The 57,671-nt window shown below is 33.6% G+C and carries 62 protein-coding genes and 2 tRNA genes (2 of these 64 running past the window's edge); 43 read left to right on the plus strand and 21 right to left on the minus strand.

Annotated features, from left to right (window positions below):
- A protein-coding gene (locus G7050_RS15855) for an NAD(P)/FAD-dependent oxidoreductase (RefSeq protein WP_166117212.1) crosses the window boundary here: on the plus strand, window positions 1-232 show its end. 1,088 nt of this gene lie to the left of the window's left edge; only the last 232 of its 1,320 coding nucleotides appear in the window; the start codon falls outside the window, past its left edge; the stop codon is at window positions 230-232.
- A gap of 53 nt (window positions 233-285) precedes the next feature.
- Here the strand turns inward: G7050_RS15855 and G7050_RS15860 are convergent, their stop codons facing one another.
- The 8 genes from G7050_RS15860 to G7050_RS15895 are packed head-to-tail and all read right to left on the minus strand — an operon-like array spanning window position 286 to window position 8,321.
- Window positions 286-1,098: a glycosyltransferase family 2 protein gene (locus G7050_RS15860; RefSeq protein ID WP_166117214.1), complete on the minus strand. Its 813-nt coding sequence runs from the start codon at window positions 1,096-1,098 to the stop codon at window positions 286-288.
- Entirely contained in the window at window positions 1,085-1,945 is an 861-nt protein-coding gene (locus G7050_RS15865; protein WP_166117216.1) for a beta-1,6-N-acetylglucosaminyltransferase, read from the minus strand. Before G7050_RS15865 ends, G7050_RS15860 begins: the two co-directional genes overlap by 14 nt.
- A gap of 11 nt (window positions 1,946-1,956) precedes the next feature.
- Window positions 1,957-3,006: a glycosyltransferase family 1 protein gene (locus G7050_RS15870; RefSeq protein ID WP_166117217.1), complete on the minus strand. Its 1,050-nt coding sequence runs from the start codon at window positions 3,004-3,006 to the stop codon at window positions 1,957-1,959.
- A 7-nt stretch (window positions 3,007-3,013) separates the two neighbouring features.
- Window positions 3,014-3,853, minus strand: a complete 840-nt coding sequence (locus G7050_RS15875) for a glycosyltransferase family 2 protein (protein WP_166117219.1) — start codon at window positions 3,851-3,853, stop codon at window positions 3,014-3,016.
- Window positions 3,854-3,870: 17 nt separating this feature from the next.
- Window positions 3,871-4,926, minus strand: a complete 1,056-nt coding sequence (locus tag G7050_RS15880) for a glycosyltransferase family 4 protein (protein ID WP_255493268.1) — start codon at window positions 4,924-4,926, stop codon at window positions 3,871-3,873.
- Window positions 4,889-6,175 (minus strand): hypothetical protein, encoded by a 1,287-nt coding sequence (locus G7050_RS15885; RefSeq protein WP_166117223.1) that lies wholly within the window; start codon window positions 6,173-6,175, stop codon window positions 4,889-4,891. The genes G7050_RS15880 and G7050_RS15885 overlap by 38 nt, the downstream gene beginning before the upstream one ends.
- A 6-nt stretch (window positions 6,176-6,181) precedes the next feature.
- A complete protein-coding gene (locus G7050_RS15890) occupies window positions 6,182-7,243 on the minus strand; it encodes a glycosyltransferase family 2 protein (RefSeq protein WP_166117225.1) in 1,062 nt (353 codons plus the stop codon).
- A gap of 7 nt (window positions 7,244-7,250) precedes the next feature.
- Window positions 7,251-8,321: a glycosyltransferase gene (locus G7050_RS15895; RefSeq protein ID WP_166117227.1), complete on the minus strand. Its 1,071-nt coding sequence runs from the start codon at window positions 8,319-8,321 to the stop codon at window positions 7,251-7,253.
- 193 nt (window positions 8,322-8,514) lie between these two features.
- On the opposite strand from G7050_RS15895, the gene G7050_RS15900 reads away from it, so the two are divergent.
- The 6 genes from G7050_RS15900 to G7050_RS15925 all read left to right on the plus strand — a co-directional run bounded on the left by G7050_RS15900 (window position 8,515) and on the right by G7050_RS15925 (window position 12,922).
- Complete coding sequence (locus tag G7050_RS15900; protein WP_166117229.1) at window positions 8,515-9,885, plus strand: sugar transferase; 1,371 nt, start codon at window positions 8,515-8,517, stop codon at window positions 9,883-9,885.
- Between the two features lie 96 nt (window positions 9,886-9,981).
- Entirely contained in the window at window positions 9,982-10,512 is a 531-nt protein-coding gene (locus G7050_RS15905; protein WP_166117231.1) for a nitroreductase family protein, read from the plus strand.
- A gap of 36 nt (window positions 10,513-10,548) precedes the next feature.
- Complete coding sequence (locus tag G7050_RS15910) at window positions 10,549-10,872, plus strand: hypothetical protein (RefSeq protein ID WP_166117233.1); 324 nt, start codon at window positions 10,549-10,551, stop codon at window positions 10,870-10,872.
- 7 nt (window positions 10,873-10,879) lie between these two features.
- Complete coding sequence (locus G7050_RS15915; protein ID WP_166117235.1) at window positions 10,880-11,647, plus strand: Rossmann-like and DUF2520 domain-containing protein; 768 nt, start codon at window positions 10,880-10,882, stop codon at window positions 11,645-11,647.
- A gap of 2 nt (window positions 11,648-11,649) precedes the next feature.
- Window positions 11,650-12,171: an HAD family hydrolase gene (locus tag G7050_RS15920; RefSeq protein ID WP_166117237.1), complete on the plus strand. Its 522-nt coding sequence runs from the start codon at window positions 11,650-11,652 to the stop codon at window positions 12,169-12,171.
- Window positions 12,172-12,175: 4 nt separating this feature from the next.
- Entirely contained in the window at window positions 12,176-12,922 is a 747-nt protein-coding gene (locus G7050_RS15925; RefSeq protein WP_166117239.1) for a GH25 family lysozyme, read from the plus strand.
- Here the strand turns inward: G7050_RS15925 and G7050_RS15930 are convergent.
- Genes G7050_RS15930 through G7050_RS15940 form a run of 3 tightly spaced genes read right to left on the minus strand, consistent with a single transcriptional unit; the run spans window position 12,919 to window position 14,956 of the window.
- Window positions 12,919-13,329 (minus strand): DUF2752 domain-containing protein, encoded by a 411-nt coding sequence (locus G7050_RS15930; RefSeq protein ID WP_166117241.1) that lies wholly within the window; start codon window positions 13,327-13,329, stop codon window positions 12,919-12,921. The genes G7050_RS15925 and G7050_RS15930 overlap by 4 nt on opposite strands.
- Before the next feature lie 59 nt (window positions 13,330-13,388).
- On the minus strand, window positions 13,389-13,766 hold the full coding sequence (locus G7050_RS15935) for a CD225/dispanin family protein (RefSeq protein WP_166117243.1): 378 nt from the start codon (window positions 13,764-13,766) through the stop codon (window positions 13,389-13,391).
- A 23-nt stretch (window positions 13,767-13,789) separates the two neighbouring features.
- Entirely contained in the window at window positions 13,790-14,956 is a 1,167-nt protein-coding gene (locus G7050_RS15940) for an AIR synthase-related protein (RefSeq protein WP_166117245.1), read from the minus strand.
- Between the two features lie 126 nt (window positions 14,957-15,082).
- Here G7050_RS15940 and G7050_RS15945 point away from each other — a divergent pair, with 126 nt between their 5' ends.
- The 11 genes from G7050_RS15945 to G7050_RS15995 all read left to right on the plus strand — a co-directional run bounded on the left by G7050_RS15945 (window position 15,083) and on the right by G7050_RS15995 (window position 27,120).
- Window positions 15,083-16,042: an NAD(P)-dependent oxidoreductase gene (locus G7050_RS15945; RefSeq protein WP_166117247.1), complete on the plus strand. Its 960-nt coding sequence runs from the start codon at window positions 15,083-15,085 to the stop codon at window positions 16,040-16,042.
- Window positions 16,043-16,202: 160 nt separating this feature from the next.
- On the plus strand, window positions 16,203-17,129 hold the full coding sequence (nusB, locus tag G7050_RS15950; RefSeq protein ID WP_166117249.1) for a transcription antitermination factor NusB: 927 nt from the start codon (window positions 16,203-16,205) through the stop codon (window positions 17,127-17,129).
- A gap of 184 nt (window positions 17,130-17,313) precedes the next feature.
- Window positions 17,314-17,631, plus strand: coding sequence for a preprotein translocase subunit YajC (yajC, locus tag G7050_RS15955; protein ID WP_166117251.1), 318 nt, complete (start codon window positions 17,314-17,316; stop codon window positions 17,629-17,631).
- Window positions 17,632-17,678: 47 nt separating this feature from the next.
- A complete protein-coding gene (locus tag G7050_RS15960; RefSeq protein ID WP_166117253.1) occupies window positions 17,679-18,674 on the plus strand; it encodes a YbbR-like domain-containing protein in 996 nt (331 codons plus the stop codon).
- Window positions 18,671-19,249 (plus strand): dephospho-CoA kinase, encoded by a 579-nt coding sequence (coaE, locus tag G7050_RS15965; protein ID WP_166117255.1) that lies wholly within the window; start codon window positions 18,671-18,673, stop codon window positions 19,247-19,249. The genes G7050_RS15960 and coaE overlap by 4 nt, the downstream gene beginning before the upstream one ends.
- Entirely contained in the window at window positions 19,246-19,887 is a 642-nt protein-coding gene (locus G7050_RS15970) for a carbonic anhydrase (protein ID WP_166117257.1), read from the plus strand. The genes coaE and G7050_RS15970 overlap by 4 nt, the downstream gene beginning before the upstream one ends.
- Before the next feature lie 101 nt (window positions 19,888-19,988).
- The gene (locus G7050_RS15975) at window positions 19,989-20,852 is read left to right on the plus strand and encodes a metal ABC transporter solute-binding protein, Zn/Mn family (RefSeq protein WP_166117259.1); all 864 of its coding nucleotides are present in this window, start codon (window positions 19,989-19,991) and stop codon (window positions 20,850-20,852) included.
- The gene (locus tag G7050_RS15980) at window positions 20,845-21,642 is read left to right on the plus strand and encodes a metal ABC transporter ATP-binding protein (protein ID WP_166117261.1); all 798 of its coding nucleotides are present in this window, start codon (window positions 20,845-20,847) and stop codon (window positions 21,640-21,642) included. The genes G7050_RS15975 and G7050_RS15980 overlap by 8 nt, the downstream gene beginning before the upstream one ends.
- A 49-nt stretch (window positions 21,643-21,691) precedes the next feature.
- Window positions 21,692-22,552, plus strand: coding sequence for a M48 family metallopeptidase (locus G7050_RS15985; RefSeq protein WP_166117263.1), 861 nt, complete (start codon window positions 21,692-21,694; stop codon window positions 22,550-22,552).
- 373 nt (window positions 22,553-22,925) lie between these two features.
- A complete protein-coding gene (locus tag G7050_RS15990; protein WP_166117266.1) occupies window positions 22,926-24,572 on the plus strand; it encodes a diphosphate--fructose-6-phosphate 1-phosphotransferase in 1,647 nt (548 codons plus the stop codon).
- Window positions 24,573-24,669: 97 nt separating this feature from the next.
- Window positions 24,670-27,120: a PQQ-binding-like beta-propeller repeat protein gene (locus tag G7050_RS15995; RefSeq protein WP_166117267.1), complete on the plus strand. Its 2,451-nt coding sequence runs from the start codon at window positions 24,670-24,672 to the stop codon at window positions 27,118-27,120.
- Window positions 27,121-27,132: 12 nt separating this feature from the next.
- Here G7050_RS15995 and dprA read toward each other — a convergent pair whose 3' ends face one another.
- Window positions 27,133-28,248, minus strand: a complete 1,116-nt coding sequence (gene dprA / locus G7050_RS16000) for a DNA-processing protein DprA (RefSeq protein WP_166117268.1) — start codon at window positions 28,246-28,248, stop codon at window positions 27,133-27,135.
- Window positions 28,249-28,337: 89 nt separating this feature from the next.
- Between dprA and G7050_RS16005 the strand changes: the two genes are divergently transcribed.
- Both G7050_RS16005 and G7050_RS16010 read left to right on the plus strand, forming a co-directional pair.
- Window positions 28,338-28,410 (plus strand) — tRNA-Gly (locus G7050_RS16005).
- Window positions 28,411-28,451: 41 nt separating this feature from the next.
- Window positions 28,452-28,535 (plus strand) — tRNA-Leu (locus G7050_RS16010).
- A 383-nt stretch (window positions 28,536-28,918) separates the two neighbouring features.
- On the opposite strand, the gene G7050_RS16015 is transcribed toward G7050_RS16010, so the two are convergent.
- From G7050_RS16015 to G7050_RS16030, 4 genes are all read right to left on the minus strand, one after another.
- Entirely contained in the window at window positions 28,919-29,164 is a 246-nt protein-coding gene (locus G7050_RS16015; protein WP_166117269.1) for a hypothetical protein, read from the minus strand.
- Complete coding sequence (locus G7050_RS16020) at window positions 29,161-29,628, minus strand: hypothetical protein (protein ID WP_166117270.1); 468 nt, start codon at window positions 29,626-29,628, stop codon at window positions 29,161-29,163. Before G7050_RS16020 ends, G7050_RS16015 begins: the two co-directional genes overlap by 4 nt.
- A gap of 70 nt (window positions 29,629-29,698) precedes the next feature.
- The gene (locus G7050_RS16025) at window positions 29,699-29,863 is read right to left on the minus strand and encodes a hypothetical protein (protein ID WP_166117271.1); all 165 of its coding nucleotides are present in this window, start codon (window positions 29,861-29,863) and stop codon (window positions 29,699-29,701) included.
- Window positions 29,864-29,987: 124 nt separating this feature from the next.
- Window positions 29,988-30,467, minus strand: coding sequence for a hypothetical protein (locus G7050_RS16030; RefSeq protein WP_166117272.1), 480 nt, complete (start codon window positions 30,465-30,467; stop codon window positions 29,988-29,990).
- Window positions 30,468-30,498: 31 nt separating this feature from the next.
- On the opposite strand from G7050_RS16030, the gene G7050_RS16035 reads away from it, so the two are divergent.
- Window positions 30,499-30,699 carry a hypothetical protein gene (locus G7050_RS16035; protein WP_166117273.1) on the plus strand — a complete coding sequence of 67 codons (201 nt, stop codon included), beginning with the start codon at window positions 30,499-30,501 and terminating at the stop codon, window positions 30,697-30,699.
- A gap of 21 nt (window positions 30,700-30,720) precedes the next feature.
- On the opposite strand, the gene G7050_RS16040 is transcribed toward G7050_RS16035, so the two are convergent.
- A complete protein-coding gene (locus G7050_RS16040) occupies window positions 30,721-31,020 on the minus strand; it encodes a hypothetical protein (protein WP_166117274.1) in 300 nt (99 codons plus the stop codon).
- A 360-nt stretch (window positions 31,021-31,380) separates the two neighbouring features.
- On the opposite strand from G7050_RS16040, the gene G7050_RS16045 reads away from it, so the two are divergent.
- Window positions 31,381-31,698, plus strand: a complete 318-nt coding sequence (locus G7050_RS16045; RefSeq protein WP_166117275.1) for a DUF3592 domain-containing protein — start codon at window positions 31,381-31,383, stop codon at window positions 31,696-31,698.
- 564 nt (window positions 31,699-32,262) lie between these two features.
- Here G7050_RS16045 and G7050_RS16050 read toward each other — a convergent pair.
- On the minus strand, window positions 32,263-32,559 hold the full coding sequence (locus G7050_RS16050; RefSeq protein WP_166117276.1) for a hypothetical protein: 297 nt from the start codon (window positions 32,557-32,559) through the stop codon (window positions 32,263-32,265).
- Between the two features lie 346 nt (window positions 32,560-32,905).
- Between G7050_RS16050 and G7050_RS16055 the strand changes: the two genes are divergently transcribed.
- The 6 genes from G7050_RS16055 (at window position 32,906) to G7050_RS16080 (ending at window position 37,219) form a co-directional block, all read left to right on the plus strand.
- Window positions 32,906-33,172, plus strand: a complete 267-nt coding sequence (locus G7050_RS16055) for a hypothetical protein (protein ID WP_166117277.1) — start codon at window positions 32,906-32,908, stop codon at window positions 33,170-33,172.
- A gap of 366 nt (window positions 33,173-33,538) precedes the next feature.
- On the plus strand, window positions 33,539-34,396 hold the full coding sequence (lipA, locus tag G7050_RS16060) for a lipoyl synthase (protein WP_166117278.1): 858 nt from the start codon (window positions 33,539-33,541) through the stop codon (window positions 34,394-34,396).
- Window positions 34,397-34,400: 4 nt separating this feature from the next.
- Entirely contained in the window at window positions 34,401-35,072 is a 672-nt protein-coding gene (gene lipB, locus G7050_RS16065) for a lipoyl(octanoyl) transferase LipB (RefSeq protein WP_166117279.1), read from the plus strand.
- A 167-nt stretch (window positions 35,073-35,239) separates the two neighbouring features.
- Complete coding sequence (locus tag G7050_RS16070; protein ID WP_166117280.1) at window positions 35,240-36,022, plus strand: carbonic anhydrase family protein; 783 nt, start codon at window positions 35,240-35,242, stop codon at window positions 36,020-36,022.
- A 249-nt stretch (window positions 36,023-36,271) separates the two neighbouring features.
- On the plus strand, window positions 36,272-36,493 hold the full coding sequence (locus tag G7050_RS16075) for a hypothetical protein (protein ID WP_166117281.1): 222 nt from the start codon (window positions 36,272-36,274) through the stop codon (window positions 36,491-36,493).
- Between the two features lie 312 nt (window positions 36,494-36,805).
- Entirely contained in the window at window positions 36,806-37,219 is a 414-nt protein-coding gene (locus tag G7050_RS16080; protein WP_255499195.1) for an Hsp20/alpha crystallin family protein, read from the plus strand.
- Between the two features lie 79 nt (window positions 37,220-37,298).
- Here G7050_RS16080 and G7050_RS16085 read toward each other — a convergent pair whose 3' ends face one another.
- On the minus strand, window positions 37,299-38,033 hold the full coding sequence (locus G7050_RS16085; protein WP_166117283.1) for an HAD family phosphatase: 735 nt from the start codon (window positions 38,031-38,033) through the stop codon (window positions 37,299-37,301).
- A 135-nt stretch (window positions 38,034-38,168) separates the two neighbouring features.
- Here G7050_RS16085 and kdsA point away from each other — a divergent pair, with 135 nt between their 5' ends.
- From kdsA to G7050_RS16115, 6 genes are all read left to right on the plus strand, one after another.
- A complete protein-coding gene (gene kdsA, locus G7050_RS16090; protein ID WP_166117284.1) occupies window positions 38,169-38,966 on the plus strand; it encodes a 3-deoxy-8-phosphooctulonate synthase in 798 nt (265 codons plus the stop codon).
- On the plus strand, window positions 38,966-39,538 hold the full coding sequence (locus tag G7050_RS16095) for a Maf-like protein (RefSeq protein WP_166117285.1): 573 nt from the start codon (window positions 38,966-38,968) through the stop codon (window positions 39,536-39,538). The genes kdsA and G7050_RS16095 overlap by 1 nt, the downstream gene beginning before the upstream one ends.
- 28 nt (window positions 39,539-39,566) lie before the next feature.
- Window positions 39,567-40,793 (plus strand): CinA family nicotinamide mononucleotide deamidase-related protein, encoded by a 1,227-nt coding sequence (locus tag G7050_RS16100; RefSeq protein ID WP_166117286.1) that lies wholly within the window; start codon window positions 39,567-39,569, stop codon window positions 40,791-40,793.
- 80 nt (window positions 40,794-40,873) lie between these two features.
- Window positions 40,874-41,455, plus strand: coding sequence for a hypothetical protein (locus tag G7050_RS16105; protein ID WP_166117287.1), 582 nt, complete (start codon window positions 40,874-40,876; stop codon window positions 41,453-41,455).
- A gap of 120 nt (window positions 41,456-41,575) precedes the next feature.
- Window positions 41,576-42,118, plus strand: a complete 543-nt coding sequence (locus G7050_RS16110; RefSeq protein ID WP_166117288.1) for a glutathione peroxidase — start codon at window positions 41,576-41,578, stop codon at window positions 42,116-42,118.
- Window positions 42,119-42,247: 129 nt separating this feature from the next.
- Window positions 42,248-43,375: an OmpA family protein gene (locus tag G7050_RS16115; RefSeq protein ID WP_166117289.1), complete on the plus strand. Its 1,128-nt coding sequence runs from the start codon at window positions 42,248-42,250 to the stop codon at window positions 43,373-43,375.
- A 268-nt stretch (window positions 43,376-43,643) separates the two neighbouring features.
- Here G7050_RS16115 and scpA read toward each other — a convergent pair whose 3' ends face one another.
- Complete coding sequence (scpA, locus tag G7050_RS16120; protein ID WP_166117290.1) at window positions 43,644-45,794, minus strand: methylmalonyl-CoA mutase; 2,151 nt, start codon at window positions 45,792-45,794, stop codon at window positions 43,644-43,646.
- Window positions 45,795-45,812: 18 nt separating this feature from the next.
- A complete protein-coding gene (gene mutA / locus G7050_RS16125) occupies window positions 45,813-47,708 on the minus strand; it encodes a methylmalonyl-CoA mutase small subunit (RefSeq protein WP_166117291.1) in 1,896 nt (631 codons plus the stop codon).
- Between the two features lie 411 nt (window positions 47,709-48,119).
- Between mutA and G7050_RS16130 the strand changes: the two genes are divergently transcribed.
- From G7050_RS16130 to tgt, 9 genes are all read left to right on the plus strand, one after another.
- A complete protein-coding gene (locus G7050_RS16130; protein ID WP_166117292.1) occupies window positions 48,120-49,127 on the plus strand; it encodes a glycosyltransferase in 1,008 nt (335 codons plus the stop codon).
- Window positions 49,128-49,288: 161 nt separating this feature from the next.
- Window positions 49,289-51,949, plus strand: a complete 2,661-nt coding sequence (locus G7050_RS16135; protein ID WP_255499323.1) for a DNA gyrase/topoisomerase IV subunit A — start codon at window positions 49,289-49,291, stop codon at window positions 51,947-51,949.
- A gap of 197 nt (window positions 51,950-52,146) precedes the next feature.
- A complete protein-coding gene (locus tag G7050_RS16140) occupies window positions 52,147-52,989 on the plus strand; it encodes a DUF3316 domain-containing protein (RefSeq protein WP_166117294.1) in 843 nt (280 codons plus the stop codon).
- 121 nt (window positions 52,990-53,110) lie between these two features.
- Window positions 53,111-53,608, plus strand: coding sequence for a hypothetical protein (locus G7050_RS16145; protein ID WP_166117295.1), 498 nt, complete (start codon window positions 53,111-53,113; stop codon window positions 53,606-53,608).
- Window positions 53,605-55,362: a hypothetical protein gene (locus tag G7050_RS16150; RefSeq protein WP_166117296.1), complete on the plus strand. Its 1,758-nt coding sequence runs from the start codon at window positions 53,605-53,607 to the stop codon at window positions 55,360-55,362. Before G7050_RS16145 ends, G7050_RS16150 begins: the two co-directional genes overlap by 4 nt.
- 12 nt (window positions 55,363-55,374) lie before the next feature.
- On the plus strand, window positions 55,375-55,665 hold the full coding sequence (locus G7050_RS16155; RefSeq protein ID WP_166117297.1) for a putative quinol monooxygenase: 291 nt from the start codon (window positions 55,375-55,377) through the stop codon (window positions 55,663-55,665).
- 2 nt (window positions 55,666-55,667) lie between these two features.
- Window positions 55,668-56,144: a pyridoxamine 5'-phosphate oxidase family protein gene (locus G7050_RS16160; protein ID WP_166117298.1), complete on the plus strand. Its 477-nt coding sequence runs from the start codon at window positions 55,668-55,670 to the stop codon at window positions 56,142-56,144.
- Window positions 56,145-56,219: 75 nt separating this feature from the next.
- Window positions 56,220-57,539, plus strand: coding sequence for a hemolysin family protein (locus tag G7050_RS16165; RefSeq protein ID WP_166117299.1), 1,320 nt, complete (start codon window positions 56,220-56,222; stop codon window positions 57,537-57,539).
- 21 nt (window positions 57,540-57,560) lie between these two features.
- Window positions 57,561-57,671: the start of a tRNA guanosine(34) transglycosylase Tgt gene (tgt, locus tag G7050_RS16170; protein ID WP_166117300.1), read on the plus strand. 1,020 nt of this gene lie beyond the right edge of the window; the window shows 111 of its 1,131 coding nt (coding positions 1-111); the start codon lies at window positions 57,561-57,563; the stop codon falls past the right edge of the window.

A 57,671-nucleotide genomic window follows, 5' to 3' on the forward strand; every position in this document is an offset into this window, starting at 1 on the left:
CGGAAGAAATGCTGCTGTAGCTGATATATGGAAGCTTCATTTTGGAGGAACTGTCGCATGGTGGTTATGGTTATGGGTACACATTCTTTCCATTGTAGGTATCAAAAATAAAGTTTCAGTATTTATTGACTGGGTATGGAGTTATATAACTTACGATGTATCACTCCGACTTTTTATTCGCCCAAAGAATGATCGAATGTATGAAGAAATAGACGAAAGAGAGAAAAGATAGGATTCAGACCTTATTTGTTCATCTAAGTAATAAAATAATAAAAGAGATCTAAATTAGATCTCTTTTATTATTATGTCTGATTGTTTCTTTATTTTATTTTCTCTCATTCGTTCCCATATAGAATGAGGGATCAAACGTCTCATATACTGCCTTATATAAGCACTTCTAATATACTTCTTGAAATAAGGAGAATCTTTAGGAGCACCATATTCTATCTGCATCTCTACAAATTCTTTTGCATGCTTAACCTCACTATTCATGCTTATACCAACCGAAGCATCATAGGAGCACACAATTACTGACACATGTTTTAACTGGTAACCCTCTCTGTTGAGACGTAAAAAAAATTCAGTATCAGCAGCTATCTTGTATTTCAGATTAAACTTATTCTTTTTAGCAATATCTGCTCTGGCAAAAGCTGCCTGATGCGAGAATGGCATAAAATGGTCTCTATCACACTCATACCCTTGTCTGATATAAGAAAATGATTTCAAACGATATTCAGCATCACCATATACTGCTGCATATTTAGAATAATCGTCCTCAGGTATATCAAAAATCTCTGAGACAGAAGAAGTCGAATAAAAGAAGTCTCCGGCATTCATAAAATTAATCCAATTGCCGGCAGATTTATCAATACCTTTATTCATGGCATCGTAAATTCCCTTATCAGGCTCACTAATAAATATTGATATACGATCTTCGTACTTTCGGATCACATCTATTGTACCATCCGAAGAACCCCCATCAATAACAATATATTCGAGATTACTATATGTTTGAGATAATACACTCTTTATAGTTTCTTCAATGATAGACACTGCATTATATACAACGGTTACAACCGACACTTTATCTTGGCTCATTGTTTTCTGCATTTAGTTGATCAAGTTTATCCATCAATTGAGTATCAACATCTATATCCAATTTACGGGCAAACCACGCATTAGAAGAGGCTATTTTTGGAAAATCATCAGACACTAATATCTTTGGACTTTTACCTTTATCACCCCAATCAAAAAATCTGTAAATTTCATTAACCATATCCTTATTCAAAGGCGAATTTAATAATACTGATTGAATATATAATTCATCCGAACATCCTGCATGCTTAAAAAAATCTATTACTTTCGCATTCTTTTCTGTATAATCAAGTAAATATTCTACAGCCTCTATTGATAAGGTAAACCAGCATGACCCATAATATGCATCATTAAATGGATACTTACGTTTAAATCCCAGTTTTTGAAGAATTTTCTTTATAATGCGATTATTTCGAATATCTCTTTCCGGGAGAAAGAACCAATATTCAAAACGTTTTTTCATTAAATTAGACCAGTCATCACTCCCCAACTTAAAATAATCAATATAACTTTTACCTTGATTGCTATGTAAAAAATCGACAATTTGAGACATGGGAACAATCGGATAATCCAACCCACTAATAAATAAAATATGAGAATAGGGAATTTTTGTATTTACAATCTCTTCAAACGAATTGAGAATCTGTTGCAATTGAGAAAAACGCCCCCAAACTACCTCAACCCTATTATTCAGAAAATGTATATTTTCTATATTCTTTTTAAATAATTCTATATCAGCTTTTGCATCTATATTTATATAAATATCTATATTCTTATGCATTAAGCGAGATACTAATCGGGCTAATTGATCGGGATTAGTATGCGCATGAATTAGTAACGCTATTTTCATACTAAAGCAGATTATGAATATTGTTTTACTAAGTCTAAAACTTGTCGGGTCGATTTAATCCAAGAATATTTTTTCACCTGTTCCCTACCCTTTTCGCTCAATTTGTTTCGTAACTCAGTATCACGAATCAACAAATCCATTTTAAGGCTTATGTCTGCAATATCTAAAGGATTTGCATACATAGCAGCTTCTCCGTTAACTTCCCTCAATGCAGGTATATCAGATGCAATTACAGGGCATCCATATGACATAGATTCTAAGGGTGGAATACCAAAACCTTCATATAAGGATGGATATACAGAAAAAAGAGCATTTTTATACATTGTTTGGAGAGAATCATCATCCAAATAGCCTGTAAGAATAACATTTTCTCTATTAAGTTTCTCCATATCAGGTGTATTAAACGCCTTAAACTGCATTCCTATGATATATAATTTTACAGATTTATCCTCTATATTATTAAAAGCTTCTACAAGACGAATAAAATTCTTTCGGGGATCCATTGATGAAACAGATAGAATATACTTTTCATCAGAATTATCTCTTATAACATCATTCTCTGTTGTATGATAAGAAGGTATACTACAATTTATCACATGAATTTTTTCTGATGGAAGACTTAATGTTTCTATAATTTCTTTCTTCGAAAATTCACTGACAGTAATAATCGCATAAGCTTTTTTACCTATCCGAGGCATCATATACCCATAAAATCGGCAATAATTCTTAGAAAACCATTCGGGATGCCTTTCATGCGAAACATCATGTATTGTGATTATCTGATTTGAATAATTCAAAGGTCCGCAACCAGAGAAACTTAACAACAAAGGATTTCCTTGCTGTTTCAGATATTTAGGTAAGCTAATTTGCTCCCAAAGATGACCATTGAATGCCCCACATTGAACAGTTTTAAAATTGATTTTGTAGTCCGGATTTATTTCTTTGGGTACAGCAACGTAAAAATCAACACCAAATTCAGAGAGTTGATTGCATATCTCAAAAGCATACCGATGAACTCCTGTTGGTTTTTGGGTTAAAAACCGACCATTTACTACAAACATATTTTCTCTATTGGGTAATATTTCTATAATATTTTTTTTGAAACCAGCTTTTCTTTATAAAAAGCTTACTGAGTCTAATCCAAAAATACATCTTAAACCTCTGCCATCCTTTATTAGAGACCATCTCCTCTTTAAAGAAGTCATACTTAGCAACTATATTAAAATAACGCTTTTTTTGAGACATTCCGCCTTTTAAAAATTCGATATGATGGGTAACCATTTTAGATTTAGGAAATACATAGAAACGCTTTTGAGTTGAATCATCTACATAAGGATATTTGGCAACATAACTAGGTACATGTACCGGCATATTTTCCGTAATCCATCTAAATCCAACACCAGCATCTCTTAAATAATTTGCAATATAAGATTCCGGATAATCCTCAAAATCAAATAAATTAGGATTGTTACGAATAAAATTCGATTTTATAACTGCAAAATCTACAGCTAGAGCATAGTCTTTATCATACCAATCGGCACTGGCCCATACAATATTAGATGCCTCTTCCATGAATTCGATATATTCTTTTATGGTACGATCCCCATATATCCAGGTATCTGCCTCTAATATAACCGTATAATCACAATCTGAAGGAATACATTTTTGCCCTTCCATCAGTAATTGTGAGTTACCCTTTTTATGACCTGCATTATGCTCTAAAGCAACAAAGTTATCTATAACCCGTACTGAATCTGCATCAATACGATATCCATCGGGATACCCATTGCTTACAACAATAATATGATAATCAAACTCTGTCCATGTTTGTTTAATTATCTGAAGATTATATTTAAGATCCTCGATACGGTCATATACACGAATTAAAACTGCAACTCTTCTCTTCATTTAAATACTACAATTACCTAAACTTCCTTTTTATGAAGTAACTCTTTTATAACCCTGTCCATTTTTTCCACGGCAATATCCCAAGAAAACTGTTGGATGAAATGATTTCCTCTTTCAGCCAAGAATATACGATTGTCATTATTAGTTATTAAACTCATTATTTTATCTACCAATTGACTTGAATCTTTTGGACTATATAATAGTGATGTATCATTATCTTTAGCATATTCAGCATGCCCTTGTATATCTGTTAATATAGTTGCACAACCGCAAAACATAGCCTCCATAGGAGTCAGTGCCATACCTTCGGTCAGAGAATTTGAAATAAATATAGCATTTCTGTTATAAATTAAGCTCAAATCCTTAGGATCACGATAAAAAGTAATCCAGTCCGGTAAATTTTCAGGAGCCGGGCATATACCAAATAATTCAACTTTTAATTCAGAACACTTCTCTTTTACTTTAGACAAAGCTTCAAGTCCATAAGTTGAACCTTTAATCTCTTGTATAGAGTATAACATACAAACGGTTAAAGAGTTTCGATCTTTTATTGGATTCAATATTCGATACTTCTCTTTATCAATAGCATTGGGAATCAAAACTGTAGGATTAAGGGTATACTTTGTAACAATATCTTTCAGATAAGAAGCTACTACAATATTTGTAACCCCTTCCATATCATATGATGAATGAAGTTCGTCCTCATGCCCTATCCAATTTTCATACCCTTGTATAAAATTAATTTTCCGACCTTTTTTTTCTGTTAATGAACCCATTTCTAACGCAGTAGTCCACCAGGTAGCTATTACAATATCCGAGTCTTTGACATTTTTATCATTGATTGAGTTAGTATAGCACATCGAAATATTGGACCTAAAGTCAAACCATCGACTTGTCCTAAATCCCTCTATATAAGATAATATAAAACGTGCAATATATGGTAGGCGATACTCCATATACTTCGTTTTCAGAGGGTAAGTAATGTGTACATCATAACCAAGATCTGATAACCTGTTTGCATATTCATACATAACCCTAAACCCTCCTGTGGGGCGTCGAGCCTTGAACGGCATAACGAAGTTTAGTCGAATTGAATTTTCCAAGTCTGTATAATTGTGGTGTATAAATATAATATCGATAATGAAGGAAATAGAATATGAATAAATACATAAACAGATTTAAATCCGAAAGACCTTTATAATTCAATGCTAGATTATAAGCATACATTATAAGTAATGTAAATGTAAAAGCTCTATCATTAGTAAATGACAATTTAATAAGCATAAATTGATAGAAGAAATAGGCTAATGTGCCCGGTAGTCCAACATAAAATAGCAGACGTGTATATCCAACATCACTACCCCAGAATTCCATATTACCCCATCCATATAGCCATTGATCAAAGGTATAAGGTAATTGAAACATCTCCTCTAAACCATCCGATGAATTAGTCCTAAACTGACCGGTTTTGTTATAATTAATAAAAGCTTCAAATGCCCAATCTGCAAACTCCGGAAAGTATAGGTATGCGAGCGTATGACCTATTGAAGCAAATAAAGCTGCAATAGCTAAGAATTTAAAAAACTGTCCTTTTCTAACATCTTTTTTATTACTTGTAAAAAGGAGTATAATAGCAAGAATGACACTTGCAAAAAGACCTATAGCTGTTGTTCTTGCCGATAGGAGACCAACATACAAGATAAAACAATACACCCCACCTAATACAATAATAGAGATTACATTTAATTTAGTCTTTAAAATAATGTATACTAAAGCTATAAGAGCGAATCCACAAGATACACCTGCACCAAAGAATGCTACCCCATACCCCAACAAACGAGCACCTTCGGTTTCTTGTCTTTTGGCTAAAACTGTAACATCCATCATTTGCAAAGAATTACAAAAATCCCGAATAGCTGCATTTTCGTGCATGGCAATAGAAATAACACACTGCGCAAATATAGCTCCTACTATATAGTACAAAAACAAAGTAAATGTTCCTTTCGGATGAACCACAAAGAAAAAGGTAACAATCAAATAGGAGCCAAATACCCATGCAAACTGACTCTTTGTATAATCAACTAAATATGGATCTTTAAATGGTGTAAGATACATTGTAATGAAACAACATAATACAAACGGAATATAGGATAGAATAATCGTTACAACCTCATCAAAAGGTCTTCCATTATAAAGGTACAAACCGACTCCTAATGCTCCGGATGTAAAAAGGAAGGAATACCCAAAAAAGGATATTGCCTGGGGATAGAGTGTATAAAAAAGGAAAATAAATAATATCGTTATTAACAATATCTTCTTCATAAATTTTTATCTAAATGCCAGTTTATACCAAAATGATTTTTTATACTCCATCTTGAATAAACACTTAATATATAATATTAGTATGTCATTTTTACTATAATATTCTTTATTATAGAGTGGAGAGTCAAAACATTTACTCAATACCTTTAAGCCTAATCTCGAATTTGCACAAAGACGAATCCAATGTAAAGATAAGATTCTAGATAAATATTGAGGAGAGCTAAATTGTTCTGCACTATTTCTATCTAATAGACCTATCATAAACGTCTCACATTTATAAAGATAATCAAATGAAGACTCTGAAGGAATACACTCAGCAACAGAAGCATATACATCTAAGTCTTCAGCACTAGAAGCTAAACCTAACTTCTCACAGTGAATTTTAAAGACTTCTTTCTTATTTTCAATTTGTTTCTTTTCATTTAATGTCGAAACCTGATATTCATGAACTCTATAGTATAAAAGAGGCTCATCAATATTTGCTAATTTCGTACAATAAAGTGCCTTAGACCAAAGTGCATAATCTTCTACATGCAAATATTTTTCTTCGAACCTTAATCCCAACTCAGAGAATAGTGTTTTCCGAATCATTACAGCAGGATGACAAATACCCGATCTAAACAATAGATAAGCTTGTAACTCTTCATATGTTTTAGGGTTTTTATAGAGATTATGCTTTGATTTACCCGTTCTAAATGTGTAAAACATGGTACTAACAACATCATAGTCGGCATTTTGCTCTAAGAAAGATACCTGTTTCTCTATTCTTGTAGGAAAAGAGATATCGTCTGCATCCATACGGGCAATATACTTGCCATTACACAATTCAATTCCTTTATTTAATGTCTTTATCAGTTTTAAATTAGTCTCATTATTATAAATCTTTATACGACTATCTTTATTAGCTAATTCTTGTAACTTATTACTTGTATTATCTGATGAACAGTCATTTATAATAATAATCTCTAGATTTATATACGTCTGTTCTATAATGGATGAAATAGATTCAACCACATAACTCTCGACATTATAACAAGGTATTAAAACTGAGACTAGAGGATTTGACATATATTTATTAACGATTTCCTTTATTATATATTGCTTTAAATATAGAAGTATACCCTTCTACCATTTTATTTATTGTAAAATTCCTCAAATAAGATTCTCTGGCATAAGTTTTTATTTGAGAATTTACTGAATCTTGCAAAACATAGTCGATTTTAGAAACAAAAGATTCAATATTATTTTCTACAGCAAACCCATTATTTCCATCTAAAACTTCACCAATGCCCCCTACATTAGATGCAACTATTGGAATACCAAATGATAAAGCTTCCAAAAGCGATATCGGTAAACCCTCATAATTCGAAGGTAAAATAAAAACATCAGCATACTTTAAATAGATATATGCAGAATGAGTCTCTCCCAAACAAAATACATTAGAAGGTACATCAGTCAAAACGTCCTTATTACCAATCCAAACAAACGCATAATTAGGTTTAGCTTTTGCTATATCTACGAATAAATCAAATTTCTTTTGAGGAGAAATTCTTGATATACACATTACTATATGATTATAATGACGTTTAATCTCTTTTATTTTTTCTTTTAAATCTTCATTTTCTAAAGATTGTTGATCATCAGATGTATGATCGACCACACCATTATAGACAAGCTCTACATTTTTAGAAATTCCTTCTTCACGTAAACAGTCGACATCATACTTACTAACTCCAACTATTCGAGCCGCCCTATTTTTTAACACTTTCTCAACAATTAAAAACTTCCGAAAAGCTTTCCTTATTGAATCGAAACCATGAACTGTATAGACTATAGTCTTCGGATTAAACACAATACGCCCAATAGCTCCCATTTTAGAGGAATGTAAATGAACGACATCTGGTTTATATTTAAGTCTTAATTTAAACAATTTAAAAACCAAAAATAAATCCTTGTAAGATACCTCTTTACGGTGTTCACAGAGTTTAATCAAATGAACCTTCTTATCCAAATGTTTCCAAGCTTCGCCATTTCCTCCATAAAGAATAAAAACTTCGTCGCTATCGCTTAAACCTTGAATTAGATTTGCCACAACAGACTGAGCTCCACCAAATTCTGAAACTGTTATAACTTGAAAAATTTTCATTCTTTTTACCGACTAAAGTCTTTAGTTAAAAGACAAAGATATTGCTTTTTAAACAAAAAACACTTAATAGATTACATCTTTCCTTTTCTTCTTCATTTTAATTAAATTTCGAATATATCATTTTTTAGTAATATCTTTCTAAATTTGTATTTTAAAACAAAGTTTAGGATTTAACAAATTTAGGTAATTATACATGGAAAGATTATTTACGAGAAAAGGATTTAGTATGTTTATTCTATTGGTTGATCTCGTTATTATTTATCTGTCAACCTATCTGGCATATCTGTATTTTGCGGATAGTCTAGCATCTTATAATGACAATCTATACTCCATAATATCTATGGCACCATACATCGGTCTATTTTATCTTATTATAGGTCATGTATTTGAACTTGATAAACCTAAAGAATTTACTTTATTTGGAGTAGCCTACTCGGTCACCGTAGCAATTTTATGCTTATTTCTATTAACAATGGCAATGAGCTTCCTTACCAGACGATTAGCCTATCCCCGAAGTATATTAATTGTTAGCTCCATAGTTCAAGTCGTTCTATTAACACTATGGCATTTATACATTAACAAGAAATACCTGAAAGATAATGTTTTAAAAACCGTTTTAGTTATTGGGTATGACAAGGCTCGTCATTTAGCAGAAAAACTATTGCATTCTAAAGGGATGTGGTCTAATGTTAAACATATCTGCAAACCGGAATCTCCTAATCTCGAAAAATACATGGCAAACTGCGATCTTATTTTCATTTCTGATGATGTTGATGAAAGCATGAAGCAAGAGATGGCAGAAGACTGTGTCAAAAAAAGTAAGCAGTTCTTTTATGAACCTAAGTTTCAGGAGATATTTTTATTTAATGCCAATTTTGTACAAATTGGAGACACTCCTGTATTAAAGGTTAGACCTTTTGATATTAATATAGAACACGATTTTGCCAAACGCACATTAGATATATTATTGTGCTCTATCGCTTTTATCGTAGCCTTTATTCCGGGTGCCATTGTTGCACTATGCCTTAAAATAGGTGGTGGATCGGTGTTTTATAAACAAGAGCGGATAACAAGAGGTAATAAACCTTTTTACATTTACAAATTCAGGACAATGATTGAGAACGCAGAAGCTGCCTCAGGACCAACATTAGCTCAAGAATCGGATAATAGGATCACCAAACTAGGATACTTCTTAAGAGCAACCCGCCTTGATGAAATTCCCCAAATACTCAATATCCTAAAAGGCGATATGAGCATTGTAGGCCCACGTCCCGAACGTCCTTTTTTCGTAGATCAATATTGCATTGATATTCCTGAATATAATTTGCGTCACCGGGTAAAAGCCGGATTAACCGGATTGGCTCAAGTACAAGGTAAATATAATACCTCTGTAAAAGATAAACTCAAATACGACTTATTATATATCAACGGATATTCATTTGCATTAGATATTAAACTTATAATGCAAACACTAACTGTATTATTGAAGAAAAGCAGCACTGAAGGTATCCGCGAATCGGAAAATAAGGAAGAACTTATTAATAAATTAATTGATAAAGAATAAGTATATCTATTTTTTTTACTTCTAATTAATAAGGCTTTATCATTATTATATTTGCCAAGATAACACAAAGGTCTGAGACCTGAATACATATTTGTAATGAATAATTTTTCTGAACTAATCACTCAAAGACGTAGTATACGCAAATTTACCTCCGAACCTCTTAAGGCAGAAGAAGTAGAGCTAATTTTAAAGGCCGGACTAAAATCTCCAACATCTAAAAACGCAAAGCCATGGCACTTTATAGCCATTGAAGATAAAGATTTATTGGATCAACTTGCACTTTGTAAAAAAATGGGAAGTAAACCCATTGAAAACTGTTCTTTAGCTATAGTAGTTGCTGTTGATCCCTTTACCAGTAGTGTGTGGGTTGAGGATGGCTCTATAGCTTCTATTATGATGCAACTCCAAGCAGAAGATTTAGGCTTAGGAAGTTGTTGGATACAAATCAGAGAGCGGTATACAGCTTCTGATACTTCGTCAGAAGAATATGTGAAAGATTTATTAGATATCCCCATGCAAATGCAAGTTCTATCAATCATAGTATTTGGACATAAGGATCAGGAAAAGCCACCCCACGATGATGAAAAACTGGAATGGGAAAAAGTGCATATAGGAAAATTCAAGTAAACAGAATACAGCAACAATAAATTAACGAATCTCAATATGGCTAAAAACTCAGGTAACAGATTCCCTTATGGTCTTTTAATCCTTATAATAGGTATAATATACCTACTTAGTAAAACGGGAATATTGGCACATATACCCTATGCTGATAAATTAATGAATATTGGTACTTTCTTCCTGATTGCCGGTATTATTTTTCTATTCACAAAAGCTGAGAAAACGATGGGAATTGTATTCACTGCCATTGGAGTAATCATGAATTTTGATTTCTTCTTTGGATGGATTCACAATTTTTCTTCATTAATAATACCTGTTATACTAATTGCTGTAGGGCTTTTTATGGTTATCACCTCTAAAAAATAAATTTTAGATGAATGTTGTATTTATAGGTGCCGGACGTTTAGCAACTCATTTAGCAATTGAGTTATCGAAACACCCGTTCAATATTCTCCAAATATATAGCCGAACAGACAATTCGGCGATGGAATTGGCTCGAAAAGTCAATGCAAAATCAACCTCTGATATAAAAGAGGTGATAAGGGATGCTGATATTTATATATTTTCGATTAAAGATTCTGCTTTACCCCAGCTATTAGCTGAAATACCTTCCAATAAAGGTTTATGGATACACACCGCAGGTAGCATACCTTTAGATATTTTCAAAGAATATAATAACCGGTATGGCGTATTATACCCTTTTCAAACATTTAGTAAAGATCGTAATTTGGACTTCAGTGTAATTCCTTTATTTCTAGAGGCAAATAACGAGAATGATTTGAAAATCTTGTTTAACATCGCAGAGCAAATTTCTAGTAAAGTATATTCTTTATCTTCCAAAAAACGTCAATATCTTCATCTTACAGGTGTATTTGCATGTAATTTTGTAAATCACATGTATTCAGTCTCTCATAGTATCTTAGAAAAAGAAGGCATTCCTTTTGAAACTGTACTACCTTTGATAGATGAAACAGCAGCAAAAATACACAGTCTTAGCCCCAAAGAAGCTCAAACGGGTCCTGCAATACGTTATGATGAGAATGTTATAAACAAGCATCTTGAATTGATCAAAGACCCCGATTTAAAGGAAATATATTCCTTAATCAGTAAAAATATATACAAAACAAATAAGCCTCAATAAATATGAGTTCTATAAACTACGATCTGAATAAAATAAAAGCATTTATTTTCGATGTTGATGGAGTGTTATCTCCGGATAGCATACCTATGTCTCCCGAAGGAGAGCCAATGCGCATGGTAAATATTAAGGATGGTTACGCCCTTAATCTAGCTTGTAAATCGGGTTACGGCTTAGCAATTATTACCGGTGGTGACACAGAGGCTGTAAGGTTGCGTTTTTCCAGATTAGGTATTGAACATATATATATGAAATCATCCATAAAAATCAATGATTTCAATGATTATTTATCCCAAACCGGTTATAAACCGGAGGAAATTATTTATGTGGGAGACGATCTGCCAGATTACCATGTAATGAAAGAAGTTGGCCTCCCGGTTGCTCCCGCAGATGCTGCACCTGAAATCAGAGGTATTGCGAAATATATATCGCATAAAAAAGGTGGTGAAGGAGTTGCCCGTGATGTTATAGAGCAGGTTATGAAAACACATGGTACTTGGATGAATGATAAAGCATTCGGTTGGTAAACGAATGAGTAGAAAAATCATTATATATTCTTCTGTTGCCCTAGCTATAATTCTCATCAGTTTTATGGGTATAAGATATGCTTATAATCTCGGATATATAAGACTAAATTATCCCTCACCAGATCTATATCCCGTACATGGTATTGATGTTTCACATCATCAACTAAAAATAGATTGGGATAAATTAGATAAAAATAAAGTGCAGTTTGCTTTTATTAAAGCTACAGAAGGTGGTGACTTTAAAGACACACAATTCGAGAAAAATTGGGCACAGGCAAAACAGCTAAACATCCCCAGAGCGGCTTATCACTTTTTCACTTTTTGCAGAGATGGCAAAGAGCAGGCTTATAATTTTATAGAATCAGTACCTAAAGACAGTACAAACTTACCTCCTATCATAGACTTGGAATTTGCCGGTAATTGCAGTCCTCAGAACTACAGAGAAAATATCATCCACGAAATAGCTCTTTATATACAAACTATTGAAGATTACTATGGGAAAAAGGTTCTCATATATACTACTGAGGAGTTTTACCTGAAATATCTGATAAAACACTTTGAGAGCAATCCGATATGGATTAGAGATATACAAACCACGCCCCAATTAGATAATAATAGAAAATGGTTGTTTTGGCAATATGCCGACAAAGGTCGACTTGAGGGTATAGAAACCTTAGTTGATTTAAACGTATTCCACGGAACAAAAGAAGAATTTGATAAACTACTCCGTAGTTCTTCTATTGCAGATTAAAAAGGTGGCGATAGTAATATGAAAGGCGAATAAGGTATATTGCGCAATATAAAGAAAGACACAGCCGTGATTAAAACTACCCACCCAAATTTACCGGAAAACAAAAAACTATTTAAGTACAATTGTTTTTTAAGGCCATATACTTCAACCAGAATAATGTAAAGATAAACGAAGATTGGTGTAAAAATCACAAAAAGAGCATTATATCTCAAAGCTGTAATAAATTCACCATGCAATAGATAATGTAAAGCTCGCTGACCTCCACACCCAGGACATTGTAATCCTGTTACCTGATGGAAAGTACATTGCATACTCCATCCACTATCAGATTCATTATAGAAATAATATAGACCAATAATGATAATCGGAAAGATTATAGATAAGAATATAACAATCAGTTTTCTCATGAAGAAAAATAAAAAAGGGTAATATAACGATACTACCCTTCTGTATAATTTAGTCAATCTTATTGATTAGATATTTGCTCTATTATTTGTTGATATTGCTCTAAATATCCATCTGCTCCTAAAGATGCAAATTGTACAATCATCCAGACCAAATTCAATGCGAATAAGCCGATTGATATGAAAGCCAATATTTTAGTATTTTTAGCTGATGATTCGGCTCCAAGATAGTCGCCATAATTATATTTGGTATCAACCTGATTCGAAAATATAATTGCAACAATACCAAGTATAAGGCCAATGCAACAAGGGCTGCATATACCTACAATTGTCCCAACTATAGCCAAAGGCAGATTATTGTTCGGTTTAGGAGGTCTGTTTTCATCCAAAGGTGCGTTGAAATTAAAGTTTGGATTTTGTGTGAATGATTTATTTTCCATATAAAATTAATGATGTTAGTTTTTCAATATATAAATTTTCCAAATTCACTTTCAATCACAAGCTCTGTTTTTGAAGACTCTTCTACCCTACCGACTATCTGAGCATCAATATTAAACGACTTGGAAATATTAATTATTGTTTGTGCATATTCCGGAGAAACATATACTTCCATTCTATGCCCCATATTAAAGACTTTATACATCTCCTGCCAACTTGTACCCGACTGCTCATGTATAAGCTTAAATAATGGTGGCACCGGAAACATATTATCTTTTATTATTTTTACCTTATCTACAAAATGCAAAACTTTAGTTTGAGCACCCCCTGAGCAATGCACCATACCATGAATTTGAGGGCGTAACTGTTCTAGGATCTGCTTAATGACAGGTGCATAAGTACGTGTAGGTGAAAGAACTAATTTTCCTGCATCTAGGGAAACATCAGAAATAGTATCAGTCAACTTTTTACCACCCGAATAAGCTAAATCCGAAGGAATAGAAGCATCATAACTTTCAGGATATTTCTGGGCCAAATAATTAGCAAATACATCATGACGTGCCGATGTTAAACCATTACTACCCATTCCCCCATTATATTCAGTTTCGTAAGTAGCTTGTCCTGAAGAAGACAGTCCAACAATCACATCTCCTGCTTGAATTTTATCATTAGATATAACATCAGAACGCTTCATTCGGCAAGTAACTGTACTATCAACTATTATAGTGCGTACCAAGTCCCCCACATCAGCAGTTTCTCCACCTGTAGGATAAATATTCACTCCTAAGTCTGATAATTCGATACACAGATCGTTTGTTGCATTAATTATCGCAGAGATAACCTCTCCCGGAATAAGCATCTTATTACGTCCGATAGTTGACGATAATAAGATATTATCAGTAGCTCCGACACAAAGTAAATCATCAATATTCATAATCAAGGCATCTTGTGCTATACCTCTCCATACCGATAAATCACCAGTTTCTTTCCAATATACATATGCCAGAGACGACTTAGTTCCTGCTCCGTCAGCATGCATTATATTACAATACTCCGGATCTCCCCCCAATATATCAGGAATTATTTTACAGAAAGCGTGGGGATATAATCCTTTATCTATGTTTTTTATTGCATTATGGACATCTTCTTTGGATGCAGATACACCTCTTTGATTATATCTTTGGTCGCTCATGGATATTATAATGTAACGTTTATCTAATCTTGTTAATACTTTTTTGCAAATGTAGCAAAAAAACGGCTTTATAACATACTTATATAGGTATATTTGTACTTAGGGATTGACTCAATAATGATAATTATGCTAAAACAAAAAATCGCAATCACGGGAGCAGCCGGCAATTTGGGAAACCTATTAGCTTATGGTTTGCAAAAGAAAGACGTAGAATTAAATCTTTTAATTCACAATAAAAAAATATCAGATGATCTCTCTTCTCAACAGAATGTATCCATCTTCAAAACGGATCTTGCTGATGAAGGTAGTTTATTCGATGCTTTAAAAGATGTAGATACAATCGTTCATTTTGCAGGTGTATTATTCAAGGCCAATCCCGAAAAATTTCTTTCAGAAACCAATACCCGGTATTTCAACAATCTATTAAATGTTGCAGTAAAGCAACAAGTTAAAAAAGTTATTCTTATTAGCTTTCCCCATGTCGAAGGCGAAACCTTTCCTCATAAGCCTGCAGACGGTACTTTGGATGGTAATCCCATATCTGCACATGCCCAAACCAGACTCGAAGAAGAAAAACTACTGTTTAAATACGCAGAGCAATATAAATTCACACCCGTATCATTAAGAGTCGGGATGGTATACGGAAAAAATATATTGATGATTGATGCAGCTCAGTGGTTTGCCCGTCATTACTTGCTAGGCGTATGGAAACAACCTACCTATATTCACCTTATATCCAAAGATGATTTTGTTAATGCTACAATAGCTGCTGCAATAAAGCCCAACATTCACGGTATATATCATATTGGAGACGAAGGCATTCAAACATTACAGCAATTTCTAGATGATATAACGACCTACAAAGGAAACCACAAGCCTTGGCGTATGCCTCTTTGGATAATTATGTTTGCAGCACGCTCATTCGAACTCTATTCCTCTTTATCAGGAAAGATAAGTCCACTCACTCGTGACTTTATAAAGATCGGTCGAATATCGTATTACGGCAATACTGAGCGAATGAGAAAAGAACTACTCCCTACACTTAAATATAAAACATATAAGGAAGGGATAACTTTGTTTGAGTAGGTAATATCAATAACAAATGCTTCGTATTGCAATAAAAAAGATTCATCAAAACAAATCTTTTAGTGATTGCACAACTCTAACATTAAATAAAAAAACACCTACCTAGAGAGATATTACAAGATGAATTACTATCTTTGCACCTCAAATTTACTTATTGAAAATGATCAATCGCGTTCTTATTCGTATTCGGGTTATACAAGTATTGTACTCTACCTATATTAATGAAAGTGGAGACCTAAAAAAAGCAGAAACCGAACTCATGTTCAGTCTTCAAAAGTCATACGACTTGTACTATTATCTATTGGCTCTTCTCATTGAAATTACCGACACTCATACCAGACGTCTCGAAGCTCGTAAAGGTAAACTATTACCAACTGACGAAGATATTAATCCAAACACCAAATTGTCAGATAATCTATTTATCAAACAATTAAAAGATAATACACAATATAATAAATATATTGCAGACAGGCCTCAATCGTGGGAAGATCACGAAAACTACGTCAGAAGTTTGCTCGAAAAGATTTTAAACTCTGATATTTATACCGAATATCTGGAAAACGAAGTTTCTGACTTTGATACAGATCGTGAATTTTGGAGAAAGGTTTTCAAAACATTTATATATTGTGATGAAGAACTTGATGATATCTTGGAAGATGATAGCCTTTTCTGGAATGATGATATTGAAATCGTACAATCATTCGTGATTAAAACAATAAAAAAACTAGACGCTGAAAAAGGTTCGAATCAAGCGTTACTTCCTATGTTTAAAGATGAAGAAGATCGTCAATTTGCTATTAAACTTCTAAGAGAGACGATGTTTAATGTGAAAATGGCTCGCGAACTTATCAATAAATATGCAAAAAACTGGGAGTCCGAACGAATTGCTTTTATGGATATGATTATCATGCAAACAGCAGTATCTGAACTTTTAGCCTTTCCGTCTGTTCCTATCAATGTTACAATGAATGAATATATAAATATCGCTAAATCATATAGTACACATAAAAGTTCTTCTTTTATAAATGGTATCTTAGATTCAGTCGTAACAGAACTAAAGAGCGAAAATAAATTATTAAAAAAATAAAATCTAGGCATTAGCAAGTGCAGGATATTTTATTTTCACTTTTATATTTTATAAAAAAAAGTATCTTTGTAAAAGAGAGGTTTCAGTATTAGATATCCGAATGATAATATATCTATACTGTATACACTTATCTCAACATTAAATAGGTCTAAAACCTTAATAAAAATAAAAAACGATAAATTTTATGAATTCATTAGTAGTATTCTTACAAGCGGCAGAAGGGCCGGCCGGAGGAGCATGGGGAACAATCGCTATGTTTGGTCTTATTATTGTGGTATTCTATTTCTTTATGATACGTCCACAACAAAAGAAACAAAAAGCCGTACAAGAAGCTCGCCAAGCAATGAAAGTTGGTGATAAAGTTATTACTGCCGGAGGAGTACATGGTAGAATCAAAGAAATAGGCGAAACTTATTTTATTGTTGAGATTGCGGAAAGCGTAAGAATCAAAATAGATAAAGCTTCGGTATTTGCAGTTTCAGAAGAAGCACCTAAAGCTTAAAACTGAGTAATATCAATTTATATTGACGAAATAAAGATGCATAAGCAATGAGCAATGCTGCAAATAAAATATGGCAAGAAGTCAGATTTTTTTTAAGAAAAATATCTTGGAAAAAAATTCTGACTTTTTCTTTTTTTGTCATTATAGCTGCATTCCTTTGGTTTATGCAGATTTATAACCAATATTTCGAAACATCTATTATTGTTCCGATCAAATACATATCGGTACCCGATAGTATCATTTTTCAGGATTCTTTACCTTCACAGATCAGTTTGAGGATAAAAGATAATGGATTTAGTATGTTTAAATACTATTTCAAAAAAAGAGATACTTTACGATTAGATGTTTCTGCTATTATCAATAGCAGTTCCAGTAAAGTTTTACAAGGTAGTACATTTGATATGTATGTTCGTAAAGCATTACCGACTTCTACCCAAATACTCAATTACGATCCTGTACGCATATCGTTTAATTATGCAATCCTTGAATATAAAAAAGTACCTCTTATTTTTGATGGGCAGATAAATCTATCTCCCGGATACTTTCTAAACAGTGATATCAAAATTATTCCGGATAGTGTGATGGCTTATGCAGCAAAGCCCGATTTGGATAAACTGATGTTTGCTTACACTGTAAATGATACTATAAGCGGACTTAATTCAGATAAAAGGATTTCATTCAAACTTGCTTCAGTAAAAGGTATACGATTTGTACCCGAAGTAGTAAGTATAGATGTTCCAGTAGAAGCATATACTCAGAAAAATGTAGAAATAGCAGTAGAATGTCTAAATCTTCCGGAAAATTTGAATGTGAAATTTTTTCCTTCTAAAGTAAAACTTTCATTTTTCGTAGGAGTTTCGGAAGTTGACTCTATAAAAATTAAAGATTTTTCTGTTGCAATTGATTATGATGGAATAAAAGAGTCTAAGCAAGTTTCTGTTCCTGTGCGTATTACTTCCAGTCCTAGTTATGTGAGAAACCTAACCATTTCTCCACCAAACGTTGAATTTATTTTTGAATATAAAAATACAAAAGTTCAATGATTAGGCTAGGCATAACAGGAGGCATAGGCAGTGGTAAATCAACTGTTACTAATATCATTAAGCTATTAGATATACCCGTCTATATAGCCGATATCGAGAGTAAAAAACTGACAGAATCATCGCCTGTTATTAGAGAAAAACTAACCAAAGCCTTTGGTAATAACTTATATAACGGCGATAAACTAAATAAACAATTATTAGCTTCATATATTTTCAATGATAAACACAAGCTCGCAATAGCTAATTCAATTATTCATCCTGAAGTTGATAAGCACTTTTGCGAATGGCTAAAAAAATACCAACATCATCATATAGTTGCTCTTGAAGCTGCTATTCTTTATGAATCGGGTATGGAAAGATTAACTGATAAGGTTATAATAGTATACACCCCATTAGAAGACCGTATACAACGCACCATGCTACGAGATAATACCACCAGAGAAAAGGTTCTGGAAAGAATAAATAGCCAATTATCAGATGATGAAAAACTAAAACGTGCGGATTACGTTGTATACAACGATGAAACAAAATCGCTGATACAACAATCTATAAAAATAATTGAAAATATAAAATGATAGAAGATAATTTATATAGCGATATATTTGAAGCCAACAAACGTTGGGTGGAAGATAAACTAAAAGATGATCCGGAATTTTTCCACCATCTGGCAGAGGAACAACATCCTGATTTTTTATACATCGGATGCTCCGACAGCAGAGTGCATGCCAATGAAATTATGGGATTGAGACCCGGGCAAGTTTTTGTTCATCGAAATATAGCCAATATGGTTATAAACACTGATCTGAATGTATTATCTGTGATAAATTATGGTGTACAAAACCTGAATGTTAAGTATATTATAGTTTGTGGACATTACAATTGTGGAGGAATAAAAGCTGCCATGGATTTTAAAGACTCCGGTTTGATAAGCCCTTGGTTAAGAAGTATCCGTGATGTATATAGGCTACACGAAAAAGAGCTTAGCTTAATAAAAGATCCTGAAGAAAGATATCGCCGATTTGTTGAAATAAACATTTATGAACAATGCATCAATGTTATTAAAATCAGAGAGGTTAGAGAATCATTTAAGAATACAGGTTATCCACGTGTTGTAGGATGGGTATATGACCTTAATGAGGGTATTTTAAGAGACTTGGAAATTGACTTAAATAAAGAATTTGATCGAATACACAATTTATTTCGCCTCGGTTAACCTTAAAGGCCTAGAGCGTTTTATTGTTGTATAAATAAAATAAAAAGAAATAATTAGAACCATAAAATATGGTTCTAATTATTTCACATCACAGATTGGACATGAAATATATAATTTATACACTCAGCTTATTACTTGTTACCCTATTAGGGTGCAAACCTCCACATACTAATACAGAGAATGCATTATCTGTATCTATTGAACCTCAAAAATACTTTTTAGAGGCAATTGTTGGAAATAAGTATACAGTAAATACAGCTATACCATCCGGATCTAATCCCGAATCTTATGATCCATCCCCCTCTCAAATGGTAAATATTGGAAAAAGTAAGATGTTTTTTAAAGTTGGCAATCTAGGATTCGAGAATACATGGCTTAATAATATAAGTATTAATAATCCTGATTTACAAATAGTAGATTGTTCTGTCGGAATACCTATAATTATGGATGATCATGGACATGCCGGGCATAGTCATGAAGGCAGTGATCCTCATATATGGAGCTCACCCTCAACAGCCCTTATAATCTCAAAAAATATGTATAATTCGATCGTTGGTTTAGACCCTAAACATACCGATTATTATCTGGAGAGGTACAAGGATCTTGAAAAAGTAATACTTACGACAGACAGTACAATTCAATCCTATTTATCGGAAGCACCTAGTAAATCTTTCATAATTTTTCATCCCGCATTAAGTTACTTTGCTGATCAATATGGTTTAAATCAGTATAGTATCGAGGTTGATGGCAAGACACCTACACCTCAGCAAATGTCTAATCTCATTCAAGAGGCAAAAAAAGACAATGTAAAAGTAATATTTGTACAAGAGGAGTATGATCAAAAGAATGCCGAACCTATAGCTAAAGAATTAGGAGCTGAAATTGTATCTATTAATCCACTCTCTTATTCTTGGAATGAAGAACTGATAAAAATAGCAAAAGCTATTGCACAAAAACATGACTAACAAAATTCTAGAATTAAAAAATATAACTGTTGGATACGAATCCAATAGGCCAATACTCAATGATGTTAACCTGAATGTATATCAGAATGACTTTCTTGGAATTATTGGTCCCAATGGTGGTGGTAAAACAACTCTGTTAAAAACGATGCTTGGACTTATTAAACCAACTACCGGAGATATTGTATTTTATAAAAAAGATCAAGCTGTCAATCGCCTCAACATAGGTTATCTACCTCAAATCAATCAGATAGATAAAAAATTCCCTATTTCTGTTTTTGATGTAATTTTATCCGGTCTTACAGCCAAACGTAAATTCTTCACTTATTTTACAAATGAGCAAAAAGAGCAGGCTAAAAACGTCGCTCATAGAATGGGGTTAGAAAATCTGATCAATAGACCCATAGGAAATTTATCCGGAGGACAGCTTCAGCGAACTTTATTAGGTAGAGCTATTGTTGATAACCCTGATCTATTAATCCTTGACGAGCCAAACTCATATGTCGATAAACGATTCGAGACAAATTTCTATAAGATTTTGGAGGAAGTAAATCTAAACACAGCGATTATTATAGTTTCCCATGATGTAGGAACAGTAATTTCTTTAGTGAAAAATATAGCCTGTGTTAATGAAGGACTGCATTACCACGCAGGATCGAATGTTTCTAGTGAGTGGCTTGAACAAACATATACCTCATGCCCCATCGAAATAGTGGGTCATGGAGATTTTCCTCATCGTGTACTTGAAAAACATGATGGTTGTAAATGTTGTGATAGCAATACTCCAAATTGAACATTCTTTAGATTACATTGTTTTGAATATATGAAATAATTGATTAGAAATGATGAAAAATATATTTCTGTATAGTATTGCGATACTATTCCTTGCATTATCAAGTTGTAGCAGTGTTCCATTAACCGGAAGAAAGCAAGTTCTATTAGTATCTGATCAAGAGGTATTAACACTTAGTTTGCAAGAATATGGTGAGTTTATGAAAACTGCACCGAAATCTACAGATAAAGCAAATACTGCACTCGTTAATAAAGTAGGAAGAAACATAGCTAACGCTGTAGAGACTTATCTCAAGGCAAACGGAATGGAAAGCATGCTCTCTGAATATGCCTGGGAATTTAATCTGGTAAAAAGTCCCGAAGTTAATGCTTTTTGTATGCCGGGTGGTAAGATTGTAGTATATGAAGGAATTTTACCGATTACTAAAGACGAAACAGGATTAGCCGTAGTACTAGGACATGAGGTTGCACATGCTGTTGCAAAGCATGCAAATGAACGTATGAGCCAGCAAATGCTTCAACAATATGGTGGGGCTGCTTTAGGCGTTGCTTTGAGTGGAACATCGAGTACTGTACAAACAGTTGCAAATTCGGTTTATGGGCTTAGTGCGGAATATGGAGTTATGTTGCCTTATTCGCGTAAACAAGAGTTAGAAGCAGATAAATTGGGTTTAATCTTTATGGCAATGGCAGGATATAATCCACAAGAGGCAGAAGGATTCTGGACTAGAATGTCTAATAAATCAGGAGGAGCAAGTGTCGCCGAATTTCAAAGTACTCACCCTTCTGACGAAACCCGTATAAAGAAAATACGCGAAGCACTTCCTGAAGCAATGAAATATTACAAAGGATCGACAGGAAATTCAACTAAAACTCAGTCTGCAAAAACTTCCGATCAATGGAAGTTCTAAGAATATAAGTAATATAATTACAAGAAAGATCTCCTGAAAAACTCAAGAGATCTTTTTTTGCTTTTATAAATTTAAGTAAAAAAATATTCAATAATATATTAATGACTCAACTATCTATAGAATACGTCTGCGAGTTTAAATAATATATAGTTTGTATAAAGCCCAGATATAACTGCTATTTATCACAGGGAAATGAAGCAATACATAATTCGCATTACTTATTATTTTATAATTCAAAAAAAATAGCGAAATTTGTAGATGATGGTATTCACCATATTTTAGATTGTTTTTCTAAAATATATGATATACTATCTGCTCAGAAGGTAAAAAAGTAAGAGAATTAATCCAATTTAAATAAACAAATAAAAACAAGATGACTAAAAGTGCATTACAAGTAGCCAGAGCTGCTTATAAGCCTAAAATGCCTAAAGCATTACATGGTACTGTAAAAATCGAAGAAGGTGCAGCAACTCAATCAGTAGCAGATCAGGAAGCTGTAGCAAAGCTATTCCCTAACACTTATGGTATGCCTATCGTTAAGTTTGTTGAAACAACGGACAAGATTGACTACCCTGTTGCTAATGTTGGTGTTATTCTTTCCGGAGGTCAAGCTCCTGGTGGACATAATGTTATAGCCGGTATTTTTGATGGTATCAAAAATCTAAATAAAGACAATAAAGTTTATGGTTTCCTTATGGGACCCGGTGGTCTTATTGATCATAAATACCAAGAATTAACTGCTGAAATTATCGATGAATATCGTAATACAGGTGGTTTTGATATTATTGGCTCGGGTCGTACTAAATTAGAAACTACAGAACAATTTGATAAGGGTCTTGAAATTCTAAAGAAATTGAATATCAAAGCTCTTGTTATTATTGGTGGAGATGATTCTAATACAAATGCTTGCGTTTTAGCTGAATATTACAAAGCGATAAATGCAGGTGTGCAAGTTATTGGTTGCCCTAAAACAATTGACGGTGACCTTAAAAACGAAATGATTGAAACATCTTTCGGTTTCGATACTGCTTGTAAAGTATACTCAGAAGTAATCGGAAATATTCAACGTGACTGTAATTCGGCTCGTAAATACTGGCACTTCATCAAATTAATGGGTCGTTCGGCTTCTCATATTGCTCTTGAATGTGCTTTACAGGTACAACCTAACTTTTGTATTATTTCAGAAGAGGTAGAAGCTAAAAAACAATCTCTTGACGATATTGTAAATGAAATAGCAACTGCCGTAGCTAAACGTGCAGCTAAAGGAGATAACTTCGGAACAGTTCTTATACCTGAAGGATTAATCGAATTTATTCCGGCTATTAAAGCACTTATTTCTGAATTGAATGACTATTTGGCACATCACCAAGCTGAATTTGATGCTGTTGCTAAAGATCAACAACGTCAATTTATAATCAGCAAGCTTTCTCCTGATAATTCTGCTGTATACGCTAGCCTTCCTGAAGGTGTAGCTCGCCAATTGACTCTTGACCGCGACCCACACGGAAATGTTCAAGTATCATTAATCGAAACTGAAAAACTTTTGGCAGAAATGGTTGGTAACCGTTTAGCTGAGTGGAAAAAAGCAGGTAAATATGATGGCAAATTCTCTCCACAAGTTCACTTCTTCGGATACGAAGGTCGTTGTGCTGCTCCATCGAACTACGATGCTGACTATTGCTATTCATTAGGATATACCGCTTCTGCTCTTATCGGTGCAGGTAAAACAGGTTATATGTCTTCTGTTCGCAATACAACAGCTCCGGCAGACCAATGGATTGCAGGAGGTGTACCAGTTACAATGATGATGAACATGGAACGTCGTCATGGCGAAATGAAGCCTGTTATACAAAAAGCATTAGTAAAATTAGATGGTGCTCCATTTAAGTTCTTTGCTGCTAATCGCGAGAATTGGGCAATCAATACAGAATATGTATATCCAGGCCCTATCCAATATTTTGGACCAACAGAAGTTTGTGATCAAACAACTGTCACACTTAAGTTAGAACAAGGTAAATAATCTTTATTTACTCTTCCTAATAAGAAAGACTGTCTGTGATGGCAGTCTTTCTCTTTTTAAGATTAACCACTTTTAGCCTTTCGAATATTAACCAATCATGAAAACGTACATATTATCACTTCTCATCTTCATTAGTATACCTGTATTTTCGACATATAGAGGAACCGTTTATCAAACAAATCAAAATGATTCCGTTCCTATTGAAGGAGTTATAGTAACAGATGGTAAAAATGTTACAAAAACAGATAAAAATGGCGAATTTTCATTACCGGGATTTGAGAAAACACGATTTATTACAATTACCACTCCTTCAGGATATACGACAAATAACTTTTATATTCCTATAAAAAGTGGAAATGAATCATATATTTTTTATTTGGAAAAAAGTGATAAAACAAAAAATAGAGCACATTCATTTATACAAATTACAGATACAGAAGTTCATAATGGCTTAGGTATCTGGACTACTTATCTTCGTGATTACATAAAGAACGAACAACCTGCATTTCTTATTCATACAGGAGATATATGCTATGAATATGGGATGAAGATCCATGCAAAAGCCATTAATTCTCAAACTATGGGTATACCGGTTTACTACGGAATAGGTAACCATGATTTAGTAAAAGGCCCTTATGCTGAAAGATTATATGAATCTTTATATGGTCCTACATGGTACTCTTTTAATATAGGTAATACACATTATGTAATGACTCCGATGGCTAATGGTGATTATAAACCTAGTTATACAAGGGAGGATGTTTATCACTGGTTGAAAAATGATTTGTCAATGATGGAGGAAGGGCAATCACTAGTCATCTTTAACCATGACATCCTGACTCTTAGTGATGATTTTATATTCGGTATCAATGATAAAGAGTTCATTAACCTGAGAGATTATAATATAAAAGCCCAGATATATGGACATATGCACTACAACTATGTTAGAAATCAAGGAGGTGTTTATACAATATGTACAAGTACTATAGACAAAGGTGGAATAGATCATTCTACATCGGCTTTTCGCATTCTTGATGTTGCAGTAAATGACAGTGTCTCCTCACGTTTGCGATATGCTTATATATCGCCTCAGGCAGCTATAACATCGCCTTTAGAGGGGCAATACTCTCCCACTCTATCAAATGGAGAAATACCTATCTCGATAAACACATACAACTCTATTTCAGAAACCAAAAATGTAGAATATATTCTGACCGATATAGAAAGCAATACTAGAATAATAAGAGGATATATTAAACAACCTAAAACAGATTGGAATTGGTATGATGAGATAACTATTCCCATTCGTTATTCTAATAAAAAGATAAGAATAGAAGCAATAGTTACTTTTAATAATGAACAAAGAATTACGACTTCAAATATGTTCCATTATCGTAAGAATTTTAAACCTTCTATAAAATTAGGCGAAAACTGGAATACTTTATTGCAAAATGCACAACATACCGGTGATACTACAGCAAAGACTAATACTCCTTTACAACTGGCATGGGTCAATAATGTAAATGCAAATATCTATATGACCTCTCCTCTGGTAGCTGACGGTAAAGTATTTATTGCTTCTACAGATGATAATATCATGAATAAATCATCGATAACAGCTTTTGATATTCAATCAGGAAAATTGCTTTGGAAATATAAAACGCTAAATTCTATCAAGAATACAATTGCCTATCATAATAATATTGTTGTAGCACAAGATGCTGAATGTAATTTGTATGCTATTAATGCAAATTCGGGAGAATTGCTATGGCAACACAAAATAGGTCTAACAGGATTTCCTTATTTATCAGAAGGATTAACTATTAATAATAATATTGTATATGCAGGAACGGGTAAGGGATTAGCCGCTTATAATATAGATGATGGTCAGATTATTTGGAAAAATAAAGGTTGGGATCAATATGAAGGTGCAACAACAACACCGACGATCGCCAATAATATACTGGTGTGTGGTGCACAATGGGGAGGTTTATTTGCGAATAATTCAATTACAGGAGATTTTTTATGGAAACTCTCTGATAATGGAATTAGTGACAGAGGATCATCTCCCGTTTATCAAGACGGAAAGTTATATTTAATCTCTAGAAAAAGCTTATTTATAATTGAGCCTACTAACGGGACTATATTAAAAACCACGGAATTTCCATTTGACGTAGATGTAACTTCGACACCATTAATTACAGCTAACGAGATTATCTTTGGATCTGCAACAAGAGGATTAATCGCTTTAGATAAACAGTCTTTGAAAATAAAATGGAATATACAAACTAATACATCACTAGTTTTTACAACACCTTACTCTATGCCTCCATCTGCAACTGTAGAAACCAGTCCGATTCTCTCTCAAAACACAGTGTACCTAGGAGCATCTGATGGATATTTATATGCTGTTAATCTCAATACAGGAATCATCGAGCAAAAAATAAACTTAGGAGCTCCAATATTCAATAGCCCTGCTATATCAGGTAATACATTGGTTATTGCAGACTACAGTGGAAATGTCTACACTTTTGTTTCTAAAAATTAACAATAAATATCGTTATAATAATTGATATGAACCTCCGGGTATTGTTCTTACAATACCCTTCATTTCCATATTTAGTAAAGTCGGAAGTAAATTTGAGACAGGAATTCCTATCTGGTTTGCAATTAAGTTTATATGCAGGGATTCTATTGCAGCCAACAAGTCATACACAGCTTGTTCATCCGTAGATAGGTCTAAAAACAATTGACATTGCTTGGGTTTATTTAATTGCTTGTTTACATCCCATTGCATATGTTTTATAAAACTTTCGGCAGATTGCAATAAGATGGCTTTATTATCTTCTATCAACATATTACAGCCAACCGATTCTTTATCTGTTACACGTCCGGGTAAAGCAAATACATCTTTATTATATGAATTAGCAAGTTCAGCGGTTATTAAAGAACCTCCTTTAATATCTGATTGTACTACTATTGTAGCATCTGCCATACCTGCCACAATTCGGTTACGACGGACAAAGTTAAACTTATCGGGTTCTGTTCCACTTGAGAATTCAGTAAGTAAACCTCCATTTTCTAACATTTCGACTGCTGTCTTTCTATGAGTCAATGGATATATCCGATCTAAACCATGTGCTAGAACTCCAATTGTTGGTAAATTATATTTTAAAGCAGCTTTATGAGCTTGAATATCTATTCCATAAGCTAAACCACTAACCACCAAAATATCAGGATAAGCCGAAGCTATTTCCGATAAGAAGTTATCACAAAAATCATTTCCATAGTTAGTTGATTTACGGGTACCAACAATACTTATAACTTTCGATACATTTAAATCGGCTTCCCCCTTATAATAAAGCAAAATGGGGGCATCTATACATTCTTTTAAGCGATAACAATAATCTTCATCCAAATAAAAAAATGTTCTAATATTATTCTTTTGTACAAAGGATAATTCTTTCTCAGCTTTATCCAATACCTTCGTATCTAAGATGGCATCAGCCAAATAAGTGGATATTCCTTTTACTGTAATGAGAGATTTTTTACTTGATTTAAATATTTCCTCGGCATCTCCTATTGTATCTAATAGATTACGTGCCAATATATCGCCAACTCCTTCTATTTGGGTTAGTGCAATTTGATATAATAGTTTTGTTAAATTATTGTCCATGTCTGTTTAAAATAAGAACAAAGATATTGAATTCTTTTGTAGAAAAATTTTGCTAAAACAAAAAATGAGTATATATTTGCATCCGTATTGCGAAAGTAGCTCAGTTGGTAGAGCACGACCTTGCCAAGGTCGGGGTCGCGGGTTCGAATCCCGTCTTTCGCTCAAATGTGGCTAGTGTCACATTTTTTTTTCTTGAAACTTTTGCACACGTGGTGGAATTGGTAGACACGCTACTTTGAGGTGGTAGTTTCTGTAAGGATGTGCAAGTTCGAGTCTTGTCGTGTGTACTAAGGAGTTAGAGTAATTTAACTCCTTTTTTATTTCCCTGATGTTATAAACTTTCAAACAAAAAAAGGATGCTTATTAGGCACCCTTTCATGTTTTTAATTGATCTTTTTATTAAATAGTGGCTTGAACTGACTAAGTTTATATCTAGCTATCGCTTTTGCACATTTGCCTGTTCCAAGAATTGTGCTTTCAGGTAAAAGTGGATTCTTTATGATTGGGATTACTAGCCCTGAATGGATTAAATGACTTCCATAATCAATACAGCTTTCTTTTAATTTGGAGTATACATCAGTTGAAGCATATAGGACATCATTGTATCCTTTAGGGAGTATATAATTATTTGATCTTATCCAATTAGATTGTTTATGTACAAATCTCATTTTTAGACCTCCTTGTTTAGTTTGATGATTAAAGCATCAGCTTGCCTCACTGAAAACTCAGCAATCTGACTGTATGATAATTCTGATAGCGGTTGACTGCTTCCGTTTGAGTAGGAGTTTGCAAGCATCCCATTCATAGCCATAGCAGCAAAATATTCTCTCTTGGTTAGACCGTGATTGTAAACATCTTCTTCTCTTGATAGCACTCCTACGCATCCAAATGCTGCATCTTCTTGTTTTGTTTTCATTTTAGTTCCTCCTTTATTTGATTAATGAATACTGTCCACGCTTCATTCCAGAAGCGTTTGAATTGAGGTGTAACATCTTTTTTGCAAGGAAAATCGGCTGCATCAAAGAATGTAGTTAATTTATCGGAGTCACGATAAACCATATCATAATATTCGTGTACAGATGAACACTGTTCTAATGACTCAACTTCTTCTAATAGTTCTTTTGATTCAGCTTTAGATAGTTCTTTATTTTTCACAGCCTCCTTTATATCGTTCCTCATTGATGAAAGTGTTGCATCAAGATCAAACCAACCATCTGCACCAAACTTTCCGGCAGCATAGTATATATCTAGTTTTGTCAGAAACTCTTTAAAGGAAGATCCACAAGCACCCCAATAATTTTGCCAATTGCCATAATCGGAAGCTATTTGAATACGTCCTGCCTTATCTGAATAGTCTAATGTTATGTCTGCCCAATACATACCCGATTTATGTCGAATCTTATATAGTTCACATTAACTTTTGCTTATTGTAAATTCTGAATTGTCAATTTTACTCATGGTTCTCTTTATTTATTAAATAGCTTTTACCTGTGTATTTCCCACATTTCGGGCATCTCCAGAGGGAACGAGCATTAAAGAAATTTATCTCATCGCCATAAATATTTCGAACAAACTGATATTCGTGTTCGCAGAACAATTGTTTTATGAATTTCATATATTCTGTTTTAATTGGGGATAGGCATCCTGTACCTTATTATTAAAATAATAATTGTAAAATGGAGGAGATACCCGCTTTAATACCCTCTTATCAACCTCCATTGCTTGTGTGTCCTCAAATTCTATGTTAACTTTTGCCCTATTAGAATCCGTAATTGATGCAAACCAATATCAAAACCTCTTCGATCTTGGCTCTTGAAATGCTCAGAGGGCATAGATCTCCATTCTTCAAATATGTTTTCAATAACAAGAGTCATATTATTACGCTTCAATAGGCGACACAACTTAACACGTCCTATTTCTGGATTAACACCTAAATAGTTAGCCACTGTATACTTGAAAAGATTATTATTACCTATTGTATGAATTCTTAATTTGCTATCCTCTCCCTTTCTCCACTTGAATAGGGAGAGGGCGAAGTTTGCACCTGCTTGAAACGATTCTCTTGCTTGAATTGAACAAGCTGTTGAAGCTTCCCAGCAAAACAATTTGTCATTGTCATTTGAACAACCGGATATATATTCTTGTGATGCTATATAATCGGTTTGATCTTTATGTTCATTGCCTTCCCTCTGAATGAGGGCTTTTATTTCTTCGTTCATATTAATTGATTTGTTTTTGTATTTTTGCTAAATGGCTAAGAAGAAAAAATTTAGGACTAAAAAGATTCGCAAATTTGTAATGTTCATGGACTCGTTCAAACATTGGGGATATAATATACCCAAGAATGCTTCTGATCGAGAAATATACTTTGATTTTGCATTTTGGATATTCCTAATATCGGCAATGATAATTGCAATTTCTCTGAATATTTACGAAATCTTTATTCGTTAATTATCTCAATAAGCCTTCCCGTTATATGGTCAGCTTTGATTTTTCGTTTAGTTCATAGTCATATACCCAGACATAAGGATTACTATCCCAAGTACCTTTACCGTTTATTTTATCTATTAGTGCTGCATAGGCTTTAATTGGGGTAGTTCCCAATTCATCAAAGAATAAACCTTTTTGTAAACCATATACAAAACATTGCATTCCACCATAATCACAGTCTGTTATTCCCTCTCTAAAGCAATCTTCTTCGGTTATATCCTGTAACCTTTCAGCACGAACACCTGTAATCTTAATAAAATGACGTGCTGCAGAAGCAGGCATAAAGAGTTTATTTCTCCAAGTCAGTTCTAATGCTTGTATATCGATACATGGTAAGGTGAATTTGTATGCAATGCTCCCATCATTTAGAATATGATAGGGTTCCTTTAGATAGAGAATATCATCAACTTTGTATTTAGGCTTAATCTCTTTTGCTTTTTTCCCATTTGAAGCATATAAAGAATGCTATCGAAGAAAACCCTTTATAGCAGAGAATCCTTTCGTTATATGTAGAGGACATTAAAATTGAATCTTGTTTTAACAATTTATAGTAAATGGATCACAGCTTTCTTTACTTCCTATTGCAAACAATCTTATTTTATCCATAATTATGCTATTTTTGATGTTAAATACTAAATGATAATGCTAGACAATCACCCTAGAATCAGAACTTTTATTTTTATATTCCTTACATTATGTTTATTATTAACGGCTTTAATAACATCAAAAGACTACTATGATTTGTATCGAAATGGTGTGAAAATAAAAGCCTACATCACAGGTCATGATAACTCGATAAAAATGCCTTATACCAGATATGAATACAATTGGGATGGGTTGACCTATTATGGATCAAGCACTTTCTTAAGTGGTACTAATGTCGGTGATAGTATTGAGATAGTTGTAAATCCGAATAATCCAAATATTCGTGAGATAAAAAAGGTGTTAATAGGGTATTAAAAAAGCAACTATTGATTAGCTGCTTAAAAGAGGTTAGTATTATAGATTGCCTTTCTTTAAATTGTTTTATTTCCAGAGTTACTTCTCCTGAAAATTTTCAATGGTTGACGAACCTATATTTTTTAGCATGAACTTTAGATTTTCATTACAAACGAGTAGTTCATTTCTATTATAATCGGTCATTAAAAAACTAAATATAAGAATCATATATACACTATCTTTTCAAAATAAACTCTAATACGTCTAAAAAAATGTACGATGTCACGTATTTATAGTCAATTAAAGATCGTGCTTCACTTTCTAGTATGTTCCTATATTCACTTATATATTTAGTCATTGGTATTCCCAAAACTTCTAATTCATTCATACAGTTGTAATCCAAATAACGAAGAGACAATATTCGCAATAATAAGGCTTCAAGGTTAACCTCATAGCTTATCTTTTCAAAGATATCATTGGTGTATCTTTTCCTTGAAAATTTAATAACGATAGCTTCTAACCGAGAATCCATAATATAAAATACGAACTAATAGACTCCATTAAAACAATACACGAAAGCCTCTTTTATTTAAGACAGACATCTTCAATCAAACTTGATAATAAAACTTTTTCACTGCACTCTCCTTTTAAATAATTAATAGCATGGTATGCAATAGATTGTCCTTGTATAGATTTTAGTTTTCCTGCTCCCGATTTCACAAAATCAGTATCCCTTGCTTTCAATATCTCCAATGCTTTTATATATCCTTCTTTAGCATCCACATTAACGAATCGATTCATAGCCTTATTACCCATGTATTTATTGATAATAGTTATCATCTCTTCAACCATACTATCTGATGGCATTAAATTAATTGACATATTTGTTCTTTATTACTGTTTATAAGATGGCTTGTAAAAATAGCACATACATAGTTTAAAGTTAGTCTTATTAATCAGATTGTGGTATTTAATGACTCTTAAAATTCGAAAAAGAGAATCTATCAAAAGAAATAGGCTAGCAATTGAACTTTTATATGTAACCTTTTCACGATTTATGACAAATACAAACTGACAAAATTAGAATTACAATATTACTGTCTCTAATAAAAATAGTGAGAAACTATATATTATATTTGTATATTAATCTATCTTTTTTTTAATAACATAGACTTATCTATTAGATAATACAATCAATAATAATATAAATCTTTAATATTTAGCTGAAATGGAAAATCTAGAATTAAGAAACGAAACAGGTGTAGCACCGGTAATGAGTGTTAAGGATTGGGCAATATCTATTATAATTACAATGATACCTTTAGCGGGGCTCATTATGTTATGTATTTGGGCTTTTGGCAATAAGGAGATAAACGAAAATAAAAAAAATTGGGCAAAAGCTCTTGTATTTATCCAAATTGCAACAATAATTATTGTAGGTATAATTTATGCTATAATAATAGCTGCATTTTTAGCTGTATACCAAACTAGATAGTAGAATATAATATTAAGATATGAAGCCTAAATTAAGTATTAATCACCCAATCAGGTAGATATATAAATACTAATTTTATATCAAAAAAGCTTATCAAACATATCTATTTCTATATAGAAACAATTCATAAAACTTTATCTAAGAGTTATACGTTTACACTATGTGTTTTTCATAGTATTAGATTTAAGGTTAATAATGAAGAATGGTTGTCGGGATGACAATCATTTCTTTTTATATACTGCTTTTAAATAAAAGCCATCTAATAAATAGAGATGATACACTAAATATTTTAAATTCGAGATTGGGATTCATTAATAGTTTCCCATTATATTTATATATAGTACTTTAAATTAAGATTAAAAATACATGGAAAGAGTAAAAAAACCAGAATGGTTAAAAATTAAACTTGGCGGAGGCAAAGAATATTCTTATACTCAGAAATTAATTCATGACAATAGCCTAAATACGATATGTGTAAGTGGAAAATGTCCCAATTTAGGACATTGTTGGAGTATGAAGACTGCAACTTTCATGATACTAGGAGATATATGTACACGTTCTTGTAAATTTTGTGCCACTAAGTCAGGAAAACCATTACCATTAGATGAATCCGAGATTGCTAAAGTTGCAGATAGCATTCAGAAAATGGAACTGAGATATTGTGTGATAACATCTGTCGATAGAGATGATTTACCCGATCAAGGAGCCAATTATTGGGCAAGAGTAATAACTGAAGTAAAAAAGCAAAACCCAAATACTAAGCTTGAAGTATTAATACCTGACTTTGATGCTAAAACAGAATTACTAGATATAGTATTCGAAGCAAAACCTGATATATTGAGCCATAATATGGAAACGGTAAAACGATTAACCTCTAAGATTCGTAGCCGGGCACGTTATGACAGGAGTTTAGAAGTACAGAAATATGCAGCGAGTAAAGGCTTCTTCACCAAATCGGGAATTATGCTTGGATTAGGGGAAACTGAAGAAGAAGTTATCGAGTTAATGCATGATCTACGTGGAGTAGGATGTCAATTACTTACTATAGGCCAATATTTACAACCCACATTAAAACATATTCCGGTAAAAGAATACATTCACCCCGATCAGTTTGCAAAATACAAAACTTTAGGTCTCGAACTTGGTTTTAAATTTGTAGAAAGCGGCCCCCTTGTTAGATCATCCTATATGGCAGAAACTACGTTCAATCAAATTATTCAATAATACAATGAAATTTACAGATTGGGGAATTATTGATTATAAAAAAGCATGGGATAAGCAAAATGAAATTTTCACTCATCTAATTAGTGCTAAAAGCACAGCCGACTATTTGAGTAAAATAGATCAATTACAACAGATCATATTTTGTGAACATCCTCATGTCTATACATTAGGGCGTAATGGCAATGTAAGCAATATGCTTATTCAAGAAGACAGACTAAAATCATTAAATGCAACATATTATAAAACAGACAGAGGAGGTGATATTACCTATCATGGCTTCGGACAAATAGTCGTATATCCTATTATCGATTTAGATGCCTTACATATATCCTTAAGACAATATGTATGCAATTTAGAAGAAGCAGTAATAAGAACACTAATGCATTACAATTTAAAAACCGAACGTGCAGAAGGAGCAACAGGAGTCTGGTTTGATTATAATACTCCTTCTGCCAGAAAAATATGTGCAATTGGAGTAAGAGCCTCCCATTATGTAACCATGCACGGTCTTGCCTTTAACATTTCAACGGATTTATCCTATTACAATTACATTAATCCATGTGGATTTATAGACAAAGGTGTCACTTCTTTAGAAAAAGAATTAGGTAAATCGGTTAATATGGAAGAAGTCAAAGGTATTCTAAGATCAGAACTAGACAAATTGTTACAGTTCTAAATAGATTACCTTAAAATGATTAGATATTATTTATTCTATAATATAATTTAACAGGTTATTATATCTAATCTCAACATAAATAATTAAAGGTTAGCTAATACTTGAAAACTATTTTATGAGATAGTTGTTAAACTATATGTATTTAACTATATAAACTTTGATTATTTATGAAAAAGAAAGCTTTATTAGGATTACTATCCTTATGTTTAGTATTGGTAGCATCAACTTCTTGTAAAGAGAAAGCTAAAGTTGAAGATAAATCGACTGTAGCCGCTACCGAGGGAACCGTACAAATACCAGAAGCGGAAGTATTAACTAGTACTGTATTAACAGCCGCCGAACAGGCAGCTCTAAAACCTGCTGATGTATTTAATCTTCTTAAAGAAGGTAATAAAGAGTTTGTAGAAGATAATCTTACAGTACGTAATAACTCTCAACGTGTTAGAGATGCTGCAACAGCTCAATTTCCTATGGCTACTGTTCTATCTTGTTTAGATTCGCGTGTACCGGTTGAAGATATTTTCCACAGAGGTATCGGTGATCTTTTTGTTGCTCGTATTGCAGGTAATATCGTTAATGAAGATATACTTGGTAGTTTCGAATTTGCAACTAAAGTATCAGGAGCAAAAGTTATCGTTGTATTAGGTCACGAATATTGTGGAGCTGTTATGTCTGCAATCGATGACGTAAAACTTGGTAATATTACTGCTTTATTAGCGAAAATACAACCTGCTGTAGCTGCTGCTGGAAAAACATTCGAAGGTGAGAAAACTGCTGCAAACCCTGCATTCGTAGAAGCTGTTTGTGACCACAATGTTGAAATAGCTATGGAGCAACTTCGTACAAAAAGTCCTATTTTGAAAGAATTGGAAGACAAAGGCGAATTATTAATCGTTGGTGGTGTATATGATATGAAAACAGGAAAGGTAAATTTCTTTGAAAAGAAATAACAAAAAAAGACCTCCTTTTTGATACATCTAAAACTCAACACATTGCATGTTTTTTTATAATATTAAGGCTGTGAAAACAAACATAAACAACACATAATAAGCAAGTTGAAAGACTAAAGCATCACTTAACAATCATTACACTTAGAGTCATTTTATTTAAACCAAATTAACGGTAAAAATCTCTAAAACTAGTATATATTTGATGCGTGTTTAACAAGTATGTTTCACTTATTTAATAGTAAAAAAATTATGAAAAAAGTAGTTCTTTCATGCGTTATGATGATCGCTCTTATGGCATCTGTTAGTGTTATGGCTCAAGATTCAAAAAAAGCTGCTGCTCCTGTAAAAACGGAAACTAAAGCAACAACAGCTACTACTAAACCTGAGTCTAAAAAGGATTCGAAAAAGTGTGATACTAAGAAATCTGAAGCTAAAACAGAGAAGAAAAGCACTTCAAGCGTGAAGAAATAATTTTTACAGTATTTATAAAAGAAGATCGATACAGATTGTATCGATCTTCTTCTATTTTAATAATATACTCAAAATTAAAAAATGACATTTTGGCTTTAAACATGACAAAATGACTACACTCTTAAAATCAGTATCACTTTACACAACAACCACATAATCTACTGATTATATTACACATACAGCTCTAAAACATAGAAATTCAATCAAAATCGATATTACATAGAAACAAAATTGCACATTCTTTGCTTTTTTATATATGAAAACTATGTAGAACTTAAATTATAGGAGGATTTTGAAATGAATAACAGATTAATGAAATTCGACTCTAGAAAAAGTTTTTTACCATCAATTTTAAATGATGATTTTTTCACAAACTTTTTTGAAGGCAATAGCTTGCCCGCTGCTAATATTATAGAAAATAAAGATGAGTTTAGAGTAGAATTATCGGTACCCGGATTCAACAAAGATGAATTCAACATTGAAGTAGAAAAGAATGTCTTAATTATCTCAGCAAAGCAAGAAAGTAAAAAAGCAGAGAAAGACAAAGAAGAAAGACTTATTCGCGAAGAGTTCAGATCGTCTTCTTTTTCTAGAAGTTTTGTCTTGCCCGATAGCGTTGATATGGAAAAAATATCTGCTCAGTATAACGATGGAGTTTTAAAATTATCAATTCCAAAACTAAATAAATCTCCAGAAGATAAAATTAAAAGAATCGAAATTAAATAAAAGTAATTTCACTAAAAAAAGCCGACTCATAAGAGTTGGCTTTTTTAGTAAAATCAAAAATATAATTTAGTTCAATTGATCAATTGATGCCCAGTTCTATGCAATAGTTTGGCCAATTATCAAATAATGCTTTCATCGAAGGTAATACGATGTTAGCTCCAGCATCCCACAATACCTGCTCATCCAATGGACCTGTATTTATAGCAATCGTAAAAATTCCGGCAGCAACAGCAGATTCAACTCCCATGGGGGCATTCTCTACCACAATAGCCTGATTAGGACTCAACTTATTCCCTTTTTCCAATCCCATAAGATAAGGTTCTGGATGTGGCTTTCCATGCTTCACATCAAAAGCGGTAACCATTTTATCCCTTTGAAATATGTTGGGAAAATTTTCGTCTAATTTACCTAATAAAGAAGGTTGCCCCGACCCTGTAACCAGAATACATTCCAAACCTTTATTCTTTACAGCTTGAAGCATATCATAAGCATAACTTATTGTATCTCCATCATTATAAAGTGTAAACAACTCTGATTTTCTTTTATAGATACGCTGCTTCTCATCCTCTGTAGCCGCTCTTCCATGCATTCTTTCAATCAAAAGATTAATAGTATTTCCCCCCGTACGCCCTTCGTGTAGGTAGAACTCTTCAGGAGTTGCGTTAATTCCCTCTTCAGTCATTGTCTGATACCAAGACTTCGAGTGATACTTCATTGAATCATAAAGAACTCCATCCATATCGAAAAGGACAGCTTTAATATCAAAATCACTATAATTATGTTTCTCCAGATATTCTTGAAATTTACTAGTCATTTTTCTTTTTTTTACAAAGGTACAGCTTTTATACACGCAATACAATTTCCAGTATTTTGACATAAGCCTCTCTGCTTTCAGTACATTTTTTGTAACTTGCAGAACTTTTAGAGTAACATAAAAAATAATTACGAAATGAATATATCTGAACTAAAAAGTGATAACTTTTTCCTTCTTGCAGGTCCATGTGTCATTGAAGGAGAAGAAATGGCATTAAGCATTGCCGAAAAGATACTGAATATCACAACAAAATTAAATATACCTTATGTATTTAAGGGATCTTATCGCAAAGCAAATCGTTCGAGAGTTGATTCTTTTACCGGAATTGGAGACGAAAAAGCATTGAAAATATTAAGAAAAGTACGTGAAACATTTGGTGTACCTGTAGTTACCGATATACACGAAACACATGAAGCGGCAATAGCGGCAGAATATGTAGATGTACTGCAAATACCTGCTTTCTTATGTCGTCAAACTGATTTGCTGATTGCAGCTGCAGAAACAGGCAAAATGGTTAATATCAAAAAAGGGCAGTTTTTAGCTCCCGGTGCAATGAAATTTGCTGCTCAGAAAATTATTGATTCCGGTAATAATAATGTCACACTAACCGAGCGAGGTGTTTCGTATGGCTATGGGGATTTAGTAGTTGACTTCAGAGGAATTCCCGAAATGCAAGAATTTGGATTTCCGGTTGTTCTCGACGCAACACACTGCTTACAGAAACCGAATCAAGCTTCGGGAGTAACAGGTGGTCAACCTCAATTAATAGAGACCATGTGCAAAGCTGCTATTGCGGTCGGAGTTGATGGCCTATTTATAGAAACACACCCTAACACCGCAGAAGCTAAGTCAGATGGAGCGAATATGCTTCCTTTAGATCAATTGGAAGGGTTGCTTACTAAACTTGTAAGAATAAGAGAAGCAATCAGATAATGAAACATAATTATCAAATAATTCTAGCTTCTAATTCGCCCCGCAGAAAAGAATTGCTATCTGGTCTCGATTTAGAGTACGAGGTCATGGTTTTACCCAATATTGATGAATCATATCCTTTAGATATACCAAAAGAAGAGGTAGCCCTGTATATTGCTAAAAAGAAAGCCCAAGCCTATACAGACTTATTAACTGATAATAAATTAGTTATAACAGCTGATACAGTAGTCGTTATTGATGACAAAATATTAGGCAAACCTATAGACGAAGCTGATGCACAACAAATGCTTCGTGAATTATCAGGCAAAACTCATCAAGTAATAACCGGCGTTTGTCTTACAACAAGTAATAAACAAAAGTCTTTCAGTGTAATTTCTGATGTCAGATTCTCGAATCTCGATGATTCAGAAATTGAGTACTATGTATCTAAATATAAACCATTAGATAAAGCAGGAGCTTACGGAATACAAGAATGGATTGGATATATAGGAGTAGAATACATCAGCGGTTCTTACTTTAATGTAATGGGATTGCCTATACAAAAACTTTATCAAGAACTAAAAAAATTCTAAGCATACAATCATTTTTCACATATCATAAATGAAAACAGCAATAATTACTATTGGTGATGAAATTCTCATTGGTCAGATAGTTGATACCAACTCTGCATGGATGTCTAAAAAACTCACAGAAGCAGGTTATGAAGTAGAAGAAAAAATTTCTATTGGAGATAATGCTCAGCAAATTAAAGATACCATCAAAGATGCTTTTGAACGGGTAGATGTTATACTTACAACGGGCGGTATTGGTCCAACTAAAGATGATATAACAAAGAAAACTCTTTGTGAATACTTTGGAACTGAACTGGTCTTTGACGAATCTGTTCTTGCAAATATCAATCATGTAATCTCTAATTTTACGACTCTCAACCCTTTGACTCGAGATCAGGCCTATGTACCTAAGGATTGTACTGTAATCCAGAACAAAGTGGGTACTGCACCTATCACCTGGTTCGAAAAGGGAGAAAAAGTATTAGTCTCAATGCCGGGAGTTCCCTATGAGATGAAATACAATATGGAAAATGAAATTATCCCTCGTCTACAAACTAAATACAATGCTGAAGCCTATGTTTCGCAAGTATTGCTTGTCGGAGGATATACTGAATCAAATTTAGCCATACATTTAACAGACTTCGAAAATAACCTTCCTGAAGGATTCGGGTTAGCGTATCTCCCCTCCCCTCGTTTAATGAAATTAAGACTCTTTGTAAAAGGAGAACAACGTACCGGGGAACTAGAGAATGAAGTTCTGAAACTTAAAACTCTTTTAGGTGATGCTATACTTGCAGAAAAAGATATTCCTCTCGAAAAAATATTAGGCGAACGCTTATCAGAAAAAAATCTAACTCTCGGAACCGCAGAGAGCTGTACAGGTGGATATATAGCTCATCTGATTACCTCTATTCCGGGGTCTTCAACTTATTTTAAAGGAAGTATAGTTTCTTATTCAAATGAAATCAAATGCAACGTTTTAAATGTTTCCCAGTCTAACCTTATTGAATACGGAGCCGTAAGCGAATCCGTTGTCTTAGAGATGGCTAAAGGTGCTCAAAAGACTTTAAATGTCGATTGCTTAATTGCTGTTTCTGGAATAGCAGGACCAGATGGCGGTAGTGATGACAAACCCGTGGGAACTGTATGGATTGCTACGGCAATTAAAGATAAAATAGAAGCAAGAAGATATCAATTAGGAAAATACCGCGAAGCTAACATCATAGGAGCTTCTAACACAGGACTTTTACAATTATTACGAATGATAAAAGATTAAAACCTCTTTGATAAGAAAAATAATATTATACTTTTGTGCCTTACTAAAATTAACTAACATTTTTAATTTATTTATAATTTATGAAAGCAATCAGCAAAATTTTCGGACTAATGCTTACTATAGCAGTCGCTTTTAGTTCATGTAGCAGTGATGATGACGGTCCTAAGCCAACTGAAAAATCAGGAGAATTTACTTATACATATTTAATTCCGATTGAAGGCATAGCGAACTCACAACAGAAACCCGAGAAAGTAACACTTAAATTAGATCAACTTTTAGGAGATCATACTAAGAATTTTTTATCTGGAGAGTTTCAAAGAGGCAAATGCTCTATTGAGATAAACGGTTTAAGTGGAGTCTCATCAACCGCAACACTAAAAGATTTTACAATAACGATAGGAAACAGAGGATCTATTAATCTTGGCAATTGTAACCCTACTGGAAGCGGTGCAAATAGTTTCCAATCAGATTATGTACATAATTCAGACAAATACACAGATATAGCTAAATATGTTTTTGATGACATGGTAAGTAAACAACGCAGCTCAAATGTTGGAATATCTTTTACACCTACAGAAACAATTATAGCTAAAAACAATAACGTTTTTCTGAAAATTACAGTTACTGGATTAATGAAATATAATGTATACGAAAACCAATAACCCCAGGTTATAAGTATCTAGATATTAAAGAGAGAATTATATAATTCTCTCTTTTTTCACATAAATAAGAACTAAAAACCATTTTACATTGTTATATAAAGAAGATAAACAAATACTATTATGCATAAGATAATATTCACTGTACTGATGACACTTATTATAAATTCAACTATGGCACAACAAAAATCACTTTACGATTTTAAGGTAAAAGATATTGATGAACAAGAATTTGATATGTCTTCTTTAAAAGGAAAGAAAGTATTAGTTGTAAATGTGGCATCTAAATGTGGTTTAACTCCACAGTATGAGCTATTAGAAGAATTATATCAAAAATATAAGGATCAGAATTTTATCATTATTGGTTTCCCTTCTAATGATTTTAAAGGACAAGAACCAGGTACTAATAAAGAAATAAAGGAATTCTGTACTCTCAATTATGGGGTGACCTTTCCTATAATGGATAAAGTAACTGTTATTGGTGAAAACAAAGATCCAATTTACAAATGGCTAACTGAAAAATCCGAAAACTCTAAATTTGACGCTGAAGTTCAATGGAATTTCCAGAAATTTATGATTGACGAAAACGGTCAGCTTGTCGATTTTGTTCTACCAAAAGAAAGCCCGTTATCGGAAAAAATAATTACTTGGATTGAGAAAAAGTAACCTTAATAAATACAACACGATAAAATATAGCTTGAAAAGTTTCGATAATTTAACTTAAAATCGTAACATTGTAGTGTAGAATAGAATATTCTACTATGTATTAATGTAAACTTAATAGAAATTACAAATATGAAAAAGATTATTTTAGTAGCAGCAACAGCTTTGCTGTCTATATCAGGTTTTGCACAAGAAAAAGCAATTAAGAATTATGGTTTTTGGGATAATTGGTTTATCCAAGGCCAAGTCGGAGTTTCTCATACATTCAGTGAAAACTACCAAAGAACAGACCTTACTAACTTATTAAGTCCACATGTAGCTATATCTGCCGGTAAATACTTCTCTCCCGTTGCCGGAGCACGTTTACAGGTAGGAGGCTGGGAAGCCAAGAGTTTCCTTTTAAGCGACAGAAGAACCTATAAATACAATTATATCCAAACGAGTCTTGATGGTCTTTTAAATTTGACCAATCTCTTTACACCTTATCAAGGTGATAAAATGTTTAATCTATATGGTATTATGGGGGTTGGATATGTTCATAATTTTGGAGATTCGGAAGTGGGTGTAAGAACTCAAAACTCAATTATTCCACGTGTAGGACTTCAAGCTGATTTCCGTTTAAACGACGACCTAAGTATAAACTTAGAAACTGTAGGAAATCTTATGGCTGATCAATTTAACGGAGTTGTTGGTGGAAGAAAGAATGATGCCACATTAAACGTATTGGTAGGTCTTACATATCGTTTCAACAAAGGTGGTTTTGCTCTTGTAGATGTTGCTGATCCTGCACAAATTCAATCTTTGAATGATCAAATAAATGCTCAAAGATCTCAATTGAGAGATAAAGACAGAGATATCCAAAAATATCAAGCAGAAATTTCTCGCCTTGCAGCTCAGCCTACTGTTGTAGAAGAAGTTGTAGGTGAAACAGAAGTATTGATGAATGCAGTAGTAGTATTCCGCTTGGGAAGTGCTAAACTAGAGCAAAATCAAGATATAAACATCTATAATGCAGCTAAATATCTACAAGAAAATCCTAATGTAAAAATCACTGTTACAGGATATGCAGATAAAGCAACTGGTACACCTGCAATTAATCAAAGATTGTCAGAACAACGTGCACAAGCTGTAGCTGATATACTTATCAATAAATATGGTATTGCTTCAGACCGCATCAATGTACAAGCTAGTGGAGATAGAGAACAACCATTCCAAATTGATGCTTGGAACCGTGTAGTAATCTTTACTGCAAACAATTAATAATATCTATCCAGAATATAAAAAAGGAGTTGCTTTAAATAGCAACTCCTTTTTAGTTTAAACGATTTAAGAACTAATTAGATAAGGTCTCAAAAATAACACAGAGGATCGACTTTAAGACTTTCTTATTATATTACCCATAACACCTTCATAAGACGATTATTACTCTTGTTACCTTTTTTAGCCTGCTTAAAATATTCTGTGCTCATATAAAAAAGTCACTCTCAATAAAGAGAGCGACTTTTAATATTATCTAATGGTTATAAGCTTAGTCTGCTAATAAGATTTCCATCATTTGAACTGCAGCTTTAGCTACAGATGTTCCAGGTCCAAAAATAGCAGCTACACCAGCTTTATAAAGGAAATCATAATCTTGAGCAGGAATAACTCCACCTGCAATAACAATGATATCCTCACGACCTAATTTCTTAAGTTCTTCCATTACCTGAGGTATAAGAGTCTTATGACCTGCAGCAAGAGAAGATACTCCAAGAACGTTTACATCGTTTTCTACAGCTTGACGGGCAGCTTCTTCGGGAGTTTGGAACAATGGTCCCATATCTACGTCAAAACCACAGTCAGCATAACCGGTTGCAACAACTTTTGCTCCACGGTCGTGACCGTCTTGTCCCATTTTTGCAATCATGATACGAGGCTGACGACCTTCTTTCTTAGCAAATTTTTCTACTAGTTCACAAGCTTCTTGGAACGTTGGATCTTTTTTAGTTTCTGATGAATACACGCCTGATATAGTTCTAATTATAGCTTTATAACGACCTACGACTTCTTCACATGCATCCGAAATTTCACCCAATGTTGCACGAAGACGAGCCGCTTCTACTGCCAATTCTAACAAGTTACCTTTTTGAGTTTTCACACATTCGGTAATTGCAGCAAGAGCTTTTGCAACAGCAGCATTGTCACGTTTTGATTTCAATTCGTTCAAACGCTCAATTTGTTGACGGCGTACTTCTGTATTATCCACATCAAGAATATCAATAGGATCTTCTTTCTCCAGACGATATTTATTTACCCCAATAATAGTTTGTTGTTGTGAGTCAATTTTAGCCTGAGTACGTGCAGCAGCTTCTTCGATACGCATCTTTGGAAGACCTGTTTCGATAGCTTTAGCCATACCACCTAATTTTTCAACTTCTTGAATCAGATCCCATGCTTTGTGAACTAATTCATTCGTTAAAGTCTCAACATAATAAGAACCTCCCCATGGGTCGATTTCTTTACAAATTTGAGTTTCTTCTTGTATGTATATCTGAGTATTACGAGCAATACGGGCAGAGAAGTCTGTAGGCAACGCAATAGCCTCATCCAAAGCATTTGTGTGAAGAGATTGTGTGTGACCTAGTGCCGCAGCCATAGCCTCGATACAAGTACGACCAATATTATTAAATGGATCTTGCTCAGTTAACGACCAGCCTGAAGTTTGAGAGTGAGTACGAAGTGCCAAAGATTTTGGATTTTTAGCACCAAAGCTCTTAACAATCTTAGCCCACAATAAACGACCTGCACGCATCTTAGCAATTTCCATGAAGTGATTCATACCGATTGCCCAGAAGAATGATAAACGAGGTGCAAAAGCATCTACATCTATACCAGCGTTAATACCAGCACGAAGATATTCCATACCATCAGCCAATGTATAAGCTAATTCGATATCTGCGGTAGCACCTGCTTCTTGCATGTGATATCCAGAAATAGATATAGAGTTGAACTTAGGCATCTTTTGAGATGTATATTCAAAAATATCAGCGATAATCTTCATTGAGAATGCAGGTGGGTAAATATATGTATTACGCACCATGAATTCTTTCAAAATATCATTCTGAATAGTACCTGCCATTTCTTCCAGCTTAGCACCTTGCTCTAATCCTGCATTGATATAAAATGCCAAAATAGGAAGAACAGCTCCGTTCATAGTCATAGATACTGACATTTGATTCAATGGAATACCATCGAACAAAACTTTCATATCTTCAACTGAACAGATCGAAACCCCTGCTTTACCAACGTCACCAACTACGCGACCATGATCAGCATCATATCCACGGTGAGTAGCCAAGTCAAAAGCAACAGACAAACCTTTTTGCCCAGAAGCTAAGTTACGGCGATAGAAAGCATTTGATTCACTCGCTGTAGAGAAACCTGCATATTGACGGATAGTCCAGGGACGCATTGCGTACATACCCGAATATGGTCCGCGAACGAATGGAGGTAAACCTGAAGCATAATTCAAGTGTTCCATTCCTTCCAGGTCTTCTTTTGTATAAACCGGTTTTACAGGAATAAGCTCCGGAGTAATCCAGTCAGCTTCGGCATTCCTATTAGTTGCAGCCCATTCCGCAGCATCAGTTGCTGCAAAACCTGCATTCTTAATATCTATATTCTTAAAATTTGGTTTCATTATTTTCCTTCTTTAGCATTAATTGATTCCTAATACAGCGTTAAATTTCTTCAATGTTTCAAGAACATTGCTCTTAACGTTAACGAAGTTTTCAATGCCTATAGCTTTCAGGTCATCTGTACAAGCAGGAGCACCTGCCACTACAAATTGCTCTTTACCTTTCACTAAGTTATAAGCCTCAGGAGCCAGAGTAGCATATTCATCATCACTAGAACAAAGCACAATTATATCGGCTTTTTTCTCACGTGCAGCTTTTACACCCTCTTCTACTGTTTGGAATCCTAGGTTATCAATTATTTTATAACCTGCACAACCAAAGAAGTTACCAGAGAACTGAGAACGAGCCAAACGCATTGCAAGACTACCTATTGTAAGCATAAATACAACCGGAGTTTTTCCTGATTTCTCAGTAGCAAGACGAAGTTTTTCAAAATCGGTAGCTAAACGAGTGCTTGGAAGTGGTTGGAATTGAGCCTTAGCACTATCTGTAGAGCAACCACAGCCGCAACCATCTTTTGCAATCTTATTACCTGCAGTTTCTGTAATATTAGGATATTGATTAGTACCCAAAAGGATTTCACGACGAGTTGCCAATGATTTGAAGCGGTTATCAGAAGAAGCTTTAATTGCAGCTTGTACAACTCCAGCTTTAAGTGCTTCATAAAAACCTTTTTCATCTATTTCAAGGAACAATTTCCATGCCTGATCAGCTATAGCAGCCGTTAAGTTTTCAATATAATATGAACCTGCAGAAGGATCACTTATTTTATCGAAATGACATTCTTCTTTCAATAATAATTGTTGATTACGGGCAATTCTTTCTGAGAAATTATCCGAATCTTTAAATGATTCATCAAAAGGTAATACAGTTAAAGAATTTACTCCTGCAAGAGATGCTGACATTGCTTCTGTTTGAGAACGAAGCAAGTTTACGTGAGCATCATAAACAGTCATATTGTATGTAGAAGTTTCTGCGTGTGTATAGATTTTAGAAGCACAACGACAAATTCCATCTTCCGATTTGTTCGGACATTCATGATTACATGCAGGTTTGTATGCAGCTACAATCTCAGCCCACAACCAACGTGCAGCTCTGAATTTTGCTATTTCCATGAAGTAATTAGCACCAATACCAAAGTTAAATTTGATTTTCTTGGCAACTAATGCAGTATCTAATCCGGCTTCAACTAATTTGCTTAGAATTTCGTTTCCGTTGGCTAAAGCATATCCTAACTCTTGGTAGATATATGCTCCTGCATTATTAAGTTTGTTAGCATTTACGTTCAATACTCTAAAACGTGGAAGTGCAGCAGCAGCTGTAACTATTTCAGCAGCTTGTTTTACCCATTCAGCATTATCAACACCTTTTTTCAATATAGTTTTGAATGGATCATAGTTTACAGAACCGAAACATTTCAATAAATCTACATCTTTCGATTTAAGATAGTCAGCCAAAATCTTTACTAGCTCTAAAGATTTTCTGTGGCAGGTTGAAAAGTTCAACTCAACAGCTTCTGGACAAATATCATTCAATAGAGTTTTGATGTTTTCAGCATTCACATCATCGCCCTTGATAATAAATCCAAGAGAAGTAATACCTTTATTTAAAACCTCCAATGCTTTTGCATTAGCTGCTTTGAAATCAACAACAGTGATGTCCTGACGAACATACCAGTCGTTATCTTTTTTTGTACCTCTTACATAAGGAAATTCTCCGGGTAAAGCATCTGCTGTTTTAAGCCCTTCAATGTTCTCGTTTCTGTAAAAAGGATTTACTTTAAAACCCTCGTCTGTTTTCCAAACAAGTTTTTTTTCGAAATCAGCGCCTTTCAGATCAGCAGTGATTTTTGCCATCCACTCTTCTGTAGATATGGCTGGAAAATCTGTAAAAAGCTTTTCTTTTAAATTTGCCATGGTTATAAATAATGTTTTAGTATATAGTTTTATTCTATTGACAATGAACAGTTTCCGATATACAAAATCTATTAATATATAGATAAATTCTTATGCTATCTGAAAGTGACTTACTTATATATCGAAAAAGACTCACAAAAGTAAAATATTTTGTTTGGTTTATAAAGTTTTTCAGGGATAATTTAAAACTATCAGCCTCTTTATAGCAGAATATTTAACATAATACCTATAATATAGACTTTCCTTTTACCAGGGTCGCCTAAACAAGTCTAAAAAACTTTAGTTATCTTTTTTCCACTGAAGAAAGAATAAAATATTCCTTTTGTTTATGCTTAGTTGAATACTCCTTGTATTTTTGTTGTAATTTCGATTACGCCAAACTTATTTTATCATTCAATTGAGAGATCCAAAATGAATTTACCTAAAGTTAGTATTATTATTCCGGTATACAATGCAGGATGTTATTTTGAAAAATGCTTGGATTCTCTGATTAACCAGACATTAAAAGAAATCGAAATCATTCTCGTTATTGATTGCCCAACAGATGGAAGTGATAAAATTGCAGAATTTTACTGTTCGATAGATAACCGCATTAAGCTGATTTACAACGAAGAGAACCTCCATACAGGACTGAGCAGAAATAGAGGTATGAATATAGCTCGCGGAAAATATATAGGATTTCACGACCACGACGACTACTGTGAACCCAATATGTATGAATTATTATATCAAAAAGCCGAGCAAGAAAAACTAGACGTTGTCAGGTGTAATTTTTCATGCATATATACAAACAAGACAGATTCTGAAAACAAAATAGAAAAATACAACTACCCAAGCACTCCCACTAATACATCTGATAAAGAATGGATATATGAGAATGTAAGCAATGGTAACATTTCATGTGTTATATGGAATCATATATACAATACTGATTTTTTAAGACACCATAATATAATATTCTTAGATTCAAGATCGATATGTTCCGAAGACAGTCTATTTTTTCTGGAAGTCTACCATAGCAATACACATAAAGTAGGAATCGTGCCTGAGTATTTATATTATCATATTTTTCACGCAACAAATACGGGTAAAATTTACGATTACAGGTCTATAAAAAACAGGATCTCTTTTTTCGAAGAGTTATATGTATTCTTAAGACAAAATGAGATTGGAGAAAACAAATGCTTGACATTTTTATCCGAACATGTCATTAAATCATTGTATACAGGATCCCGACAAGCTCTACTTCTATTTCCACTAAAAAGAGCTATCGCCGAAATACGATGCATCAAAAAAAGCCGATTGATCAAAAAGTGTATCAATTTTCTATATAAAAAAGAAAATTCATCTATTTTACTTCACTTAAAACCTACCATTATCGCTTTTTCTTTGATCCTTAAATTATCAACAAAGAAATAATATTCCACTAAAATTACGAATGAAATAATGAGTTTATTTCTGTTTGTAAATGACCCGAAAAAAAGTTATCTTTGAGTGCTTTTTTATTTTATTAAGATTTAGTTTACCAAGCTTCGTATATGTTTCCAGAAGATATTATTGACGAGAATGACCCTAATTTAATGGATGAACCATCTACTGATAATGAATCGGAAGATGTGAATAAGACATCATCATCCCGATCCGAATACAAAATTCCGGTTAAAGATGGAGAGAATCAGTTACACCTGTCGGGGATGTACCAGAACTGGTTTTTAGATTACGCCTCATATGTAATATTGGAACGTGCTGTTCCGCATATTGCCGATGGACTAAAACCTGTACAACGCCGTATTCTTCATTCGATGAAAAGAATGGATGACGGTCGTTACAATAAAGTAGCAAATGTCATTGGACATACCATGCAGTTTCACCCTCATGGAGATGCCTCTATTGGTGACGCTTTGGTTCAACTGGGACAAAAAGACTTGATGGTTGATTGTCAAGGTAACTGGGGTAATATTTTAACAGGTGATGGTGCTGCCGCCCCTCGTTATATAGAAGCCCGTTTATCTAAATTCGCTTTAGAAATTGCCTTTAATCAAAAAACGACCGAATGGAAACCATCTTATGATGGAAGAAATAAGGAGCCTATAACACTACCTGTTAAATTCCCGTTGTTATTGGCACAGGGAGTCGAAGGTATTGCTGTTGGTTTGGCATCCAAAATATTACCTCATAATTTTAATGACCTGTGTGATGCATCAATTGCTTGTTTGAAGGGTGAAGATTTTATTCTTTATCCTGATTTTCAAACAGGTGGATATGTAGATGTTAGTCGATACAATGACGGAGAAAGAGGAGGTGCTGTAAAGGTTAGAGCTAAAATCTCAAAACTTGATAATAAAACCCTAGTCATTACAGACATTCCTTACGGTAGAACTACGACCTCTGTAGTAGAATCGATTCTGAAGGCCAATGATAAAGGAAAAATCAAAATCCGTAAAGTCGATGATATAACAGCTCTGAATGTTGAAATACATATACATTTAGCAGCAGGTGTGTCATCAGATAAAACGATTGATGCCTTATACGCTTTTACCGATTGCGAAATAAGTATATCTCCCAACTGTTGTGTTATCTCAGGCAATAAGCCTCATTTCCTTACAGTAAGTTCTATTCTTAGGGATAATACAGATAATACACTCAACCTACTACGTTGGGAACTGGAGATTCATAAAGGAGAATTGGAGGAAACACTGCACTTCTCTTCTCTTGAGAAAATTTTCATTGAAGAACGTATCTATAAAGACAAAGGCTTTGAGGATTCGGTTAATATGGATGCTGCAATAGAGTATATTGACAATCGTCTAATCCCTTTCACTAAACTCTTTGTAAGGGAAGTTACTCGTGAAGATATTCTTAAATTGATGGAAATCAAAATGGGACGTATCCTCAAATTTAATTCGGACAAAGCCGATGAGCTTATTGCCAGATACAAATCAGAGATAGAAGAAATTGAGCATAATCTGGCAAATATTGTCGATTACACTATTGCTTGGTTTGCAATGCTTAAAGAGAAATACGGGAAAAATCATCCACGTATGACAGAGATTCGCAACTTTGACACCATTGAAGCATCTAAGGTTGTAGAAGCAAATGAAAAATTATACATCAATCGTGAAGAGGGTTTTATCGGAACCTCTCTTAAAAAAGATGAATTTATCTGCAATTGTTCTGATATTGATGATGTTATAATTTTCTTTAAAGATGGTAAATATAAAGTTGTAAAAGTTAGCGACAAAATGTTTGTCGGCAAGAATGTATTGTATGTTAATGTTTTTAAGAAAAATGATAAACGAACTATTTACAATGCAATATACAGACAAGGGAAAGTCGGTCCTCACTATATAAAACGTTTTGCTGTTACAGGAGTTACCCGTGACAAGGAATACGATGTTACATTAGGTGACGATGGTTCTCGCATTGTCTATTTTAGTGCAAACCCTAATGGTGAAGCCGAAACTGTAAGAGTATTATTGAAGCCAAAAGCACGACAAAAAGTACAGCTATTCGAAAAAGACTTTAGCCAGATAGCCATCAAAGGGCGACAATCAATGGGAAACCTGTTGACTAAGGCCGATGTACATAAGATCACCCTAAAACAAAAAGGAAAATCAACACTTGGAGGACGAAAAGTATGGTTCGACCCTGATGTTTTACGCCTAAACTATGACGAAAGGGGCAATTATTTGGGAGAATTCCAAAGTGATGATCAAATCCTAGTTGTAAAAGAGAACGGAGATTTTTACACAACAAACTTCGATTTAAGCAATCACTATGACAGTGGTATTCTTAAAATTGAGAAATTCGATGAAAACAAAGTCTGGACAGCCGTTTTATACGATGCAGATCAGGAGTATATGTATCTAAAACGATTCTCGCTTGAAGCCTCTGCCAAAACACAAAACTTCTTAGGAGATAACAATGCATCTAAATTGTATATTCTGACAGATATAGTTTACCCACGTATAGAAGTCATATTTGGTGGGAATGATAGCTACCGAGGGACTCTTACGATTGATGCCGAAGAATTTATCTCGGAAAAAAGCTTTAAGGCTAAAGGTAAACGAATTTCAACTTATGAGATTAGTAAAGTAAGAGAACTAGAACCTACCCGATTCCCTGAAAAACAAGAGACTGAAGAGGAAGGATCTTTTGCTGTTGAGATTGACGATGAAGATTCATCTGACACAGATGCGATTGATGAAATAACAGGACAAAAAAAGATTGATTTTGAATAAAAGAAGTACAGCAAAAAGTATTATACTATATTATTAAGTAAAACAAATATATAATGATATACATTAAGAATCATAACTATATATAAACATTACACTTACTAAAGTAATAAATAGTTTTCTGAACTTACAATAAGTAATTCTTATATTTACTATTTGCAAAAACAATAAACGAGTCTGAAACCTTAAAATTTCGCACTATGAGTATGTATCGAATCTTTTCAAGCCTCTGTTTGGCAGGTTGCTTATTTAGCGCAAATTCGTTATATGCACAAAGTGAAGACAGAATCACTTCTACAAATAGTGCAACTCTCATAGGAATTGGCGGTAGTAATTTATATGATACTTACTTGTCTCCTCTTAAATATACAGGGACTTCACTACATATATTTAACGAACGGATGCGTAAAACATCCTGGTTTAATAATAAATTCACAAGGCAGCAACTTATAGATCTCGAGATAACTAAAACTGATAATCCTGCCGGAAATGCAACTCAATATTCTGTATTATTGGGATACAGCCTTGGCGGACATTATAATCTTATAAAGACTGACAAGTTTAGATTCTCAGCAGGAGGTTTATGGAATATTTCCGGAGGCGTTCTATATAATCAACGTAATTCAAACAATCCGGCTTCTGCTCGTGCATATAGCAATATACAGTTGTCGGCAATCGCTTTTTACAATTGGAAACAGATTACTTTCCGAGGGCAAGTAGATACACCGGTAATGGGAATATTATTCTCCCCACACTATGGACAATCCTATTACGAAATCTCTTTAGGAAATAGTGTTGATGTTGTTAATTTTGCATCACTACACAATCAACGAGGTTTGCGAACTTATTTTACGGCAGATATTCCTATCTCGAAAATATCCTTGCGTGTAGGTTATTTAGGTGCATTTTATCAAACCAAGATACATAATTTGCAAACACACAATTATTCGAATAGCTTTGTTATAGGTTTAGTTTCGGAATCGATAAATTTAAGTGGTAATAAATTAAAGACAAACAAGATTATCAATAGTAGTTTTTATTAAGTTCTCGGAACTATTGATTATTTGGGCAAGCAAAACAGCAATAAATAGTGATGTCCTTAAAATTAATGATAGATTCAGCTTGCGTGGCAAGCTAATAAGGAAGAATTATAAATTATTAAAAATGAAGAACTTTAGTGATTACATTGCTGTTTATAAGGAAGAATTAAAAAAAGAAGGTATCCAAAAAGCCTACAAAGGATTGGTAAAATATGTAATGGCTTTAAAGTCACACTTCTCAAAGAAATTATCGGATCAATTTTTCTTTGGAAATACTTCTCCCGGCTACATGGATTTCACCTATTTTCCTTTTTTTAATGACTTTCTCCGGGACGAAAAATTAAGATTTGGGATTGTCTTGAATCATAAAAAAGTAAGATTCGAACTTTGGTTAATGGGACAAAATATAGAAACTCAAAAAAAGTATTGGAACTTATTAAAAACAAGCCAATGGAATAAAGATCAAACAATCATGCCTAAATATTCTGTTTTAGAAGTAGTATTGGTTGAAGATCCTAATTTTAATGAACTGAATAACTTGACTTCAAAAATTGAGAAAGAAGCAACTCTTCATACTCAAGAAATAATAGACTATATAAAACATTCTACTACATCTAAATGAACTTTCTCAAATTAAAAAATAATATTTCAGATTTCTATAATAAAACATCTGATTTTATAAGTGGTAATCAACGGCATCAGTTTGCTCTGTTCATCGTTATTCTATTTGTATTATCAATACTTATGATGGCTTGGTATTTTCCTAATGAAACAGTTACGGCAGGCGGTACCGATCTTATGTTTCATGCTAACAGATTCTACGCTATATTCGAATCTATAGAATTCGGGACATTTCCCTTTTATATAAATACCCATACTTTAAATGAATATGGATACGCCGCCAATCTATTTTATCCAGATTTCATGCTTATTCCTTTTGCTCTTTTTATCCCTTCAATAGGTCTAGCATCATCTTATAAGCTTATTATATTTACACATACTATTTTGTGTGGTATTTTTTCCTATTGGTGCATACGCAAAGTTACAAAAGACAATGTTATTGCTTTTCTCTTTTCCTTATTATACACGTTTGCAATATATAGAATTATCGATTTTTCATATAGAGGTGCATTAGGAGAATATATTTCATTCACCTTTCTGCCAATTGTCTTTTGGGGATTATATGAAATTATTTATGGCGACTACAAACATAAATGGTATATTATAACTATTGGATTTACGTGTTTAATATATACACACTTATTATCCGCTTTCTTAATATTCTTAATAGTCTGCATCGCTTTAATAATCTGCTACAAAGCTATTATTAAGACACCATCACGACTTATTTATCTGAGTATAGCAGGGGTAGCTTCTCTCCTCCTTTCTTCATTCTTCCTTTTTCCCATGTTTGAACAGTTAAGAGATAATTCTTTTTATTTTCAAACTCATCCGTTAGCTGACGAAATTGGTCCTCAATCTTACGCCGTACGTCGTATTTTATGGGGAATGTTTAGTGGTTTGACTGATCAAAAATTAAGAATAGAAACAATTGGTGTATTATTAATGATACCACTTTTGTTTCGTATTGCTATAAAAGGAAAGCATCCTTTTTTGAAGCTTGCAGACATATCAATGATATGTGGATTCTTGTTCATTTTTGCTGTATCAGACCAATTTCCATGGTACACATTTCCTTTTAATAAACTCGCAATCATTCAATTTCCCTTCAGGCTTTTACAACCTGCGAGCTTCTTATTAGCTTTTGCAGGAGCAGTATACATGACGATAGTAGGTAGACAAACAAATCGTGTTTTATTGCTAATATGCTTAATTATTGCAGGAGTGACACTTTCCTTAAAAACAACAGGAGGTGTTTATCAAGGTTATAATAGATATAAAATCAACAATACTGGTAATTATAATCTGGATGACTTAGAAATAGTAGGCGCTGAATATTTACCGAGTGTAATACCTTCTACAGAAACCGAAGATATAAGATATCGAATTCAGTTTATAGTAGACAGAGGGCAAGCTATAGATAAACAAGACACTACCAGCATAATATCCAATGTCAAGAGAAACCAAGCTAAATTGAAGTTTGATATCAAAACTCAGCAACAAGATAAAATAGTTCTCCCCCTAATCTATTATAAAGGGTATAAAGCAACTTTAGACGGTCAAAACATTAGTGTTGCACAAAGTAAAGAAGGATTAATCGAGATAACAGTTCCTGAATCCGGAAAAATAGAAGTATGGTTTAATGGAACATTTATCCAATGGTTTTCTTTAATTTTATCAGCTGTTTCATTACTCGCCCTATTGATATATCTTTATATAGACAGACCAAGCAAAAGAACAAGACTAACATCATAAATAGAATCAAAAATGAATGAATTAAAAATTGTTGCAACTATTACCGTAAAATCAGAATATGAGAAAGAAGTATTAACTGCACTTCACAACGTTGTAGATGCTACACGAAAAGAAGAAGGTAATATCTCATATGATTTACATAAAAACATAGTAAACCCTCTGGAATATACTATTCTTGAAGTATGGAAATCACAAGAAGCTATCGACTTACACAATGCAAGTATTCATTTTGATGAATTTAAGAAAGCAATCAATGGAAAAATTGATAGTTTGAAAGTCGACGTAATAAAACAGTTGTATTAATTATGTTTCGAGAAGTAAGACGACAAAACCGAGTATTAGAAGGAGAGCGAATTACAGAACTATTAATAAATTCGGAATATGGATTTCTTTCATTAGGAACTTCCGAAAACGGGTATGCCTATGGCATACCTATCAGTTATGCTTATGAAGAAGAAAGTAATTTGCTTTACTTCCACTGTGCTCGTGAAGGACAAAAGCTCGATGAAATAAGTAAAAATAATAAAGTATCTTTCTGTGTAGTGGGAAAAACAGATCCTATCGCTAACCAGTTTACGACTCTTTACGAAAGTGTCATTGCTTTTGGAGATGCTGTTACCAATCTATCTGATGACGAAAAGAGGAAGGCTCTCCGACTTTTAGTAAAGAAATACTCTGCCGGTTTTGAAGAAATTGCAGAACAATACATGGATAAATCGTGGAATCGCACATCAACATTCAAAATTGAAATCAAACATATAACAGCCAAAGCAAAATATTAATCCGAAAATACAATTAATCCTTTTGGTGAAACCACAATTGTATTATCTTTGTAATATCATCATTTTAATAGATATATGATATCTAATATTCTTATTACTCTTCTTTTTGTTTTCTTCAATGGTTTTTTTGTGGCTGCCGAATTTGCTATCGTCAAGGTAAGGAGTTCACAATTAGAGCTTAAAGCACAAGATGGAAATCGTTTTGCGATTCTTTCAAAACACATAGTTAGTCATCTGGATGCATATCTGGCTGCAACGCAATTGGGAATCACACTATCCAGTCTTGCCTTAGGTTGGATTGGTGAGCCTGTAGTTTCGAAAATGATAATCACTTTCATGGAACTTGTCGGGATAAATGTGAGTCCTGAATTAGCACATGGTATAGCACTTCCCGTAGCTTTCCTTATCATTACAATTCTACATATTGTATTTGGTGAGCTTGCTCCAAAATCATTAGCAATATTAAGACCTGAGCAGACTACTCTGTTCATATCATATCCGTTACAATGCTTTTATTGGATATGCCGCCCTTTCATTTGGCTCTTAAATGGATTTGCAAACCTTATCCTTAAAATGTTTGGGCTGCATACTGCATCCGAAGCTGAATCTTATAGCAGCGACGAATTAAAGTACCTTGTTGATCAGGTACGAGAAAGCGGTAATATCGAAGATTCAAATTATGACATTATAAGAAATGCGTTTGATTTTTCAGAACGTACAGCCAGACAAGTTATGGTTCCCCGCACACAAGTTTTAGCAATTGATGTGAATGACTATGACTCAGAGACTCTGGAAACAGTAATTGAAGATGGTTTTTCCCGTATTCCTTGCTATGAAGATAGCATTGACAACATTATTGGTATAGTTCACCTAAAGGATATTCTAAAGAAAATGCGCCAAAACGGAGAAGTAGATATTCGTCCGATTGTAAGACCCGTATCCTTTGTTCCCGAAACGAAACGTATCGGACAGATTCTAAAGGAATTCCAGATCAAACACCAACAAATAGCTATGGTACTCAATGAATACGGAGGTATTGAAGGTATTATAACAATGGAAGATATTCTGGAAGAACTGGTTGGCGAAATACAAGATGAGTATGACAATGAGATACCATTTGTTGAAAAAATTTCAGATAATATTTATTCTGTAATAGCCACTGCTGCTATAAGTGATATAAATAATCAATTGCCCCACTCTATTGATAAAGCAAAGCAATATGATACTCTAGCCGGATATTTAATTGATAAATTCGGCAGAATCCCCAACACTCATGACAAGTTACAAGCCGAAGGCTACGAATTTTCTGTCTTAAAGAAAAATAAAACCTCAATTGTATTGGTACAATTAGTCGACTTGGAAAATGAGACTGAAGAATCTTCGTCCAACAAATAATGATAATTCGGAAAATTAAGAATGAAATTTGAACTTCAACATACAGATGTTCAGTCTAAAGCTCGTGCCGGTCTTATAACTACCGATCATGGGCAGATTGAAACTCCTATTTTTATGCCTGTTGGTACACAA

The organism is Dysgonomonas sp. HDW5A (assembly GCF_011299555.1).
GTDB lineage: Bacteria > Bacteroidota > Bacteroidia > Bacteroidales > Dysgonomonadaceae > Dysgonomonas_A.

What these genes read in the sequence shown, in the direction of transcription:
- G7050_RS15860 (WP_166117214.1), bottom strand. Translation starts at nt 1,098, where the DNA reads ATGAGCCAAGATAAAGTGTCGGTTGTAACCGTTGTATATAATGCAGTG.
- G7050_RS15865 (WP_166117216.1), bottom strand. Translation starts at nt 1,945, where the DNA reads ATGAAAATAGCGTTACTAATTCATGCGCATACTAATCCCGATCAATTA.
- G7050_RS15870 (WP_166117217.1), bottom strand. Translation starts at nt 3,006, where the DNA reads ATGTTTGTAGTAAATGGTCGGTTTTTAACCCAAAAACCAACAGGAGTT.
- G7050_RS15875 (WP_166117219.1), bottom strand. Translation starts at nt 3,853, where the DNA reads ATGAAGAGAAGAGTTGCAGTTTTAATTCGTGTATATGACCGTATCGAG.
- G7050_RS15880 (WP_255493268.1), bottom strand. Translation starts at nt 4,926, where the DNA reads ATGCCGTTCAAGGCTCGACGCCCCACAGGAGGGTTTAGGGTTATGTAT.
- G7050_RS15885 (WP_166117223.1), bottom strand. Translation starts at nt 6,175, where the DNA reads ATGAAGAAGATATTGTTAATAACGATATTATTTATTTTCCTTTTTTAT.
- G7050_RS15890 (WP_166117225.1), bottom strand. Translation starts at nt 7,243, where the DNA reads ATGTCAAATCCTCTAGTCTCAGTTTTAATACCTTGTTATAATGTCGAG.
- G7050_RS15895 (WP_166117227.1), bottom strand. Translation starts at nt 8,321, where the DNA reads ATGAAAATTTTTCAAGTTATAACAGTTTCAGAATTTGGTGGAGCTCAG.
- G7050_RS15900 (WP_166117229.1), top strand. Translation starts at nt 8,515, where the DNA reads ATGGAAAGATTATTTACGAGAAAAGGATTTAGTATGTTTATTCTATTG.
- G7050_RS15905 (WP_166117231.1), top strand. Translation starts at nt 9,982, where the DNA reads ATGAATAATTTTTCTGAACTAATCACTCAAAGACGTAGTATACGCAAA.
- G7050_RS15910 (WP_166117233.1), top strand. Translation starts at nt 10,549, where the DNA reads ATGGCTAAAAACTCAGGTAACAGATTCCCTTATGGTCTTTTAATCCTT.
- G7050_RS15915 (WP_166117235.1), top strand. Translation starts at nt 10,880, where the DNA reads ATGAATGTTGTATTTATAGGTGCCGGACGTTTAGCAACTCATTTAGCA.
- G7050_RS15920 (WP_166117237.1), top strand. Translation starts at nt 11,650, where the DNA reads ATGAGTTCTATAAACTACGATCTGAATAAAATAAAAGCATTTATTTTC.
- G7050_RS15925 (WP_166117239.1), top strand. Translation starts at nt 12,176, where the DNA reads ATGAGTAGAAAAATCATTATATATTCTTCTGTTGCCCTAGCTATAATT.
- G7050_RS15930 (WP_166117241.1), bottom strand. Translation starts at nt 13,329, where the DNA reads ATGAGAAAACTGATTGTTATATTCTTATCTATAATCTTTCCGATTATC.
- G7050_RS15935 (WP_166117243.1), bottom strand. Translation starts at nt 13,766, where the DNA reads ATGGAAAATAAATCATTCACACAAAATCCAAACTTTAATTTCAACGCA.
- G7050_RS15940 (WP_166117245.1), bottom strand. Translation starts at nt 14,956, where the DNA reads ATGAGCGACCAAAGATATAATCAAAGAGGTGTATCTGCATCCAAAGAA.
- G7050_RS15945 (WP_166117247.1), top strand. Translation starts at nt 15,083, where the DNA reads ATGCTAAAACAAAAAATCGCAATCACGGGAGCAGCCGGCAATTTGGGA.
- nusB (WP_166117249.1), top strand. Translation starts at nt 16,203, where the DNA reads ATGATCAATCGCGTTCTTATTCGTATTCGGGTTATACAAGTATTGTAC.
- yajC (WP_166117251.1), top strand. Translation starts at nt 17,314, where the DNA reads ATGAATTCATTAGTAGTATTCTTACAAGCGGCAGAAGGGCCGGCCGGA.
- G7050_RS15960 (WP_166117253.1), top strand. Translation starts at nt 17,679, where the DNA reads ATGAGCAATGCTGCAAATAAAATATGGCAAGAAGTCAGATTTTTTTTA.
- coaE (WP_166117255.1), top strand. Translation starts at nt 18,671, where the DNA reads ATGATTAGGCTAGGCATAACAGGAGGCATAGGCAGTGGTAAATCAACT.
- G7050_RS15970 (WP_166117257.1), top strand. Translation starts at nt 19,246, where the DNA reads ATGATAGAAGATAATTTATATAGCGATATATTTGAAGCCAACAAACGT.
- G7050_RS15975 (WP_166117259.1), top strand. Translation starts at nt 19,989, where the DNA reads ATGAAATATATAATTTATACACTCAGCTTATTACTTGTTACCCTATTA.
- G7050_RS15980 (WP_166117261.1), top strand. Translation starts at nt 20,845, where the DNA reads ATGACTAACAAAATTCTAGAATTAAAAAATATAACTGTTGGATACGAA.
- G7050_RS15985 (WP_166117263.1), top strand. Translation starts at nt 21,692, where the DNA reads ATGATGAAAAATATATTTCTGTATAGTATTGCGATACTATTCCTTGCA.
- G7050_RS15990 (WP_166117266.1), top strand. Translation starts at nt 22,926, where the DNA reads ATGACTAAAAGTGCATTACAAGTAGCCAGAGCTGCTTATAAGCCTAAA.
- G7050_RS15995 (WP_166117267.1), top strand. Translation starts at nt 24,670, where the DNA reads ATGAAAACGTACATATTATCACTTCTCATCTTCATTAGTATACCTGTA.
- dprA (WP_166117268.1), bottom strand. Translation starts at nt 28,248, where the DNA reads ATGGACAATAATTTAACAAAACTATTATATCAAATTGCACTAACCCAA.
- G7050_RS16015 (WP_166117269.1), bottom strand. Translation starts at nt 29,164, where the DNA reads ATGAAAACAAAACAAGAAGATGCAGCATTTGGATGCGTAGGAGTGCTA.
- G7050_RS16020 (WP_166117270.1), bottom strand. Translation starts at nt 29,628, where the DNA reads ATGTATTGGGCAGACATAACATTAGACTATTCAGATAAGGCAGGACGT.
- G7050_RS16025 (WP_166117271.1), bottom strand. Translation starts at nt 29,863, where the DNA reads ATGAAATTCATAAAACAATTGTTCTGCGAACACGAATATCAGTTTGTT.
- G7050_RS16030 (WP_166117272.1), bottom strand. Translation starts at nt 30,467, where the DNA reads ATGAACGAAGAAATAAAAGCCCTCATTCAGAGGGAAGGCAATGAACAT.
- G7050_RS16035 (WP_166117273.1), top strand. Translation starts at nt 30,499, where the DNA reads ATGGCTAAGAAGAAAAAATTTAGGACTAAAAAGATTCGCAAATTTGTA.
- G7050_RS16040 (WP_166117274.1), bottom strand. Translation starts at nt 31,020, where the DNA reads ATGCCTGCTTCTGCAGCACGTCATTTTATTAAGATTACAGGTGTTCGT.
- G7050_RS16045 (WP_166117275.1), top strand. Translation starts at nt 31,381, where the DNA reads ATGCTAGACAATCACCCTAGAATCAGAACTTTTATTTTTATATTCCTT.
- G7050_RS16050 (WP_166117276.1), bottom strand. Translation starts at nt 32,559, where the DNA reads ATGTCAATTAATTTAATGCCATCAGATAGTATGGTTGAAGAGATGATA.
- G7050_RS16055 (WP_166117277.1), top strand. Translation starts at nt 32,906, where the DNA reads ATGGAAAATCTAGAATTAAGAAACGAAACAGGTGTAGCACCGGTAATG.
- lipA (WP_166117278.1), top strand. Translation starts at nt 33,539, where the DNA reads ATGGAAAGAGTAAAAAAACCAGAATGGTTAAAAATTAAACTTGGCGGA.
- lipB (WP_166117279.1), top strand. Translation starts at nt 34,401, where the DNA reads ATGAAATTTACAGATTGGGGAATTATTGATTATAAAAAAGCATGGGAT.
- G7050_RS16070 (WP_166117280.1), top strand. Translation starts at nt 35,240, where the DNA reads ATGAAAAAGAAAGCTTTATTAGGATTACTATCCTTATGTTTAGTATTG.
- G7050_RS16075 (WP_166117281.1), top strand. Translation starts at nt 36,272, where the DNA reads ATGAAAAAAGTAGTTCTTTCATGCGTTATGATGATCGCTCTTATGGCA.
- G7050_RS16080 (WP_255499195.1), top strand. Translation starts at nt 36,806, where the DNA reads ATGAAATTCGACTCTAGAAAAAGTTTTTTACCATCAATTTTAAATGAT.
- G7050_RS16085 (WP_166117283.1), bottom strand. Translation starts at nt 38,033, where the DNA reads ATGACTAGTAAATTTCAAGAATATCTGGAGAAACATAATTATAGTGAT.
- kdsA (WP_166117284.1), top strand. Translation starts at nt 38,169, where the DNA reads ATGAATATATCTGAACTAAAAAGTGATAACTTTTTCCTTCTTGCAGGT.
- G7050_RS16095 (WP_166117285.1), top strand. Translation starts at nt 38,966, where the DNA reads ATGAAACATAATTATCAAATAATTCTAGCTTCTAATTCGCCCCGCAGA.
- G7050_RS16100 (WP_166117286.1), top strand. Translation starts at nt 39,567, where the DNA reads ATGAAAACAGCAATAATTACTATTGGTGATGAAATTCTCATTGGTCAG.
- G7050_RS16105 (WP_166117287.1), top strand. Translation starts at nt 40,874, where the DNA reads ATGAAAGCAATCAGCAAAATTTTCGGACTAATGCTTACTATAGCAGTC.
- G7050_RS16110 (WP_166117288.1), top strand. Translation starts at nt 41,576, where the DNA reads ATGCATAAGATAATATTCACTGTACTGATGACACTTATTATAAATTCA.
- G7050_RS16115 (WP_166117289.1), top strand. Translation starts at nt 42,248, where the DNA reads ATGAAAAAGATTATTTTAGTAGCAGCAACAGCTTTGCTGTCTATATCA.
- scpA (WP_166117290.1), bottom strand. Translation starts at nt 45,794, where the DNA reads ATGAAACCAAATTTTAAGAATATAGATATTAAGAATGCAGGTTTTGCA.
- mutA (WP_166117291.1), bottom strand. Translation starts at nt 47,708, where the DNA reads ATGGCAAATTTAAAAGAAAAGCTTTTTACAGATTTTCCAGCCATATCT.
- G7050_RS16130 (WP_166117292.1), top strand. Translation starts at nt 48,120, where the DNA reads ATGAATTTACCTAAAGTTAGTATTATTATTCCGGTATACAATGCAGGA.
- G7050_RS16135 (WP_255499323.1), top strand. Translation starts at nt 49,289, where the DNA reads ATGGATGAACCATCTACTGATAATGAATCGGAAGATGTGAATAAGACA.
- G7050_RS16140 (WP_166117294.1), top strand. Translation starts at nt 52,147, where the DNA reads ATGAGTATGTATCGAATCTTTTCAAGCCTCTGTTTGGCAGGTTGCTTA.
- G7050_RS16145 (WP_166117295.1), top strand. Translation starts at nt 53,111, where the DNA reads ATGAAGAACTTTAGTGATTACATTGCTGTTTATAAGGAAGAATTAAAA.
- G7050_RS16150 (WP_166117296.1), top strand. Translation starts at nt 53,605, where the DNA reads ATGAACTTTCTCAAATTAAAAAATAATATTTCAGATTTCTATAATAAA.
- G7050_RS16155 (WP_166117297.1), top strand. Translation starts at nt 55,375, where the DNA reads ATGAATGAATTAAAAATTGTTGCAACTATTACCGTAAAATCAGAATAT.
- G7050_RS16160 (WP_166117298.1), top strand. Translation starts at nt 55,668, where the DNA reads ATGTTTCGAGAAGTAAGACGACAAAACCGAGTATTAGAAGGAGAGCGA.
- G7050_RS16165 (WP_166117299.1), top strand. Translation starts at nt 56,220, where the DNA reads ATGATATCTAATATTCTTATTACTCTTCTTTTTGTTTTCTTCAATGGT.